The organism is Pseudomonas sp. 10(2024), from assembly GCF_045164175.1.
GTDB classification, from domain to species: Bacteria; Pseudomonadota; Gammaproteobacteria; order Pseudomonadales; family Pseudomonadaceae; genus Aquipseudomonas; species Aquipseudomonas alloputida.
Genome location: NZ_CP174006.1, coordinates 5,914,484 through 5,972,154 on the forward strand (window position 1 = coordinate 5,914,484; position 57,671 = coordinate 5,972,154).

General features: G+C 56.4%; 53 protein-coding genes and 3 pseudogenes (2 of these 56 running past the window's edge). 15 read left to right on the top strand and 41 right to left on the bottom strand.

Features of this window, described 5'->3' with window-relative positions; all coding sequences use genetic code 11:
• Both ACI7M0_RS26730 and ACI7M0_RS26735 read right to left on the bottom strand, forming a co-directional pair.
• On the bottom strand, positions 1-1,153 hold the 5' portion of the coding sequence (locus ACI7M0_RS26730; protein WP_104886870.1) for a phosphoethanolamine transferase. The gene continues 542 nt to the left of window position 1, outside the view; the window shows 1,153 of its 1,695 coding nt (coding positions 1-1,153); the start codon lies at positions 1,151-1,153; its stop codon lies off the left edge, out of view.
• A 502-nt stretch (positions 1,154-1,655) separates the two neighbouring features.
• On the bottom strand, positions 1,656-1,847 hold the full coding sequence (locus ACI7M0_RS26735; RefSeq protein ID WP_241799404.1) for a hypothetical protein: 192 nt from the start codon (positions 1,845-1,847) through the stop codon (positions 1,656-1,658).
• Between ACI7M0_RS26735 and ACI7M0_RS26740 the strand changes: the two genes are divergently transcribed.
• From ACI7M0_RS26740 to ACI7M0_RS26750, 3 genes are all read left to right on the top strand, one after another.
• Positions 1,785-1,985 carry a zinc ribbon domain-containing protein gene (locus tag ACI7M0_RS26740; protein ID WP_241799402.1) on the top strand — a complete coding sequence of 67 codons (201 nt, stop codon included), beginning with the start codon at positions 1,785-1,787 and terminating at the stop codon, positions 1,983-1,985. The two genes, ACI7M0_RS26735 and ACI7M0_RS26740, sit on opposite strands and share 63 nt — an antisense overlap.
• 55 nt (positions 1,986-2,040) lie before the next feature.
• Positions 2,041-2,946 (top strand): cation diffusion facilitator family transporter, encoded by a 906-nt coding sequence (locus ACI7M0_RS26745; RefSeq protein ID WP_104886868.1) that lies wholly within the window; start codon positions 2,041-2,043, stop codon positions 2,944-2,946.
• 157 nt (positions 2,947-3,103) lie between these two features.
• Positions 3,104-3,454: a DUF3147 family protein gene (locus ACI7M0_RS26750; RefSeq protein WP_129931836.1), complete on the top strand. Its 351-nt coding sequence runs from the start codon at positions 3,104-3,106 to the stop codon at positions 3,452-3,454.
• 29 nt (positions 3,455-3,483) lie between these two features.
• On the opposite strand, the pseudogene ACI7M0_RS26755 reads toward ACI7M0_RS26750, so the two are convergent.
• Positions 3,484-3,816, bottom strand: a pseudogene (locus ACI7M0_RS26755) (DUF2790 domain-containing protein).
• A 698-nt stretch (positions 3,817-4,514) separates the two neighbouring features.
• On the opposite strand from ACI7M0_RS26755, the gene ACI7M0_RS26760 reads away from it, so the two are divergent.
• Together ACI7M0_RS26760 and ACI7M0_RS26765 are read left to right on the top strand one after the other, a co-directional pair.
• Entirely contained in the window at positions 4,515-5,189 is a 675-nt protein-coding gene (locus tag ACI7M0_RS26760) for a heavy metal response regulator transcription factor (RefSeq protein ID WP_104886866.1), read from the top strand.
• A complete protein-coding gene (locus tag ACI7M0_RS26765; protein WP_129931837.1) occupies positions 5,186-6,577 on the top strand; it encodes a heavy metal sensor histidine kinase in 1,392 nt (463 codons plus the stop codon). The genes ACI7M0_RS26760 and ACI7M0_RS26765 overlap by 4 nt, the downstream gene beginning before the upstream one ends.
• A 167-nt stretch (positions 6,578-6,744) precedes the next feature.
• On the opposite strand, the gene ACI7M0_RS26770 is transcribed toward ACI7M0_RS26765, so the two are convergent.
• On the bottom strand, positions 6,745-6,894 hold the full coding sequence (locus ACI7M0_RS26770; RefSeq protein ID WP_177410002.1) for a hypothetical protein: 150 nt from the start codon (positions 6,892-6,894) through the stop codon (positions 6,745-6,747).
• A gap of 2 nt (positions 6,895-6,896) precedes the next feature.
• On the bottom strand, positions 6,897-7,220 hold the full coding sequence (locus ACI7M0_RS26775) for a hypothetical protein (protein WP_177410001.1): 324 nt from the start codon (positions 7,218-7,220) through the stop codon (positions 6,897-6,899).
• 258 nt (positions 7,221-7,478) lie between these two features.
• Here ACI7M0_RS26775 and ACI7M0_RS26780 point away from each other — a divergent pair, with 258 nt between their 5' ends.
• A complete protein-coding gene (locus tag ACI7M0_RS26780; protein WP_104886864.1) occupies positions 7,479-7,700 on the top strand; it encodes a hypothetical protein in 222 nt (73 codons plus the stop codon).
• Between the two features lie 86 nt (positions 7,701-7,786).
• Here ACI7M0_RS26780 and ACI7M0_RS26785 read toward each other — a convergent pair.
• The 6 genes and pseudogenes from ACI7M0_RS26785 to ACI7M0_RS26810 all read right to left on the bottom strand — a co-directional run.
• Positions 7,787-8,258: pseudogene (locus tag ACI7M0_RS26785) on the bottom strand (phospholipid carrier-dependent glycosyltransferase); the annotation flags it as partial.
• Positions 8,246-8,434 (bottom strand): annotated as a pseudogene (locus tag ACI7M0_RS26790) (hypothetical protein); the annotation flags it as partial. The pseudogenes ACI7M0_RS26790 and ACI7M0_RS26785, both read right to left, overlap by 13 nt.
• Positions 8,435-8,640: 206 nt before the next feature.
• Complete coding sequence (locus ACI7M0_RS26795) at positions 8,641-8,964, bottom strand: DUF2790 domain-containing protein (RefSeq protein ID WP_129931838.1); 324 nt, start codon at positions 8,962-8,964, stop codon at positions 8,641-8,643.
• Positions 8,965-9,124: 160 nt separating this feature from the next.
• Positions 9,125-12,286 carry a CusA/CzcA family heavy metal efflux RND transporter gene (locus ACI7M0_RS26800; protein WP_129931839.1) on the bottom strand — a complete coding sequence of 1,054 codons (3,162 nt, stop codon included), beginning with the start codon at positions 12,284-12,286 and terminating at the stop codon, positions 9,125-9,127.
• 24 nt (positions 12,287-12,310) lie between these two features.
• Complete coding sequence (locus ACI7M0_RS26805; RefSeq protein ID WP_129931840.1) at positions 12,311-13,591, bottom strand: efflux RND transporter periplasmic adaptor subunit; 1,281 nt, start codon at positions 13,589-13,591, stop codon at positions 12,311-12,313.
• A gap of 69 nt (positions 13,592-13,660) precedes the next feature.
• Complete coding sequence (locus ACI7M0_RS26810) at positions 13,661-14,932, bottom strand: TolC family protein (RefSeq protein ID WP_080563836.1); 1,272 nt, start codon at positions 14,930-14,932, stop codon at positions 13,661-13,663.
• Positions 14,933-15,334: 402 nt separating this feature from the next.
• Between ACI7M0_RS26810 and ACI7M0_RS26815 the strand changes: the two genes are divergently transcribed.
• A complete protein-coding gene (locus ACI7M0_RS26815) occupies positions 15,335-16,678 on the top strand; it encodes an OprD family porin (RefSeq protein WP_013974881.1) in 1,344 nt (447 codons plus the stop codon).
• Positions 16,679-17,168: 490 nt separating this feature from the next.
• Positions 17,169-17,843, top strand: coding sequence for a heavy metal response regulator transcription factor (locus ACI7M0_RS26820; RefSeq protein WP_129931841.1), 675 nt, complete (start codon positions 17,169-17,171; stop codon positions 17,841-17,843).
• A gap of 1,321 nt (positions 17,844-19,164) precedes the next feature.
• Here the strand turns inward: ACI7M0_RS26820 and ACI7M0_RS26825 are convergent.
• From ACI7M0_RS26825 to ACI7M0_RS26855, 7 genes are all read right to left on the bottom strand, one after another.
• Positions 19,165-19,491, bottom strand: a complete 327-nt coding sequence (locus tag ACI7M0_RS26825) for a four-helix bundle copper-binding protein (RefSeq protein WP_129931842.1) — start codon at positions 19,489-19,491, stop codon at positions 19,165-19,167.
• A gap of 160 nt (positions 19,492-19,651) precedes the next feature.
• On the bottom strand, positions 19,652-20,005 hold the full coding sequence (locus ACI7M0_RS26830) for a copper-binding protein (protein ID WP_129931843.1): 354 nt from the start codon (positions 20,003-20,005) through the stop codon (positions 19,652-19,654).
• The gene (locus tag ACI7M0_RS26835; RefSeq protein WP_129931844.1) at positions 20,002-23,160 is read right to left on the bottom strand and encodes an efflux RND transporter permease subunit; all 3,159 of its coding nucleotides are present in this window, start codon (positions 23,158-23,160) and stop codon (positions 20,002-20,004) included. The genes ACI7M0_RS26830 and ACI7M0_RS26835 overlap by 4 nt, the downstream gene beginning before the upstream one ends.
• Entirely contained in the window at positions 23,157-24,620 is a 1,464-nt protein-coding gene (locus tag ACI7M0_RS26840; RefSeq protein WP_129931845.1) for an efflux RND transporter periplasmic adaptor subunit, read from the bottom strand. The genes ACI7M0_RS26835 and ACI7M0_RS26840 overlap by 4 nt, the downstream gene beginning before the upstream one ends.
• A complete protein-coding gene (locus tag ACI7M0_RS26845) occupies positions 24,617-25,867 on the bottom strand; it encodes a TolC family protein (protein WP_129931846.1) in 1,251 nt (416 codons plus the stop codon). Before ACI7M0_RS26845 ends, ACI7M0_RS26840 begins: the two co-directional genes overlap by 4 nt.
• Positions 25,868-26,336: 469 nt before the next feature.
• Positions 26,337-27,743 (bottom strand): heavy metal sensor histidine kinase, encoded by a 1,407-nt coding sequence (locus ACI7M0_RS26850; RefSeq protein WP_129931875.1) that lies wholly within the window; start codon positions 27,741-27,743, stop codon positions 26,337-26,339.
• Positions 27,743-28,420, bottom strand: coding sequence for a heavy metal response regulator transcription factor (locus ACI7M0_RS26855; protein ID WP_129931848.1), 678 nt, complete (start codon positions 28,418-28,420; stop codon positions 27,743-27,745). Before ACI7M0_RS26855 ends, ACI7M0_RS26850 begins: the two co-directional genes overlap by 1 nt.
• A gap of 165 nt (positions 28,421-28,585) precedes the next feature.
• Between ACI7M0_RS26855 and ACI7M0_RS26860 the strand changes: the two genes are divergently transcribed.
• The 6 genes from ACI7M0_RS26860 (at position 28,586) to ACI7M0_RS26885 (ending at position 33,664) form a co-directional block, all read left to right on the top strand.
• Positions 28,586-28,792: a co-regulatory protein PtrA N-terminal domain-containing protein gene (locus ACI7M0_RS26860; protein ID WP_060519770.1), complete on the top strand. Its 207-nt coding sequence runs from the start codon at positions 28,586-28,588 to the stop codon at positions 28,790-28,792.
• A 181-nt stretch (positions 28,793-28,973) separates the two neighbouring features.
• Positions 28,974-30,983: a copper resistance system multicopper oxidase gene (locus tag ACI7M0_RS26865; RefSeq protein WP_129931849.1), complete on the top strand. Its 2,010-nt coding sequence runs from the start codon at positions 28,974-28,976 to the stop codon at positions 30,981-30,983.
• Positions 30,984-30,997: 14 nt separating this feature from the next.
• Positions 30,998-31,321: a hypothetical protein gene (locus ACI7M0_RS26870; protein WP_129931850.1), complete on the top strand. Its 324-nt coding sequence runs from the start codon at positions 30,998-31,000 to the stop codon at positions 31,319-31,321.
• Complete coding sequence (locus tag ACI7M0_RS26875) at positions 31,311-32,426, top strand: copper resistance protein B (RefSeq protein WP_129931851.1); 1,116 nt, start codon at positions 31,311-31,313, stop codon at positions 32,424-32,426. Before ACI7M0_RS26870 ends, ACI7M0_RS26875 begins: the two co-directional genes overlap by 11 nt.
• Before the next feature lie 10 nt (positions 32,427-32,436).
• On the top strand, positions 32,437-33,219 hold the full coding sequence (locus tag ACI7M0_RS26880; RefSeq protein WP_129931852.1) for a cytochrome c: 783 nt from the start codon (positions 32,437-32,439) through the stop codon (positions 33,217-33,219).
• Positions 33,209-33,664, top strand: a complete 456-nt coding sequence (locus ACI7M0_RS26885; protein ID WP_177413593.1) for a DUF411 domain-containing protein — start codon at positions 33,209-33,211, stop codon at positions 33,662-33,664. Before ACI7M0_RS26880 ends, ACI7M0_RS26885 begins: the two co-directional genes overlap by 11 nt.
• A gap of 105 nt (positions 33,665-33,769) precedes the next feature.
• On the opposite strand, the gene ACI7M0_RS26890 is transcribed toward ACI7M0_RS26885, so the two are convergent.
• From ACI7M0_RS26890 to ACI7M0_RS26900, 3 genes are all read right to left on the bottom strand, one after another.
• Complete coding sequence (locus tag ACI7M0_RS26890; RefSeq protein ID WP_016489899.1) at positions 33,770-33,958, bottom strand: AbrB/MazE/SpoVT family DNA-binding domain-containing protein; 189 nt, start codon at positions 33,956-33,958, stop codon at positions 33,770-33,772.
• Positions 33,959-34,094: 136 nt separating this feature from the next.
• Entirely contained in the window at positions 34,095-34,427 is a 333-nt protein-coding gene (locus ACI7M0_RS26895; protein ID WP_044047196.1) for a DUF2790 domain-containing protein, read from the bottom strand.
• A gap of 143 nt (positions 34,428-34,570) precedes the next feature.
• Complete coding sequence (locus tag ACI7M0_RS26900) at positions 34,571-35,041, bottom strand: antitoxin Xre/MbcA/ParS toxin-binding domain-containing protein (protein WP_044047197.1); 471 nt, start codon at positions 35,039-35,041, stop codon at positions 34,571-34,573.
• Positions 35,042-35,214: 173 nt separating this feature from the next.
• Between ACI7M0_RS26900 and ACI7M0_RS26905 the strand changes: the two genes are divergently transcribed.
• On the top strand, positions 35,215-36,138 hold the full coding sequence (locus tag ACI7M0_RS26905) for a TniQ family protein (RefSeq protein ID WP_129931853.1): 924 nt from the start codon (positions 35,215-35,217) through the stop codon (positions 36,136-36,138).
• Here ACI7M0_RS26905 and ACI7M0_RS26910 read toward each other — a convergent pair.
• The 20 genes from ACI7M0_RS26910 to mnmG all read right to left on the bottom strand — a co-directional run.
• The gene (locus tag ACI7M0_RS26910) at positions 36,110-37,588 is read right to left on the bottom strand and encodes a TniQ family protein (RefSeq protein ID WP_013974897.1); all 1,479 of its coding nucleotides are present in this window, start codon (positions 37,586-37,588) and stop codon (positions 36,110-36,112) included. The two genes, ACI7M0_RS26905 and ACI7M0_RS26910, sit on opposite strands and share 29 nt — an antisense overlap.
• Positions 37,589-37,612: 24 nt before the next feature.
• The gene (locus ACI7M0_RS26915) at positions 37,613-39,061 is read right to left on the bottom strand and encodes an ATP-binding protein (protein WP_104886850.1); all 1,449 of its coding nucleotides are present in this window, start codon (positions 39,059-39,061) and stop codon (positions 37,613-37,615) included.
• Complete coding sequence (locus tag ACI7M0_RS26920) at positions 39,058-41,226, bottom strand: Mu transposase C-terminal domain-containing protein (RefSeq protein ID WP_129931854.1); 2,169 nt, start codon at positions 41,224-41,226, stop codon at positions 39,058-39,060. Before ACI7M0_RS26920 ends, ACI7M0_RS26915 begins: the two co-directional genes overlap by 4 nt.
• Positions 41,219-42,118 (bottom strand): TnsA endonuclease N-terminal domain-containing protein, encoded by a 900-nt coding sequence (locus tag ACI7M0_RS26925; RefSeq protein ID WP_049798467.1) that lies wholly within the window; start codon positions 42,116-42,118, stop codon positions 41,219-41,221. The genes ACI7M0_RS26920 and ACI7M0_RS26925 overlap by 8 nt, the downstream gene beginning before the upstream one ends.
• Positions 42,119-42,387: 269 nt before the next feature.
• A complete protein-coding gene (gene glmS / locus ACI7M0_RS26930; RefSeq protein ID WP_129931855.1) occupies positions 42,388-44,223 on the bottom strand; it encodes a glutamine--fructose-6-phosphate transaminase (isomerizing) in 1,836 nt (611 codons plus the stop codon).
• A gap of 3 nt (positions 44,224-44,226) precedes the next feature.
• Positions 44,227-45,003, bottom strand: a complete 777-nt coding sequence (locus ACI7M0_RS26935; RefSeq protein WP_003253204.1) for a DeoR/GlpR family DNA-binding transcription regulator — start codon at positions 45,001-45,003, stop codon at positions 44,227-44,229.
• Positions 45,004-45,199: 196 nt separating this feature from the next.
• Positions 45,200-46,567 carry a bifunctional UDP-N-acetylglucosamine diphosphorylase/glucosamine-1-phosphate N-acetyltransferase GlmU gene (glmU, locus tag ACI7M0_RS26940; protein WP_104962841.1) on the bottom strand — a complete coding sequence of 456 codons (1,368 nt, stop codon included), beginning with the start codon at positions 46,565-46,567 and terminating at the stop codon, positions 45,200-45,202.
• A 118-nt stretch (positions 46,568-46,685) separates the two neighbouring features.
• Entirely contained in the window at positions 46,686-47,105 is a 420-nt protein-coding gene (locus tag ACI7M0_RS26945; protein ID WP_010955886.1) for a F0F1 ATP synthase subunit epsilon, read from the bottom strand.
• 43 nt (positions 47,106-47,148) lie between these two features.
• Complete coding sequence (gene atpD, locus ACI7M0_RS26950; protein WP_003253197.1) at positions 47,149-48,525, bottom strand: F0F1 ATP synthase subunit beta; 1,377 nt, start codon at positions 48,523-48,525, stop codon at positions 47,149-47,151.
• Between the two features lie 27 nt (positions 48,526-48,552).
• Positions 48,553-49,413, bottom strand: coding sequence for a F0F1 ATP synthase subunit gamma (gene atpG / locus ACI7M0_RS26955; protein WP_003253195.1), 861 nt, complete (start codon positions 49,411-49,413; stop codon positions 48,553-48,555).
• Positions 49,414-49,461: 48 nt separating this feature from the next.
• A complete protein-coding gene (gene atpA / locus ACI7M0_RS26960; protein ID WP_010955887.1) occupies positions 49,462-51,006 on the bottom strand; it encodes a F0F1 ATP synthase subunit alpha in 1,545 nt (514 codons plus the stop codon).
• A 21-nt stretch (positions 51,007-51,027) separates the two neighbouring features.
• On the bottom strand, positions 51,028-51,564 hold the full coding sequence (locus ACI7M0_RS26965) for a F0F1 ATP synthase subunit delta (RefSeq protein WP_003253191.1): 537 nt from the start codon (positions 51,562-51,564) through the stop codon (positions 51,028-51,030).
• A 12-nt stretch (positions 51,565-51,576) separates the two neighbouring features.
• A complete protein-coding gene (locus ACI7M0_RS26970) occupies positions 51,577-52,047 on the bottom strand; it encodes a F0F1 ATP synthase subunit B (protein WP_003253189.1) in 471 nt (156 codons plus the stop codon).
• 56 nt (positions 52,048-52,103) lie between these two features.
• Positions 52,104-52,361: a F0F1 ATP synthase subunit C gene (atpE, locus tag ACI7M0_RS26975; protein ID WP_003097235.1), complete on the bottom strand. Its 258-nt coding sequence runs from the start codon at positions 52,359-52,361 to the stop codon at positions 52,104-52,106.
• A 144-nt stretch (positions 52,362-52,505) separates the two neighbouring features.
• Entirely contained in the window at positions 52,506-53,375 is an 870-nt protein-coding gene (gene atpB, locus ACI7M0_RS26980) for a F0F1 ATP synthase subunit A (protein ID WP_010955889.1), read from the bottom strand.
• 16 nt (positions 53,376-53,391) lie between these two features.
• On the bottom strand, positions 53,392-53,799 hold the full coding sequence (locus ACI7M0_RS26985) for a F0F1 ATP synthase subunit I (protein ID WP_010955890.1): 408 nt from the start codon (positions 53,797-53,799) through the stop codon (positions 53,392-53,394).
• 149 nt (positions 53,800-53,948) lie between these two features.
• Positions 53,949-54,821 (bottom strand): ParB/RepB/Spo0J family partition protein, encoded by an 873-nt coding sequence (locus ACI7M0_RS26990; protein WP_003253185.1) that lies wholly within the window; start codon positions 54,819-54,821, stop codon positions 53,949-53,951.
• A gap of 9 nt (positions 54,822-54,830) precedes the next feature.
• The gene (locus ACI7M0_RS26995) at positions 54,831-55,622 is read right to left on the bottom strand and encodes a ParA family protein (protein ID WP_003253182.1); all 792 of its coding nucleotides are present in this window, start codon (positions 55,620-55,622) and stop codon (positions 54,831-54,833) included.
• Between the two features lie 18 nt (positions 55,623-55,640).
• Positions 55,641-56,291, bottom strand: a complete 651-nt coding sequence (rsmG, locus tag ACI7M0_RS27000; protein ID WP_129931856.1) for a 16S rRNA (guanine(527)-N(7))-methyltransferase RsmG — start codon at positions 56,289-56,291, stop codon at positions 55,641-55,643.
• Positions 56,288-57,671 carry the 3' portion of a tRNA uridine-5-carboxymethylaminomethyl(34) synthesis enzyme MnmG gene (mnmG, locus tag ACI7M0_RS27005; protein ID WP_064491478.1) on the bottom strand. Its footprint extends 509 nt past the window's final position, so only the last 1,384 of its 1,893 coding nucleotides appear in the window; its start codon lies beyond the right edge, outside the window; it ends in the stop codon at positions 56,288-56,290. Before mnmG ends, rsmG begins: the two co-directional genes overlap by 4 nt.

Sequence of the window (57,671 nt, forward strand, 5' to 3'; positions counted from 1 at the left end):
CCTGACGCTTGATGAAGCCCTCCATCTCAGAGAGCAATACACCGTCCTTGCACTCGTCGCTACTGCACAGCTGAGCATCTGCGTGTTGGGTAGCCTTGTGGTTTGGCACCCGATCACAGACCCCTTTGCAGCCCGAATTGTTATCAGCCCACATGATACTGATGCCTGCGCGCTGAAGCACATCGAGCAGCCCTTCGCGGCTCTTGGCCAAACCGTCCTTGTAATCATCCCTACCGACGTCCAAGAACATGCATGGCAGCGAAACCGCGGTGGCGGTGCCGCAAGAACTCACATTCGAGAAGCTGATGACATTGCGCTTTTCCAGCTCAGGATTGGTATCGCGGGAGTAGCCATTCAGGGAGAAGTTGGCGGAACGTGCGGTCTCCCCGACTGCCAGTACCAGCAGCTTGGGTTTACGAGCCGCTCCCTGCCTGGTCACCACGGCGTCGGTACCGATGGAGGTCAGCGCTTTCGGTGTGGCCAGCTTGCGTTTCAGGTAACCATGACCGGCAGCAAACAAATTGGTGGGAACCAGAATGAGCCGGATCTCCCGGTTGTTGCGTAGGAGGGAGGCATAAGATTGGTACTGGCTCAGCACGATACCAGCAAGGGCTACCAGTGCGAGCGCCAGGACGATGAGTCTGCTACCCAACGCGTTGGTCCAGGGCTTGCGTCGCAGGGGCACCAGACAGATCAGGTAGACGGGCAATACCCCTACCATTGCCACCCAAAGGCCAAGTTTCCAGTTCAGTAGCTCAGATACCTCACTGACGTCGGTCTCCACGACGTTGGTGAACATCGTGTAATCAATGACAATTCCGTAAGCACTCATGAAGTAGCTGGCTAACGCCGCGCTGATCAGCACTAGACATAGCATAGGTTTTGCGAATCTTGACCATGACCCCAAGCTAAGTACGGTGAACACCCAAACGAATACCACGACTGGCAGGCTGGCGGCGAGCGGCCAGTTTACTTCCTCGGTGTTGAATGCCAGGCGCCAGAGCACACGCCAAAACTCAGCGTTCGCGAATAGCAATAACCAGAAAGTTACTAGCGCGATGAGTAAGTTGGTGCTGATGCCTTCCTGTCTAACATTGCGAATAGCATGGATCCATTTACTGAACAGGGTATGAATGGATTTAGAAGGTGTCATTATCAAACTCTAAGAAGCTGCTCATCCATGGCGCTGGTCATGAATAGCCGGGAGCTAAATGGCAAGCCTCCGACAGACATAGCGAATCAGGGCGTAGAGAAGGTCTGAGACCTTGGTCCCTTTAGCCTGAGGACGCTTAAGATGTGTGAGGCATGGGATTGATGAGAAATAAACTCTCGCCAGGCGCATTATTTCCGCTACACGATAACGTCATGATGACTTCGCGATTACAATGCTGACATGATCGCGATAATGACTTTTTTGATTGGAACTGCCCAGGCTATGATAAAAAATGGATAGGTCTGACTCTTTGGGTGGTTAATGCCGCCCGATTAATTAAATTAAAATTCACAAACAAACCAGCTACGTTTTGCCATACGCTAATTTTGAACCTTTACTTTAACTTAAAAGTCATTCTAGCGAGCAGAACATTTCTTTCACCTTTGCCCGTGCTGATGTCACCTGTCGATGAGGGACGAATACCATGAGTTTTCTCAAAAATTTACTGGGGGGCCACCACGGCCGCGGAACCCACGGCGGTGGCAAGCACCACGGTAGTGGGCACTGGAGTGATCGACATGACCGGCATGGTCGTTATGAGCAGCAGCAAACCTGCGACGGTAATGACCAGGTGATTGGGGGTGGGCGCGCAATAGCTCAAGCCCCAGTCAAAGATCTGCAGACTTGCAAGCACTGCCGGACCGCGAACGCCCCGTCTGCACGCTTTTGTCTAAACTGCGGAACACCACTATCGAGTGATTGCACGGCCTGCGGCTCGTCCCTGACAGCAGGAGCAAAATTCTGCAGCCAGTGCGGCCAGGCAACCCCTTAGCGCTTGGCCACACTGGAAATCCAACGCGACCACCACCCTGTGGAAGGAGAAATACGTGGGATCGAATCATGATCATGGCAGCGCCGCGGTTCGTGAGGGGCATCAGAAGAAACTAGTCATGGCATTGGTCCTGACCGGTAGTTTCATGATCGCTGAAGTGATCGGCGCATGGATTACCGGCAGCCTGGCGTTGCTGTCGGATGCGTCTCACATGTTCACCGACACAGCCGCTTTGGCAATTTCGTTGATTGCGCTTCAGATCGCCAAGCGGCCGGCGGATCAGAAAAGAACCTTTGGCTATGCGCGGTTGGAGATCCTAGCCTCCACGTTCAACGCCGTGCTGCTCTTCCTGGTGGCGATGTACATCTTGTACGAGGCCTACCAGCGCTTCTTCATGCCAGCGGAGATCGCCACCGGGACAATGATGTGGATCGCGATTGCCGGCCTGATCATCAACCTGATTTCAATGCGACTGCTGGCATCTGCCAGCAACGAGAGCCTCAACGTCAAAGGCGCCTACCTCGAAGTCTGGAGCGACATGCTCGGATCGTTGGGTGTGATCATCGCCGCCCTCATTATCCGCTTTACCGGCTGGACCTGGGTCGACACGGTTGTCGCCGTAGCGATCGGCCTTTGGGTATTGCCGCGGACTTGGCAATTGCTTCGAGAGAGCTTGGGAATTCTTATGGAAGGTGTACCCCGGGGACTCAACGTGGCGGCAATCGAGGCCACGATCCTCAAGGTCGACGGCGTCACGGATGTCCATGACTTGCACGTTTGGGCCGTCAGCAGCGGAAGCAACGTGATGACGTCGCACGTGGTCGTCCGAGACGCAGCAGATGGAGATGCTGTGCTAGCGGCCGTCGTGGATGCAGTCAGCGACGCGTTCGAAATCCATCACTGCACCATTCAGATCGAGCGCGCAGCTTTCCACGAGAACGTCCCTTCGCCGTCGCATTGATCGGCCGGTAGACACCTGATCAACACACCGCCTTCAACGTCGGGGGTAGTGTGGTCGAGGATGAGGTAAGGATGGATTGGCGATAGCAGAAGCACTTCATGAGTGCCGGGTGAATGATCCCGGCAGACCCATTCCACTAGCTCAAGTAGGTTCAGCGATGTCTTGGATCATCACGAAGTACTTAGTCACTGCCGCAATAGTGGTGCTCGTGTCTGAGCTGGCAAAGCGCAGTGACAAGCTGGGCGGCTTGGTTGCCGCCCTGCCATTGGTCACCGTATTGACGCTCATCTGGCTTTACTTGGACAACCAAAGCATAGAGAAGATTTCCAACCATGCGTGGTACACGTTCTGGTATGTGATTCCAACGCTGCCGATGTTTATCGCATTTCCGGCACTGCTGCCCAAGTTGGGCTTCTGGCCGACACTTATCACCAGCATCCTCATCACTATGGCAAGCTTCGGAGGATTTGCCCTGCTCCTAAGGCGATTTGGCATCGAGTTGCTATAACCCGGGTGCAGAAAGCACTCGGTGTCCGCTTACCGGTTGTTGATGCACTCACCTTACGAGGTAGCGAACCATGTGCAGTTCGCCCTTGGAGTCCTCGTAAGTCATCATGCTTCTCACATTCCCGCAGTACCGAACGCTAGGCGAGACATACACCAGCTTGCCAGCGTCCAAATCCATACCGTAAGCGTAGTCTTAAAGCTCGGGAATGGGTTTCTTCACGCTCTGAGCATAGCGTTCTGTAGCCTTTCTGGCCTTTCTGGCAGACTGCTCAAGATCGTCGTTGATCTGAACGCTACTTTGGGCATTTTTCGGCAGTGCAGAGAAAGCATGAACGCAGCAATAGCCGATATAGTTGCTTTCATGAGAAGTCCATTAATAAAAAAAGCGCCCATGGCGGGGCGCTAAAATTCACCTTACCAAAGGAGCGTATGGTTCCAAGGTGAATGCATTGGCGTGAGCAGGGTTCCGTTACTCCCGCCATGCTGCTTCAGATGAGACTGGCCCAAAGCAGCGCTGCCTGTGTGCTGTTGTTAAACTAGCAAAAGCGGCTAACGATAAGATGATTGTGAAATTACAATTTGGACATGTAATAGTTTGTAAAGTAATTATCCTTGCTCAAGTAAGATGAAAAGCCAAGCATGATCGCCGGTTGAAGCCCGTTTCAATGGGTAGAATGATCGGTGGCTTGTCATCACTCGTAGCTTGAGCTTGAAGGATTAAACGCCACAAAGCAGAGCAGCTTGGCAGAAACACCACCCCTCTCGGCCGAATTCGCTTGTCAGGCGTGAAGGCTGCAAACCGCTGAAGGCCACAGAATCCGCTAAGCTCACTAGGGAGAGCCGTCATGACTGTCAGCAATCTTGCGGCTACATTACAAATTTGTAGGATTTCGCCGCGGCCAGCGTCTTCGCGTTAAGATTCAAGCGTCCTCAGGTGACCCCGGCGTATGGACAAAGGTAGCGACTTCAAGATGCCATGCATATCAGCCGAACCTTCAAACTGCCTGCAACCATAGTCTTGACGGATTAGGCAAATCCTTCCTCACACCTTGAGATAAGTTATGCGCGTTCTAGTTGTGGAAGACGAAATTAAAACTGCCGAATATCTTCAGCAGGGCTTATCCGAAAGCGGGTATGTCGTAGATATCGTGCACAATGGTGTCGACGCCCTGCACTTGTTCAATACTAACGTCTATTCATTGGTTCTGCTGGACGTCAACCTTCCAGGCATCGACGGTTGGGACCTTTTGGAAACCATCAGGAAAACCAGCCGGGTCCGCATCATCATGCTAACCGCCCGCGGTCGCATCAACGACAAGCTCAAAGGCTTGGATGGCGGCGCTGACGACTACCTTGTCAAACCCTTTGAATTCCCAGAGCTGCTCGCTCGTATCCGTTCGCTGCAGCGGCGTGGTGATGAATTAGTCGAGAAGAGATCGCTAAAAATTGCCGATTTAGAACTCGACTCAGTGCGCCATCGCGTTTTCCGCGCTGGCACACGCATCGATCTCACCACAAAGGAATTTACGCTCCTGCACCTGCTGATGAGCAGGACGGGCGAAGCGCTGACTCGTTCTCAGATCATTTCGTTGGTCTGGGACATGAATTTTGACTGCGATACCAACGTCATCGATGTCGCTATCCGGCGCCTTCGCTCAAAGATCGATGACCCGTTTGAAACCAAGCTCATTCACACGCTTCGTGGCGTAGGGTACGTTTTTGAGGAACGCGCATGAGGCCTTTCAGCCTGGCTGCAAAGCTGGGATTAAAAGTGGGGTTGATGAGCGCAGCGTTGCTGCTTCTATTCGCCACCTTCGGGTATCTGATGGTAGGCCAGGCGCTAGAGCGTAATGCTCGCAGTGACCTGGAAGTCAAGATGGCGGGCATGGCTCACAACCTGTCTATGATCTCCGACATCTCAGGCGTCAACGCAGACGCACATCAGCTTGTGGATCTGGTGATGGGCCACAACAACCTGTACGTCAGCATCTTCGAGTCGGCGCAGAGTGAAACGCCTCTTCTCTCGATCGGCTCGAAGCAGGTGAACGTGGAGGTGCACAAGTTCCAACCATCCGCACAGCCGAAGGAGCATGAGTGGCGCGACACCCAGGACCGCCCCTTGCTGACAGCTTCTCGCACCATGAGTTTGGGCGACGGAACCGAAGTCAGTGTCTACATGACCATGGACCAGTCGTCCAATGAAGCGCTGCTTGATGCATTGCTCACCTGGGCCCTGATGATTTCCCCGCTCATCATCGCGCTGATCCTCGCAATCGGCTGGTGGACAGTCCGCAGAAGTCTGCTGCCTCTGACCAAGTTCCTGAAGGTCGCTTCGAAGATCTCCACCGAGAGCCTTGACCATCGTCTGCCGACTAATGGGATGCCGGCAGAACTCAAAGAGCTCGCCGACGGTATCAACATCATGCTGGCTCGCCTGGATGACGGAGTTCAGCAGCTCTCGCAGTTTTCTGACGACCTTGCTCACGAACTGCGAGCGCCGCTTTCCAACCTGATGGGTAAAGCCCAAGTTGCGCTAACCAGAGAACGATCGCTTTCCGAGTACAGGGAGGTGCTGGAGTCGTGCACAGAAGAGCTGGACCGCATGAGCCGCATGGTTTCCGACATGCTGTTCCTTGCTCAGGTCAGTCATCCGGCATCCATGGTGGAGTTTGAACCCGTGTCCCTAGTCGACGAGGTTAAGCGAGTGTGCGATCTCTTCAGCATTTCGGCAGAGGAAGGCGAGATCCAGCTGCAGATCTCTGGCAGTGATGACGTGGTGCGCGGGAACCGCCTGATGATTCAACGCGCCGTCTCGAATCTGGTGTCGAATGCGATTCGCTACTGCCCTCGCGGTCGTACGGTCTATGTGAAAGTGCAACACGGTGGTAGCGGCACGACCTTGAGTGTTGGCAACCCGGGCCGCGGGATCGCCAAGGAACACCATGCGCATTTGTTTGAACGGTTCTACCGCGTGGATAAGAGCCGAGCACGAAGCGAAGGGGGGACCGGTCTTGGCCTTGCCATCGTGCAGTCGATCATGGGCCTACATCAAGGCTCGGCGAGCGTGGAAGTGACCGAGGAAAATTTCACTTGGTTCCACCTCCACTTCCCGAAGCCCAGCTAAAGCAGCCAACAATGACCGCTGATTGAACCGCGCTCACTTGCAAAGGCCCGTCAATCGACGGGCCTTTTGTCTGATGCAATGCATCAATGCCTAAGCACCACAGGGTCCATGGGCGACCGCAGAATTACCGGCTTTATAATCTTTTGCTCTTCTGGATTAGCGTTTCTTCACAGGTGGGAGAAGTATTGGGCATTCACTTTTTCCTGAGCGCTCACACTGCCGGCGGCCTCTATGGACTGCATGGTCGAGTACACATAGATCAGTGCCAGTATGAAGAATGCTGTCGCCACTACCATGACATAACGCTTAGCCAGCACCGTTAGCTCCAGGATCGAGGCATCCGCTGATTTGTCGCGACAGTAAGCTCCGAAATCAGCGGTTGGATGGCGGTCTCGACGCCACGAGCGGCAGCGGAATATGCCTCTGCAGCAGCGCGTATGGCGACCTCTTCGGCATTGGACCAGGCTTTCTCAGCCTTTCGCACCTCCTCCTGAATCTGCCTACTGACGAGATCAACCTCCTCCACAAGCTCACTCGACTTTTCCAGAACGGCGCTGCAAGCCCTGGTTTGGGAAGCCAGCTCATCGAGCTGAAAGGTGAGTTTTTCAGTGCTTCGACGGAAGTCACCGATGGCAACAGCCAAGGCTCAATCTCATTCATGGCTATCTCCCCGAGCGGCCGGTAACGCCGCAGTGGTTTATTTGTTTAGATATCAACGTGACCCTCGACACAAGCGAGATAGACATGATCCTTCCAGGTTTGCAGATTTGGCGCATCTCGCCAGCCGCCTAAATTACGGAATTGTAATTCTTGACTCACCTTGTCGTTAGCTTCGCGCTCCTAAACTACAAACCAACAAAGGCCGCCAGTCAGGCAGGCCTAGTGAGAACCGAGGCACACAATGAAATTTGCTAAATCTATCGCTATTGGCAGCCTGCTGCTTGGTCTCGTGAGTACCGCTTACGCTGAAGGTGGTTACGAGCGAGCGAAACAGTTCCAGGAAAACTTCCGAAATGAACAGGCTCGCCTATGGAGCGATGACTCTTCGGATCAGAACAAACAACAAATTGCCCAAGAGCAAAAGAAAGAAAGCAAGAATGGTAAGGAAAAAGCTGATAACTAAACGGCGGTTAAATAGGACTTTAAATGACGAAAGCAATCGACAAAAAAGCCAGGGTAAAACCTGGTTTTTTTTGTGTCTGGAATTTTACCTTCGTTTGTACGAGGCGTTTCCGCATTACTGTCTCCGACCAGACCTTCGGTACCTTGCTTGGCGTCTTTCCAACGGCACAGCAACAGCTGACTGGCGTTCGCTTCGGTGATCTCGACACACCCAGGTTGGCAGGCAGCTCAGCATTGCTGTCGAGTAAGCGCCGGGACAGGTAGAATGAGCTGTCACGAGGCCACTTTGCTGGGTACTGGATGTTTTCGGACTTCTCGCTGCTGTAGAACTCCGAGGAATTCGAGCGGCGACCAGGGTAGATCAGAGGGGCCGATTGAGCACATTCAACCAGGCCTGAACGACATCTCGCTGGTTCTGAGGCCTCTGCATCAACACCCCGGCATAGATGATGTCGACGCCGATGATTGGCAGTATCAACGCTCGCGGCGGCGCCCTGGTGATCCTTCGGCCAACCTCATTGATCCGACCGGACAGGAGCAACGCCGAGACAGGTACAGAACCAGCGGCAGCCAGTCGATCAGCCCTAGTTTTCCTGCGAGCGCTCCGGCTCCGAGCAGGGCACCACAGATCAGCGCGAAAACCAGCTCGGTGTTCATGCCAAAGATGCCGTCGTGCTCATGGCTCAGCCCTTCATGCTCTGCTTGGTCATCTGGGCGTTCAAGCGAACTTTTCATAACTCGTCCCTTCTGGGGGGCAAGACTATAAACTGCCCTATGCAGTTGGAAGACATTACTGTTGTGTAGTTGAGATTTATTTCCCAGCTAACCCAGGGGCAGTCATTAAAGCATCTAGCCTAAATGACGTTCATCGAGCTCAATAAAAAATGCCAGGCACTGCCTGGCATTTATGAATTCTCTAAGTATTCTACTCACAGCAATTACTACTTGTTGTTGATGCATTGCGAGTACATGGAGTAGCGAACCGTCTTAAGCGTACCCTGAGAGTCCTCGAAGGTCATCAATCGCGGGTAAACTTGGCAGGTGCGCGGGTCTTGGGACTGACGCACGAATTTCGCAACATCGATCTTCATGCCGTAATTGTAGTCCTGGATCTCCGGCATCGGTTTGCCATTTCTCTCGGCATAATTCGCTACAGCAGTCTGATGCTCCTTGATGTATTGCAGCTGCTTGCTTTCAGAGTAAGTATAAGCCTGCGAAGCCATCGAGAAAATAACAAGTGCAGCAGCAACGACTAGCTTTTTCATAGGAACCTCTCAAATTCAAATCATCTCGGGCGTAACTTTAGCAACGCAGAGGCATCACCGGCATGACGAGAAACTTACAATTTTGAAAGGTAAGTGCATCTATTTCATATAAAACAAAAAACCCACAACGCGTGTTGTGGGTTTTTTGTATCTGGGGGAATCAGCTTACGGCTTCTGCCTCGTCGCCGTCTTCATCCTTGCGATGTGCCCAATGATACAGGGCCGGCAGGACCAGCAAAGTCAGCGCGGTGGAGGAAAGGATCCCACCAATTACCACTGTAGCCAGAGGCCGTTGAACCTCCGCACCGGTACCGGTGGCCAAGGCCATTGGGATGAAGCCCAGGGACGCCACCAAGGCTGTCATCAACACTGGTCGCAGTCGGGTGAGTGCGCCTTCATCGACTGCCTGCCTGAGCGTTCGCCCCTCTTCTCGCAATCCGCGAATGAAGGCAATCATCACCAGGCCGTTCAGTACCGCGACGCCGGAGAGTGCGATGAAGCCTACCCCTGCCGAGATCGAGAGCGGGATATCACGCAGCCAAAGGGCCACGACCCCGCCAGTGAGAGCGAATGGAATACCGGTGAAGACCAGCATGCCGTCCTTCAGGTTGTTGAACATCAAGAACAGCAAGGTCATTACCAGCAGTAAGGCAACCGGAACCACAATCTGCAGGCGCTTGGCTGCCGACTGCAGCTGCTCGAACTGACCGCCCCAACTGGTCCAGTAGCCTGCTGGAATTTCCACCTTCGTTGACAAGGTAGATGCCGCCTCATCAACGAACGACCCAAGGTCACGGCCCCGGACGTTGGCGCTTACAATAACCAAGCGCTTACCGTTCTCGCGGCTGATCTGGTTCGGGCCCAACTGCAAGTCCAGCTTAGCGACCTGCGAAAGTGGAATGAAACCGATCTGATTAGCGTCCTGAGCCGCATTGGCAGGCACAGGAATCAGCAAACTAGACATACCCGCGACGTCGGTGCGTACAGCCTCAGGCAGGCGCACCACCATGTCGAATCGGCGATCACCCTCGTACAACGTTCCCGCTGTACGACCACCCACAGCAATCGCGATCGAATTCTGCACGTCCGCAATGTTCAGGCCGTAGCGTGCTACTTTTTCCCGGTCGATGTTAATGGTCAGCACTGGCAGACCTGTGGTCTGCTCAACCTTGACCTCCGAGGAGCCTGGTACCGCTTTGAGCGCTGCGGCGATCTTATTGGCCGTGCTGTTGAGCACGTCCATGTCGTCACCATAAACCTTCACCGCAACATCGCTGCGCACCCCGGAGATCAGTTCGTTGAAACGAAGCTGGATAGGCTGGGAGAGTTCATAGTTACTGCCCGGGACACTGGCTGCCGCCTTTTGAACCTCGGCAATGAGCTCCTCCCGCGACTTGTCGGGATCGGCCCATTGGTCCTTTGGTTTGAGCATGACGTAAGCATCGGAGATATTCGGTGGCATTGGGTCAGAGGCGATTTCAGCCGTACCGGTTCGGCCGAACATACGCTCAACTTCCGGTACCTGCTCGATGACTGCTTTTTCCAAACGCTCCTGCATGTCCACCGACTGGCTGAGGCTAGTACCAGGTACGCGCAAGGCTTGAAGAGCGAAGTCCCCCTCACTGAGACTTGGGATGAACTCGCTCCCCATGCGACTGGCAAGTACACCGCTGAGAACGACCAGTGCTACTGCTGAGGAGAAAGCGATATTCCGATGCCCAAGCACCCACTGCAGCACAGGCTCATAACGCAGCCGCGCAGTGCGCATAACAACGCCCTCTTCCTCCTTGACCTTGCCAGTGACGAACATGGCGATCGCTGCCGGCACGAAGGTAACGGAGAGGATCATTGCACCCAATAGCGCCATCACAACGGTGAATGCCATGGGGTGGAACATTTTGCCCTCCACGCCGGTGAGGGCGAAGATAGGCAGGTACACCACCATAATGATCAGTTGCCCGAAGATCAGTGGCCGACGCGCTTCGCGGGCAGCAGCAAAGACCTCATGGAAGCGTTCGGTTTTGGTGAGCATACGGCCATGTTTGTGCTGCGCATGTGCTAATCGACGGATCGCGTTCTCCACGATGACCACGGCCCCGTCGACGATGATGCCGAAGTCGAGTGCGCCCAAACTCATTAGGTTGGCACTGACCTTGTTATTGAACATCCCTGTGAAGGTGAACAGCATGGACAGCGGGATCACCATCGCGGTGATCAACGCTGCACGGATGTTGCCGAGGAACAGGAACAGAATGGCGATAACCAGGATCGCACCTTCAACCAAGTTCTTCTTCACCGTCGCAATGGCTTTTTCAACCAAGTTGGTACGATCGTAAACGGTGACCGCAACCACGCCCTTTGGCAGAGTACGGTTGATGTCCGCAAGCTTCGCTGCGACAGCTTGGGACACAGTGCGGCTGTTCTCACCGATCAGCATGAATACTGTACCGAGCACGACCTCGCGGCCATTCTCAGTGGCAGCACCAGTACGAAGCTCCTTACCGATGCTGACGTCGGCGACGTTGCTGATGCGAATCGGTGCACCATCCACACTGGTGATTACGATGTTGGCGATGTCTTCGATGTTGCCGACTTGGCCCGGTGCACGAATGAGCAACTGCTCACCATTACGCTCGATGTAACCGGCGCCTACGTTGGCGTTGTTGCTTTCCAACGCGGCTACCAGATCATTCAGGGTCAACTTGTAGGTAGCCAGGCGCTTCGGATCCGGCGCAACCAGGAACTGCTTGGCAAAGCCACCGATGGTATTGATCTCTGCCACGCCAGGTACGTTGCGCAGCTGAGGCTTGATGATCCAGTCCTGGATTACCCGCAGGTCGGTGGGCGTGTAGGGCGTACCGTCTTCTTTGACCGCGCCCTCTTCGGCTTCAACGGTCCACAGGAAAATTTCGCCGAGGCCGGTTGAGACCGGGCCCATGACGGCATCTACGCCCTCTGGCAGCTGTTCCTTTGCAACCTGTAGCCGCTCATTGATCAGCTGGCGGGCAAAGAAGATGTCGGTGCCGTCCTTGAAAATCACGGTCACCTGAGACAGGCCCGAGCGAGACAGCGAACGGGTCTGCTGAAGACCTGGAAGACCAGCCATGGCCGTTTCAACTGGAAACGTGATCCGTTGCTCGGTTTCCAATGGGGAATAGCCAGGCGCTGCAGTGTTGATCTGCACCTGGACGTTGGTAATGTCAGGAACGGCATCGATCGGCAGCTTTTGGTAGCTGTAGATGCCGATACCGGCCATGATCAGGACCGCGATCATTACAACGATCCGCTGTTCAATGGCAAATCTGATGATACGTTCAAACATAAGAAATCATCCTGTCAGTTCGCATCAGTGACTGTGCTCGGCAGAGGCTTTGCCGAGCTCAGACTTGAGTGTGAAGCTGCCATTGGTAGCCACTTGAGCGCCCGCTTCGATGCCGTCCGTGATTTCCACGTACCCACTGTCACGGCGGCCCAGCTTTACTGGGCGGGTGTCGAAGCCCTCGGCGGTGCGTACGAAGACCGATGGTTTGTCCTCAACGGTCTGCACGGCGTGTTCCGGGACAGCCACCGCCACGCGATCAGTCTGGGACGTGACTGCGATGTTCACGAAAAGACCAGGACGCCAGGCCCCGTTGGGATTGGTCAACGTAACGCGGACGGTCGCTGCTCGGTTTTGCTCGCCCAACAGGCTGCCGACATAACCCACCTTGCCCTCGACCTCCACGTTCATGTCAGGTGAGGAAACCTTCACGGCGCGGCCGGTAGTGACCTTGGCCAAATCGGAAGGCGGTACAGCGAAAGTGGCCCAAACTTGGTTAAGGTCGGACAGAATAAAGGCGTTAGTCGCCTCGCTGACGACTTCCCCGACGGTCAAGTGTTTCTCCACCACTACGGCGTCAAAGGGAGCCCTGAGTTCGTAACGGTTACCGCCTACCGAATTGACCGAGGCACCGATCGCGCTGACTTTTTGCTTGGCGTTGGCCAGAGAGATTTCGGCTTCCTGCAGCGCCTGGCGAGCCTGGAGGTAGTCCTGCTCCGCAGAAATCTTGTCCTGCCAGAGCTGCTTCTCTCGGCTAAAAGTCACGCGCGCAAGTTCGACACGACGCTGAGCGGCTTGTTGCTCGCTGCGCAGGTCAGAGATCTGCTGGCTGGCAATCACCGCAAGGACTTGACCCTTCTTGACGGACTCACCCAAATTCGCCTGGACTGTTTCGACAACGCCTGGAACGCGAGGAACAACGTGCGCAGTGCGGTCCTCGTCAAAACGAATCTCACCCGGGAAGCTCACGACGGTTCCCAAATCACGAGGCGCTGCCGATTCCAGAGTCACGCCAGCTGCTTTGATCTGTTCAGCACTAAGGGTTAGCTTACCTTCTTCCTCACCGCCCTCTTCACTGTGGCCCTCCTCGCCATGACCTTCTTCACCGTGCCCATCTTCACTATGCTCCGCTTCACTGTTCTCTTTGTTAGCTGATCCGGCCTTCTTGTCATGGCCATGACCATCGTCAGCACCATGTTCTGCGTTAGTCGCCGCTTGTTGATCGGAACTGCTGTTCCAGGCGAGGCTGCCAAATCCAAGGATTGCCACAGCGGCTACCGCGAGGGCGATCTTGCGTTTGTTTTCCATTGCTACTCCTGCTGATCGTAGGCACCGGCAGGTTTAAACGCCGAGTGCCGAGAAAAATGTATGCCCCGTTCAGCGTGCGCCGGCGGTCGAGCCTACTTCGCCATAAACCCTTTCTACTTGCGCACGCGCATTGGTCGCCGCTGCCAGCGAGTCGAGATACTGGCCACGAGCAAGGATCAAGGTGCGCTGGGCGTCCAGTACTTCGATAAAGCCGAATTTCCCCATCTCGAATCCGCGGGTTGCGGTATCCACGGCCTGCTGGGCTGAGGGCAGAATGGTCTTGTCGTAGGACTCAACTTCTTGCATGGCGGTGGACCACTGGTTCAGCGCGGTTTGGGTTTGGGCGCGCAGTCTCAACTCGACAGCGTTACGCAGGTCGCGGGCCTGATCGGCACGTCGAGAAGCGGAAAGAATGTTGCCTTGGTTACGATCAAACAGCGGCAAAGGCATGGACAGACCAACGACATTGACTCGCTCGCGCACCGAGCGGTCGTACTGGCTACCCACGCTTACCGTGAGGTTTGGAATACGCTGAGCTTTTTCTGCGCCAAGCGAGGCATCGCTCTTATCAATCTCCACCACTGCCTGCCGCATTTCCGGAGTCTGATCGAGCTTTGCCAGCAACTCTTCAGTGCGCGGCGGCAAGCCAGGAGACAAGGTTGGTGATTCAAGGCGATCGAATATGGTCACAGAACTCCCCGTGACTTGGGCGAGTTGCTGGTAAGCATTCGCTTTTTCCGTTTCGGCGCGACGGACCTGCAACCGGGCTTCAGCCAGTTGAACCTGGGCGCGGGTAGCCTCCACAGGTGAAGATTTACCTGCGCGAACTCGACCATCGACAATGCGAAGGCCGCGCTCAGTAAGTTCAAGGGACTGTTTAGCGAGGTCGAGTCCGGTTTGGGCTCGTAATGCAGCGTAAAACGCCTGCACGACGTCTGCACGCAGACCATTCACGCGTCGGTCCAGTTCCAGTTGTGCAACACTCTGGCCGTATGTGGCGACATCTACGCGGGCTCCCCGCTTACCACCGAGCTCCAAGGTCTGACTTAGCGTAACGGTCGTTGTGCTGGTGTTACGCCGTGTGTCCTCCATCTCATACGAGATTTCGGGGTTTGGAATCAGCCCGGCTTGCTTGCGCGCACCGTCCGCGATGCCGATTTCCTGACGTGCCGCCGCGAGGTCTGGGTTGGCATCCATTGCCGTCGACAGCGCTTGGGGCAAGCTGATGCTTTGGGCAAATGCGGTGGGTGCCAGCAACCCGGAAATCACCGCACAGAGAGCGGCAATTTTCCACGGTGAGACGTAGGTCTTGGATAAGACATTGCGGTTATACCGGAGCACTTTCTTGGTCCTCGTGCACAAACTTCGTTAGCTTGGCCAGAACGCCGAAATAGCTGCCAAGCCCCACTGGATTAGGTGATGGCACTCTAAAGAGCGGTAGCTATCAGAGGGGTGGCTAGAAAATTACAATTTCGTAAGAAAAGCTTGTAATGCCCGAAAACGCTGATGACACAGTCGAACCACCGAATTTCATTGCGAACGCGAGAGATGGCTAGCATGCGGCGTCAATGACCAAAATAACGACCAGATGACGAAATTGTAATTTTCCTATCACCATCCCGTTATCTTCCGCCTGCAAATATGAGCTCGGCGCTACGCGAGGCGCGCCGTCGGCTCAGAACTTATAACGACACCCGCGCCGGAAAACATAATAAAAACTGCCGTAAATCAAAGGAGCATCGGATGAAAATCAAAGTACCACTGTATTTGGCGGCAGTTTCGGCGCTGTCTGGAAGCTATGCAGTTACTGCTCAAGCTGAAGATAAGCCCGAAGGTTTCATCGAAGGTAGCAGCCTTACAGTGCTCAACCGCAACTTCTATTTCAATCGTGATAACCGCGACAGCTCAGCCCCCACTTACAACAGCGGCAAGGGCAACACCAATGGCTACTCCGAGGCCTGGGCGCACGGGATCATCACCAAATTCAACTCTGGTTTTACCCAAGGGACGGTCGGCGTTGGTGTTGATGCCTTTGCCATGATAGGGCTTAAGCTCGATACTGGTGACGGGCGCAACGGCGGTCGTAGTTCATTCGACGTCATGCCTGTTGATAACAAAGGCGAAGCTCGCGACGAATACACCAAGGTTGGCGGGGCGGCTAAAGTTCGCTTGTTTGATACGGTCGTGAAAGTGGGTGATGTTTTCCCGTCGACGCCAGTTGTTGCATCAGGCGACTCGCGCCTGTTGCCTGAAAGCTTCCGCGGTGTGACCGTTGAGAACACCAGCATCCAGGGCCTCACCCTGCAGGGTGGCCGACTGCATGCGATGAGCCAGCCGGTCTCCAGCAATCTGAATGATAACTTCGCAACTTTCTACGGTGGCCCGGTTAACTCGCCTTGGGTAGGCTACGGTGGCGGTGATTACGCGATCAACGATAACTGGACCGTGAGCGTATACGCCAGTCAGTTGAAAGAAGTCTGGAACCAGTACTACGCTGGCACCAGCTTCGCCTATCCACTGAATGACGACCTTGCGCTGATTGGCGGCTTCAACTATTACAAAGCCGTGGATGAAGGGAAGCAGCGCCTAGGCGAGTTTGACAACGATATCTGGAGTGCCAAGGTCGGGGTCCGTTACGGCGCTCACACCCTGGCCCTGTCGCACCAACGCAACAACGGCGACGATGATTTCGACTACCTGCGTCAGTCAGACTCGATTTTCGTCGACAACTCTATCCAGTACAGCGACTTCAACTCACCGAAAGAGCGTTCCTGGATGCTGCGCTACGACCTGAACTTCACCAGCTATGGCATTCCTGGTCTGACGTTCATGACCCGCTACGCCAGAGGCTCGGGCGCAGACTACTCGAACGCCAACCAGTTCTACATGCGCACCGACGCCAACGGTGATCCGCTAACCAATCAGAAACGTTGGGAGCGTGACGTAGAGGTTAAATATGTCGTGCAAACCGGTCCAGCAAAAGACCTGTCCTTCCGGTTGCGCCAGGCCACCACGCGTGCCACTGCATTCGAATCGGATCTGGATGAAACTCGTGTGATCATTGAGTACCCGCTTTCGATCCTGTGATTCTCTAAGGGGATCAGTTTATTCGTAAACTGGTCTCTTCAGAAAAATGTGCATTACGAATTCACCTTGAGTGGCTTAAGTGCTCCTTTGGTAAAAGGTGGATATTTGGCGCCCTTTGGGCGCCTTTTTTTTACCTAAAATTCAATCAACCGTTCGAGTGTACGCATTGCATGCCGGTGAAACTCATGGCTGCACCAATGACCAGTTTCCTCGACATGAGTAACTTCGCCGTCATCTGAACGGAACAAAGTCAACACAAAGAAGAAAACAACCACATACTTCATAAGGTCAAATTACCTATTGGAGAGAGGGCCCGCACCTGTCAAACCCAAACCGCGAAAAGATATACCTCCAGACTATCAATCATATTACCTGGAAATTACAAATCCGTCATTTAGGCCCCACCCCGCTCATTTTGATTTACCATTCCTTTCAATAATGCCGGCGCGCGTGCGCGGTTAATTGCTCAGTGATATCGAGACAAAATCCCATGCGAATTCTGGTAATTGAGGACGAAGTAAAAACTGCGGAATATGTGCGTCAAGGCCTTACAGAATGCGGTTATGTCGTCGATTGCGTGCATACCGGGTCAGATGGGCTATTCCAAGCCAAGCAACACGAATACGAGTTGATTATTCTTGATATCAATCTGCCAGAAATGGATGGGTGGCAGGTACTTGAGCTTTTGAGGCGTAAGAATTGCCCCTCCCGCATCATGATGCTCACGGCGAGAAGTCGTTTGGCAGATAAGGTCCGGGGTTTGGAGAACGGTGCAGATGACTACCTGATCAAACCATTTGAGTTCCCAGAACTGCTAGCCCGGGTTCGCGCCTTAATGCGCAGGTCTGAACACCCTGCATCTGTGGAGATCATTCGTGTCGCTGACCTGGAGCTAGACCAGAGCCGTCACAGGGCCTTCAGGGACGGCCAGCGTATTGATCTGACGACGAAAGAGTTTGCACTTCTGCACTACCTAATGCGCAATACCGGCGTGGTGCTCAGCCGCACACAGATCATCTCACAGGTCTGGGATATGAACTTCGACTGCGATACAAACGTTGTAGAAGTGTCGGTTCGAAGACTTAGAGCCAAGATCGATGACCCTTTCGAGACGAAGCTGATCCATACGCTTCGCGGTGTGGGCTATGTGCTTGAGAAGCGTTGATCGCCCGCTACTTAGTCATGAAAACAGAGCCAGGGATCATGCATGTAAGTCGAGCCATACTGTTTTTGACCCTTAGCGCGCGTTTCCTCACTAAACGTATGAGGTGTGCTGGACATGAGGTATAGCATAGATTATCAACAGGTAACGGAAGGCCAAGCGTATGCCAGAGCTGACGCACGCTCAGCGGACATTGTTTTTAACAGCGCCATGGCTTACCTCTGATACTGTGCGCCGGCGATGAGGTTAATTTCCCGACTACAGCACCAAGCAGGCTCAGTCGCCGCTCAACGATGATGGCGCCCGCCGGCTTTTCTGGTTCGTTGCAGGGCTACTCACGGTCATTGCCTTCGTCATGGCCACCCTCTCTGTGCATCTTCTCACCTCGCTCAAGGAACTTGGCCTTCCAACGGTCACGGTGTTGGCGGTTGGGATGGTCATTGGGCCGGCCCAGGTGGTGGCAAGAGTATTGGAGTTCTCGCTTGCTCGGCATCTTCACCCAACCTGGTCGGCCGTGCCGGCGTGTTGGTGAGCTTCATCGGCATCTGCTTATTCATTCCTGGCGTGCCTTGGCTGGCATTCCCTGCAGCAGCGCTGTAGGGCGCCGGCATCGGGATTCTCACTATTGCCAGAGTCATCCTGCCTCTGGTGCTGTTTGGCAAGGGTATCGCGCACGCATGGGAGCATTAGCTCGCCCAATGGTCTTGGCGCAGGCCGCGGGGCCGTTTACTACGGCCTTTGTGCTGAGTACTCAAGGCGCACCTGTGATGCTCTTGCTCATGGCGGCGATGGTCGCTGTCGCGCTAGATAGCAGTTTCAAACTGCCCCTCAACCCAGTGCAACGTAGGTGAAGCTGGTGATTCTGCCCTCAAATCGGGGTACCCGCTAGATTTCCCCCCTAGCTTTGCCTTTGACTCTGCCTGGGGGTATACCGCCAGGGGATAATCGGCCTGCTTTGTCTTTGCGGATTGCCCTGCCAATTGACGGGGCCTACATAAGCCGTTTCCAATGCCCTCGACGTAGAACCATTCGCTCCGGCCGAAGCTGGCTGGTGGGCGTGAGCCAAGAGGCGTATCCTACAAATGCTTGCTCCGAGACTTGTTGGCCTACAGCCTCCCCTGGGAGACATCTGATAGCCCGCCGCCGAGGCGGGCTTTTTTGTCATCAGATCCGTAAGGCAGCGCCTTGGTGAATGGCTACCCAAGCTAGGCTCCGCCAGAGCGCATGCTCAACATCAGCGGTCTACCCGTCTCCCTAGCCAGACGGTTAACGACGTATCCATATCCTTTGTCAGGCGCATGGAAAGCTGACTGGGCGAAAACGCTTACGCAGCCATTGCTTCGCAGGATGCAGCGCAGGCCAAACAGGTCTGTGCGCAATGCTGACAGTGGTCTGCCTTATGCTTACCGCACGCCTCCCCGCAGGCGCGGCAAATCCTTGCGCACAACGCACAAAATTCCTTGGCGAGCATGCTTTCTCGTGTCATCAAGGTGGCCGCCAGCTTGCACATATCTGCGCAATCCCTGTCCAGCCTGATGCAGTCAGCCATCATTTTTACGTCCTGCTCTCGCAGGCAGGCTGACGCGCAGACTTCACAGGCCAGCGCGCAGCGCATGCATTCCGAGATGCATTCATCAAAGCTACTGTTCATGATCATATCTCCGGTATCGGGTCGATGAGATGCCAGTGCACCGTCTCATGACGGTATGTAGCGTTCGACCTGACGGGGGCCTGAAGATTGATTACATTTCTGTAAGCTTGTCCGAATCATCTCGGTATGAAGGCGTGCCCGATCATCCAAGGCTTTTCAATCACTGCTTCTGGATGCTCACGATTTTCGCGACACTTCCCTCCATACGGAACCCAAATTTCACCTTGTCTCCTACGTTCAAGCCCTTCAGCTGTGCAGACTCAGCTTGGAAGCCCATGGTCATCGCCGGCCATTTGAGCTCTGCTACCGGGCCGTGCGCCAAGGTGATTTTCCCGCTTTGAGGATCCAGCGCCTTTATTGTCCCCTCAGCATGCGCAGTGGGTGCCGCCTGGCTGCCTTGGCCACCCTCGGCGGAGGCTGGCATCTTCTTCATGTCCATTCCATCCATGTCCTGGGCATGCGCACTGGCGACGAAAGCGGTGACCAGGCCTGCGATGACAATTAGCTTTTTCACTGGATTTCTCCTGAGAGGTTGAGGGTAGCTACAGCAAGTTCGCGGCGACGGATCAGCCAGTACGCCGCTGGGATTACAAAAAGGGAAAGCAAGGGGGCGGTGAGCATGCCGCCCACCATGGGCACCGCGATGCGGCTCATGACCTCGCTGCCGGTACCGCTGCTCCAGAGGATGGGAAGCAGGCCTCCAACGATGACCGCCACAGTCATTGCCTTGGGCCTGATGCGTTGCACCGCGCCCTCACGGATCGCGTCGAGCAGCGCTGCTCGTGTGCTTTCGCCTTTGGCCTGACGCTCAGCCCAAGCGTTATTCAGGTAGATGAGCATGATCACCCCAAACTCCGCCGCTACGCCGGCCAGGGCGATGAAACCAACGCCAGTGGCCACCGACAGGTTGTAGCCCAGCAGGTACAGCAGCCAAACGCCTCCGGTTAGCGCGATCGGTAGCGTGCCCATGATGAGCAGCGCCTCACCGAGGCGGCCAAAGGTCAGGTAGAGCAGCACGAAGATAATGGCCAGCGTCGCTGGCACCACCCAGGCCAGACGGGCGTTCGCCCGCTCCAGGTATTCGAACTGGCCGGAGTAGCTCAAGCTCATACCTGGATCGAGCTTTACCTCGCTGTCGATCGCTTGGCGTAGGTCTGCAACAACAGACGAAAGGTCCCGGCCGCGCACATCGATGGACACCCAGCCCGAGGGGCGAGCATTCTCGCTCTTCAGCATTGGCGGACCATCGGTGATACGTATGCGCGCCACGCTGCCGAGCGTCAGCTGGCCGCCCTGCGAGGTGTAGATCGGCAGCTGACGCAACGCCTCCACCGAATCACGCCATTCGCGTGGATAGCGCACGCTGATGGGATATCGGGCCAAGCCTTCAACCGTTTCCCCGATGGTTTCGCCACCAATGGCGCCGGCCACGATGGCCTGTACGTCGGTGATGTTCAGACCGTAACGGGCAGCGCCATGGCGGTCGATATCCAGATCAATGTAGCGGCCACCAGTCAAACGCTCTGCCAGCGCCGAAGTCACTCCAGGTACCTTTTTCGCTGCCCGCTCCACAGCGAGGGTAGCCCGGTCTATCTGGTCCAGGTCACTGCCGGCAACCTTGGCGCCGATTGGGCTCTTGATGCCGGTGGCCAGCATATCGATGCGGTTGCGGATGGGCGGGATCCAGATGTTGGTCAGCCCAGGCACACGCACAGTGCGGTCAAGCTCCTCGATGAGCTTTTCCGTGGTCATTCCTGGACGCCATTCACTCTTGGGCTTGAGCCGAACGGTGGTCTCGAACATCTCCAGCGGTGCCGGGTCGGTAGCTGACTCGGCGCGGCCGGCTTTACCAAAGACACTGGCCACTTCGGGAACGGTGCGAATCAGACGATCCGTTCGCTGCAACAGCTCTGAAGCTTTCTGCGCCGAGAGTCCAGGCAAGGCTGAAGGCATGTAGAGCAGATCACCTTCATCGAGCGGAGGAAGGAACTCGCCCCCAAGATGATTCAAGGGCCACAGACTGCTGAGCAGGATGAGCAATGCTCCAGCGAGGGTAACCAGAGGCCGGCGCAGGACGACCTCCAATGCCGGACGGTACAGCCGGATGAGGCCCCGGTTGAGCGGGTTGCGCTGTTCCGCAGGAAGTGGCCCTCTGATCCAGTACCCCATCAGCACCGGTATCAGTGTCACTGATAACCCAGCCGCCGCTGCCATTGCGTAGGTCTTGGTAAACGCCAGGGGTGCAAAGAGTCGCCCTTCCTGGGCTTGCAGCGTGAACACCGGGATGAACGAAAGCGTGATGATCATGAGGCTGAAGAACAGTGCCGGTCCTACCTCGACGGCCGCCTCTGTCATTACCCTCCAATGCGCTTCGCCTCGCAACGGTTGACCAGGATGCCGGGCATGCCAAGCCTCAACACGTTTGTGGGCGTTCTCGATCATGACCACGGCAGCGTCCACCATTGCACCGATGGCAATAGCGATTCCGCCAAGGGACATGATGTTGGCGTTGATGCCCTGATGACGCATGACGATCAGCGCAATCAGGATTCCCACGGGCAGCGACACGATAGCCACCAACGACGAGCGCAGGTGCCAGAGAAACGCTGCGCATACCAACGCCACTACCACGAATTCCTCGATCAGCTTGTGACTGAGGTTCTCCACGGCACGGTCTATCAACTGGCTGCGGTCGTAGACGGTGACAAGTTCCACCCCGGCTGGCAGGGCTTTCTTCAGGGTTTCCAGCTTGGCCTTGACGTGCGCGATGGCCTCACGAGCATTCTTCCCGCTGCGCAGGATCACCACACCTCCTACGGCTTCGCCGAGGCCGTCCAGTTCGCCTATGCCTCTGCGGGCTTCCGGACCTATCTGCACCGTAGCGACGTCGCCTAATATCACCGGCACGCCCTTGGTAGCCAGTCGCAGGGGTATCGCTCTGAAATCATCCAGCGATCGCAGGTAACCGGCCGCACGTACCATGAGTTCCGCTTCGCCTTGCTCCAATACACCGCCACCGGTCTCCTGGTTGGCCTTGCCTATAGCCTCCACCACCTCAGCCTGGGTGATACCGAGGCTGGCCATACGCAGCGGATCGAGGACGACTTGGTACTGCTTGACCATACCGCCGATGGTGGCCACCTCAGCGACATCCGGCAGCGTCTTGAGTTCAAAGCGCAGGAACCAGTCCTGCAGGCTGCGCAGTTGCGACAGGTCATGGCCGCCGTTGCGATCGACCAACGCATACTGATAAATCCAGCCCACCCCGGTGGCGTCAGGGCCCAGTACCGGCTTGGCTGCCGCAGGTAATCGCGATTGCGCCTGGCTCAGGTACTCAAGCACCCGTGAGCGCGCCCAATACAGATCGGTGCCGTCCTCGAACAGCACATAGACGAAGCTGTCACCGAAGGCGGAGAAGCCGCGAACCGTTTTGGCCCCCGGAACCGAGAGCATGGTAGTGGTCAGCGGATAGGTCACCTGATTCTCAACGATCTGGGGAGCCTGGCCTGGGTAGGACGTGCGGATGATCACCTGCACGTCCGACAGGTCGGGCAAGGCGTCGATTGGTAGGCTACGCACCGAGACGAAGCCCCATGCCACCAGAAACAGCGTGGCGAGGAGCACCAGCACACGGTTGCCTACCGACCAGCGGATCAGTTTGGCAATCATGGTTGGCCCTCCAACACTTTGATCTGCTCAACGACCATGCCCTCGTCCCGTTCGCGTATGCCAAAGCGAATCTGCGCACCGATCTTGAGGCCATCAAGGAGAGACTGCTCAGCCACAGGGAAGGTCATGGTCATCCCTGGCATGCCCAGGGTGATGAAAGGACCGTGGGCAACGGTGAGCTGGGTGCCGTCTATCTGCACGACACGGCCATCCGCTTCATGCAGGGCTGGCCCCGCATTAGGCTGACTATCCTGCACCGTCGCCGCCTCGATGCCTTTCAAATTAGCGTCGGAGTCCAACAGGAATTGCCCGGACGCGACGATGCGCTGTCCTGCCTGAAGACCCTGCAACACCGCAACTTGGCCTTTGCTCTCCTGGCCCAACACGACTTCCACCGGCCGGAAGCGACCACCGTCTTCAGCCAGCATCACCAGGTCTCGCTTGCCGGTGCGGATGACCGCCTCGGCAGGCACCAAGAGGCTTTGCTCGGCAGACTCGCCGGGATGGAGAGCCACTTGAGCGGTCATCCCAGGACGAAGCCGCCCATCTCGGTTGGGCAACTCGATACGCAGGCGCAACGTGCGGCTCTGCAAATCGGCATCGGCCAATAGCGCAGTCAACTTGCCCGGTATGGGATCGCCTGGGAACGCTGGCAATTGCGCCTGCACAGGCTGGCCTTCGCGAAGGCCTTGAGCCTGGGCTTCCGGCACAGCCGCTTCCAGCCAGACGTTGGCCACTCCATTGATCCTTGCCAAAGTAGCCCCCGGCGTCAGCGTCATGCCGGGTCGCAAATCGAGAGCCTGGATTACACCGGCAGTGGGTGCGGAGAGTGTGACCGAAAGCTGCACCTTCCCAGTGCTCGCGACCCGGTTGATCAGGTCGGCCGGCATGCCGGCGAGCACGAGCCGCTGTCGTGCCGCCGCCGTCAGCTGAGCGTCACCGGAATGCCGCAGCGCCAGGTATTCCTCCTGCAAACCCGCCCACTCCGGGGTCAGCACATCGGCTAGAGGAGCCCCTTTGGCAACGATGTCGCCCGTCGCTCGACCATAGACGCGTTCGACGTAACCGCCAGTACGGGCCTGCAACACGCTGAAGTCGCGTTCGTCGAACGTCAGAACGCCGCTCACACTTAGGGTCCGTTCTAGCCGGCCAGCCGTCACCGTTGCCAATCGAATCCCAAGGTTTTGCTGGAGCCCAGCCGAGACCTGAACCGCAGGCTGCTCCTCGCCAGCCGTGTCATCCGAATACTTGGGCACGAGCGGCATGTCCATGAACGGCGATTTTCCGGGCGCCGGGAAGTGCTGCTGGGGATACATCGGGTCGTACCAGTACAGCGCTTTTTTTTCCTCACCTACTGGCTGCGATGGCGAATACGCACCTCTCCCACCTAGCCAGAAGCCCGCGCCTATCCCAATAGCAAGGGCAGCAGCCACGACGAAACCAATCGACCTATTCCTCATGCCCGCACCTCTCCATAAACGAAATGCAGACGCGCTGCTGTTGCCGCCAACTGTCCTTGCAGGTCCACATCCTGTAGCAGTGCCTCCACACGCTGCCGGCGTGCCGACAGCACTTCACTCAACGGCGACTTACCGGCGCGGTAGTCCGCCAGAGCGAGGCGTACCCGGTCCTCGGCCAGGGGCAAAAGTGTTTCGCGACTGCGCCGCACTGCCCGTTGCAAGCGTTGGTACTCGGCAAGGTCTGTTTCAAGCTGGGCTTGATGCTCGCGTAGGGCAGCGTCCTGCTCATCTTCCAATTGGCGAACTTGTGCGCGTCGTGCCGCAATCATCGGGTCTTGCCGTGAGCTGGTGAACAATGGCAATTGGAAGCTGACTTGCAGGCTGACCATATTGCTGAAGTCCGGACCACGGCGCTGATAATCCACTCCCCAGGACCAATCCGATTTCTTTTCCGCCTGAGCCTGGTGTACCTGGGCTTGAGCCTCGCGTGTCATGGCGTTGTAGGTATTGAGCTCCGGATGGGCATGGACGGAGTGCAGGTATTCAGCTGCGTCTACAGTCCAGACAGGGAAGGTCGGCGCGCCTACTTCGGCGTCCTGCCCAATCCAGCGCTTCAGCGCGGCTCGCGCTTGAGCTGCTTGACTCAACAAAACATCTTTCTGCTCGTCCAACTGTGCCAATTCCTGTTTGGGAGCCAACGTATCGGCCGTTGAGCCTGCGCCTCCGGCCAGGCGCGCTCGTACCGTAGAAGCCAGCAGCTGGTTCTCTTTGTAGAAAGCGTCGAACTGTTCAAGCTTTCGCTGCACGGTGTACGCAGTAACCCAAGCCTGTGCGGTTGCCGCCCTAACCTTCAAGCGTTCGAAGCTCGCCTCGGCATCGGCTCGCTCGACCGTGGCCTGCGCTGTCTCTATGCGAGCTTTGCGTTTGTCCCGGTTCGGTACTTCTTGGGACAGGCCAACCACCTGCATGGTCATGAAGTCTCTGTTCATGCTCCAGCGATCGGCGCCTTCAACCGGCAGGTTTTGTACCCCAAGATTCAGGCGCGGATCGGGTAGTTCGCCCGCTGGAATGACCGCGCTGCGCGCAGCTGATGCCTGCTCCTGGCGGGCCTGTAGAGAGGGAGCGTTGCGTTCAGCCAGTTGCAGCGCTTCATCCAGCGACAGCGTTGCAGCCTGAGCCGAGACAGCCGGCAGCAGTATTAACAGGACGGCCGTGGTTATCCGTCCCTGAAAACGTTGGGGAGTCATCAAATGATTCCTCGAAAGATCAGCGCCCAGGCGCGTGCCATCGCCCCGCTGCTAGGCGGAACGACGGTGTGAAATTAAGAGGGAATCAGACGCGGGGAGGCCGCCATGGATCGGGGGGAGAGCCTGTCGCTATGCCTACCGCGTAGGTATCGGCAGGTCGTGGCTTAGCAAAGGTCAGCCCAGGCGTCAGGAAGCTGAGCTGTACGGTACTGGCAGTCCTGCACTCCTGGCCGACCTTGCAGGATTTGGCGTGATCGCCAGTCTTACCCAGGTCTTGGTCCTGGCAGCAGTCATGATCCATACCCGCCATCGTTTCCATGCCCATGGCCTGCATTGGGCAAGGTTCAGTCGCCGAATCGATGCCCGCCATCCCGTTAAGCGGAAGCGCCACGATAAGCATCAGGATGGTGAGCAGTCGAATGAACCGATTCATGATGGGCGAGTATAGGTTACCGGGATGAGTTCAGCATTAAGGGGTTGAGGCTGCACTAACCAACCGCTTGGAGGCTGGGAGACTGATGAAGAAAGTTGTGACACCTTCCGCTGAAGTACACCAGATTCGTCCACTATGAGCCTCGATGATAGAGCGGGTTATCGACAGCCCCAGGCCTGCATTGCTTGGGCCGCCTTCGCGCCTGGCTGGATCGGCTCGATAGAATCGGTCGAAGATCTTGCCAATGTGCTGGGGGTCGATGGTTACCCCGCTGTTACGCACGGAAAGCGTCACGCTTTCAGGCGTCTGCTCGATCTGCACTGATATCTCGTTGCCTTCCGGGGTGTAGCGCAACGCGTTGGATAGAAGGTTGGAAAGCGCTCGGTCAATCATCAGGCGATCGCCACGAACCTTACCCTGCCCGTGTAGGGTCAGCTGGATGCCTTGATCCTCAGCCAGGAACTGGTAGTACTCGAACAGCTTGGATACGAGGTCGGAGAGTTCCACATCAATCTGCTCGGGCACGATCAGACCGTTATCCGCCTTGGCGAGGAAAAGCATGTCGTCGATCATGTGCGACATGCGTTTGAGGTCCTCCAGGTTCGAATAGAGGTTTTCCTCATAGGCATCCAGGTCACGCTTCTTGGTGAGCACCACTTCGGTATGGGTCAGAAGGTTGCTGACTGGCGTTCTCAACTCGTGAGCGATATCGGCAGAGAAGTTGGACAACCGAACGAATGCATCCTCCAACCGTCCCAGCATCCCGTTGAAAGACAGGATGAGCTCCTGAAGCTCCAGCGGCACGGGCTCCAGCGGAATGCGCTCGCGGAGCGATCTTGCCGACATCCCGGTGGCCACTTTAGTGATTTGCCCAACAGGCCGAAGCCCACTCTTGGCAACGACCCAGCCCAAGCCTGCGCTCACAATCGCGCTGATCACCAGGCCAATTCCGAACCACCATTGAAGGGTGACAAAGAAATGGGCGTGAGTGGTGACATTGAGCATCAGCACGGCCGTCACCGGTTCCGGCTCGCCTGCAATGGTCAGCTGGGCGGTAATGCCGCGAAAGTTCTGCGATTCATCCTGCCATTCCCAGACCGCACCCCGGTGCGCCTGCTCGAACCGCTGAGGAATTTTGGAGGCTTTGGGGTCTGAAAAAAGGACCGTACCGTCAGCCTTGGTGATTTTCGCCGATAGATCCTGATGTGCGCCGAGCAATGCCCGCAGCTGCTGCTCCTGATCGTCGAGCCCGCCTCGCGCTGCTGAGATGGACAGGATATGACGCGTTGACTCCAGCTTTTCGGAAAGTGCCTGCTCATCCAGCATCCGGAAATGGTGCTGACTGAGCCCGTAGAAAGCCACGCCGGCAACCACCAGAACAGCAGTCACCGCGAACATGAACATCAGGGTCAGTCGCTTGACGAGCGATGATTGCGGGCGCATCACTCCGGCACATCCATCATGTAGCCCATGCCTCGGGCGGTATGGATGAGCTTTGGCGCGAAGTCGTCATCAATCTTGGCCCGCAGTCGGCGAATCGCGACCTCGATCACGTTGGTGTCACTGTCGAAATTCATGTCCCAGACCTGAGAAGCGATCAGCGACTTTGGGAGGACCTCGCCGCGACGGCGCATGAGCAGCTCCAACAGGGAAAACTCCTTGGCAGTAAGGTCAATCCGCTTGCCGTTTCGCGTAGCTCGACGCTTGAGCAGGTCTACCTCAAGGTCTGCCATCTTCATAGTGGTTTGAGCAGAACCACCGTTGCCTCTGCGCAGCAACGTGCGAACCCGAGCCAGCAGCTCCGAGAACGCAAAGGGCTTCACCAGGTAATCATCCGCGCCCAGTTCCAAGCCTTTCACGCGGTCGTCTACGCCGTCTCGGGCTGTCAAGAAAAGGACCGGCACATCCTGCCCCGCCGCACGGATCTTGCGCAGGACCTCCCAGCCATCGAGCCCCGGCATCATCACGTCGAGGATCAGCAAGTCATACGCTTCGCTCTGTGCCTGTTGCAAGGCGTCAGTGCCTGTCATCACCCGGTCAACGGTGAAGCCAGCTTCTGTCAGGCCTTGCTGGAGGTAGACACCGGTTTTTGGCTCATCTTCGGCTACGAGTAATTTCATCTGCTCTCATCCACGCGGGGTGCATCTCCAGTTTGCAGGAAAAAAGTCGTCCAACCAGAAGCTGACGGAAAAGTAATGTCGAGATCAGTTTTCTGACAGCACCGCGAAGCTAACTTGACCCTGTACCTGACGCCATGAGGCGCAGAACCCACTGAGGATCTCCAGATGAACATGGTCAAAGCAATTGTGATGGTCGTTACCTTCGGCATGGCAGGCATCGCCCTGGCAGAGGGCGGCGCGGACCGGACCTTTGCGCGGATGGAAGCGGCTCGCCAAAGCTCCATGCAGGCATTCCAAGTTGCGCAGGAGAAGAAAGAGCAGGCGCCAGTCGCCGCCCAGTCCAGCAAGCATGCCGGCCACGAAAGCTGCTGATCCGAGCTTACAGAAATGTAATCACTCCGGAATCTGAACTATGGCAGTTTCAGACTACGGCCTCTCATCAGCCTCGCGCAGTGGCGAAAGTCTACGAGACTGGTGAGAGCTCCAATGAACCCAAGGGCTGCGCCATCGAGCAGCCTGGATATCAGCGATCTACCTGACTGGACGCAACGGCATGCAAAGCAAAACCACGAGACGATCATTCGTCAAAGGCCTGGCCGCTACCGGACTTCTGGGTGGGCTCGGCATGTGGCGCGCGCCGGTCTGGGCCGTGACAAGCCCTGGCCAACCGAACGTGCTGAGCGGCACGGACTTCGATCTGTATATTGGCGAACTGCCCGTCAACATCACGGGTGCAGCTCGTACGGCCATGGCCATCAACGGCTCCGTGCCAGGGCCGATCCTGCGTTGGCGCGAAGGCGACACCGTGACGCTGCGCGTACGCAACCGGCTGAAACAGGACACCTCCATTCACTGGCACGGCATCATCCTGCCCGCCAACATGGACGGTGTGCCGGGCTTGAGCTTCCACGGCATCGCTCCCGATGGCATGTACGAATACAAGTTCAAGGTCCACCAGAACGGCACTTACTGGTATCACAGCCACTCAGGCCTCCAGGAACAGTCCGGGGTCTATGGGGCGTTGGTGATTGATGCCAAGGATCCGGAGCCGTTTGTGTACGACCGTGATTATGTCGTCATGCTCAGCGATTGGACGGATGAAGACCCGGCGCGGGTGCTCTCCAAACTCAAGAAGCAATCTGACTACTACAACTTCCATAAGCGCACAGTTAGCGACTTCGTTGACGATGTGAGCGAGAAAGGCTGGTCGGCCGCTGTAGCGGATCGGAAGATGTGGGCTGAAATGAAGATGAGCCCCACCGACCTGGCTGACGTTAGTGGGTATACCTACACCTACCTCATGAACGGCCAAGCGCCGAACGGCAACTGGACGGGCATCTTCAAGCCCGGCGAGAAGATCCGTCTGCGCTTCATCAACGGCTCGGCCATGACCTATTTCGATGTCCGGATTCCTGGGCTCAAGATGACGGTTGTGGCTGCCGACGGCCAGTACGTCAAACCCGTATCGGTCGATGAGTTCCGGATCGCCGTTGCCGAAACCTTCGATGTCATCGTCGAACCTGAAAACGAGCAGGCCTATACGATCTTCGCGCAATCTATGGACCGCACCGGGTACTCCCGAGGCACCCTGGCGGTTCGTGAAGGCTTGCAAGCGCCCGTACCGGAGGTAGATCCACGCCCGATCATCGCCATGAGCGATATGGGCATGGACCACGGCAGCATGGGCGGAATGGATCACGGCGGCATGGCTGGCATGGACCAAGGGAACATGGCCGGCATGGATCACAGCAAGATGGCTGGGATGGACCATGGCAGCATGGCCGGCATGGACCACAGCAAGATGGCTGGAATGGATCACGGCAACATGGCCGGCATGGACCACAGCAAGATGGCTGGAATGGACCATGGCAACATGGCCGGCATGGACCACAGCAAGATGGCTGGAATGGACCATGGCAGCACGGCCGGCATGGACCACAGCAAGATGGCTGGAATGGACCACGGCAACATGGCCGGCATGGATCACAGCAAGATGGCTGGGATGGGTCATGAGGGCATGGCCGGCATGAGCGGTGCAATGCAGAGCCATCCGACTTCCGAGACCAACAACCCGTTGGTCGATATGCAGACCATGTCGCCGACCCCGAAGCTGAACGATCCGGGAATTGGCCTGCGCAACAACGGGCGCCGAGTGCTGACCTACGCCGATTTGCGGAGCACCTTCATCGATCCCGATGGTCGAGAGCCTGGACGCACAATCGAACTGCACCTTACCGGCCACATGGAGAAGTTCGCATGGTCGTTCGACGGTATCAAATTCTCCGACGCTGAACCGCTGCGGTTGAAATATGGCGAGCGTCTTCGCATCACCTTGGTCAACGACACCATGATGACTCACCCCATCCATCTCCACGGTATGTGGAGTGATCTGGAGGACGAGAACGGCAACTTCATGGTTCGCAAGCACACCATCGACATGCCACCTGGCTCAAAACGAAGCTATCGCGTCACCGCAGATGCCTTGGGACGTTGGGCCTATCACTGTCACCTACTGTTCCACATGGAAATGGGCATGTTCCGAGAAGTCCGTGTGGACGAATGAACTGGAGATTTGAGATGAGCAAACCAATGAAACGAAGCGCCTTTTTCCTCTCTGCTGCGATGGTCGGCATGTTGGCTGTTTATGCCCCGTCGTCGTGGTCTAGCGACAACCACGATCAGCATTCCCAGAAATCCACCGAGGCCGGTAAAGCCAAAGGTTCGCAGGACAAGCAGGGCCAGGGCATGAACCATGAAGGCATGGACCATGGGTCCATGGAAGGTATGGACCACGGCTCGATGAAGGGGATGGACCATGGCTCGATGGAAGGCGTGGACCACGACAAAATGATGGAATCGCATGGCAGCGACAAAGCTAAGGCAGGGAAAGATGGTCAATAGCCTTGGGCGGCCTTCGCTGCTGGCCCTGACTGTTTCAATCGGCATGCTGGGCGTAACGCCCAGCTTCGCCGCTGAAGAAATGGATCACTCGGGCATGGATCATTCGAAAATGGGGCACGGTTCCATGCAAATGGATGCTGCTCCGTCCGAATCGATGCCGGCGATGGATCACAGCAAGATGGGGATGAGCAAACAGCAGAAACAGCCTGCCCCTGTTGATCACAGCCAGATGGGGCATGCTCAAAGCCAGAGCAAATCCAGCCCGGTGGACCATAGCAAGATGGACCACAGCAAAATGGGCCATGGAAACATGAAGGGCATGGATCACGGTTCGATGAAGGGCATGGACCATTCCCAGATGAATCCTGGTTCAGCGACTTCTCCGACCACAACGAGCCGCACGCCGATTCCAGTGCTCACTGATGCCGACCGCGAGGCAGCCTTTCCGCCTTTGGGTGGCCACCAGGTGCACGACAGCGGAATCAACAGCTTCTTCCTGTTGGACCAGCTCGAATACCAGGACGCCGATGAGGGCAGCACCCTGGCTTGGGATGCATCTGGCTGGGTAGGTAGCGACATCAATCGACTCTGGGTTCGGTCGGAAGGCGAGCGCACCAACGGGGTAACCGAAGATGCTGAGCTGCAACTGCTATACGGGCGCTCGGTCAGTCCTTGGTGGGACGTGGTCGCCGGGGTCCGTCAGGATTTCAAACCGGAATCACCGCAGACCTGGGCAGCCTTTGGTATTCAGGGCATGGCCTTGTATGACTTCGAGGCCGAAGCTACGGCGTTCATCGGCGAAAACGGCCAGACTGCTGCGCGTCTTGAAGGCGAATACGACATCCTGCTGACCAATCGCTTGATTTTGCAGCCCACGGCTGAGGCGAACTTCTATGGCAAGAACGATCCTGAGCGCGGTGTTGGATCGGGTCTGGCCAATACCGAAGTCGGGCTGCGTCTACGGTATGAAATCGTCCGCCAGTTTGCCCCGTACATAGGCGTTACCTGGAGCCGCTCCTACGGCAAAACCGCTGACTTCATCCGAGACGAGGGTGGAGATGTTGATGAGGCACGCTTCGTTGCCGGTATCAGGATGTGGTTCTGAGAATTCCAACATGAAAAGAACAATTACAACGCTGCTTGTGGCCGGTGCTGTCGGAAGTGCTGCGGTATTGGGCACCGCGTATTTCGGCTTGGTGAATGTCGGCGCCGATGATCCTCACTTCCCGGCTGTCCATTCGTTTCTCGCCATGGCTCGCGACCGGTCGATTGAGGTTCGAGCGCGAGACATTGAAGTGCCTGACCTGAAGAATGCTGCGTTGATCAAGGCAGGCGCAGGCAACTACAACGCCATGTGCATTGGGTGCCACCTCGCCCCTGGCGTTGGAAAGACAGAACTCAGCCAAGCGCTATACCCGTCGCCACCTGACCTCACCAAGGTGGGTGTCGGAGACGACCCGGCTGCCGCATTCTGGACGATCAAGCACGGCATCAAAGCCACCGGCATGCCCGCCTGGGGCAAGAGCATGGGTGATGAGTACATCTGGGGAATAGTCGCGTTCCTTGACCAACTGCCCCAAATGAATCCTGAGCAGTACAAGGCGTTGGTGGCCACGAGCGGCGGCCATCAGCACGGCGGCGGTGAAAGCGATATGCATAATCATGAGGGCCAGCACGGCGGGAGCGGTCATGCCGAGCGTGGCGATCACGACGAAGCGGCAGATGACGACCATGCTCAGACAGCTCACGACCATGGAGCTGCACCCGCAGGCGCCGCCCAAGCGGCAGATCATCACGGTGACCACAATGCGGCCGAAGCCCATTCGGACGCCCACCCGAAATCGTCGACAAAGACGCATGTTCACAAAGACGGTAAGGAGCACACTCATGCCAACTAACCGGATACTCGTTCGGCTAGCCGCAATCGCTGGGCTGCTGGTGGCCTCGGCGGCCTACGCCGCCGAGCCATTGTCCATCGACGTTCACCGAGATGCGAACTGCGGTTGCTGCAAGAAGTGGATCGCGCACCTAGAAGCCAATGGTTTCAAAGTGACCGACCATGTTGAGACGGACATGAGCGCAGTGAAACAGAAGCTGGGCGTAGCGCCTCGGTTAGCGTCCTGCCATACAGCCGTGATTGACGGAAAGTTTGTTGAAGGTCACGTGCCAGCTGAGCAGATTCGAGAACTCAAGGAGCGGAACGATCTGGTAGGGATCGCCGTGCCAGGAATGCCAGCTGGATCCCCAGGCATGGAGGTTGATGGTGTAAGCCATGCCTACCAGGTTATTGGTTTGACCAAAAGCGGCGAGGACCAAGTAGTCGCCAACTATCCAGCCAAATAACGCACCGACCAGAAGGACGGCAGTAGGCTGACTGCCGTCCCATAAATCCCCGCTAGAAAGTTTCATCAGCTCAACACGACGACACAGAGGGCCTGCAAAGCGTAGCTAATCAGATTCACGGCGCTCGCGGACTGGCTTGAGTACGATATCGCCGTTGATAAGCTCGATGGAGAGTCTGTCGCCCGTCGTGACCCCGAGCTCGCGCAGAATGTCGTCGGGTAGTTCCACAATCACATCGCCGGAGCCGTCGCCGGGATCAAGGCACTTGACCGTGGTGCGCGCTGATTGAGTCATTGGGCTGTCCTGCCTGAGCTACCAATTCTCATCGTACTCCACCAGTCATGAAAGCCGGTAACCAGGCGATCAATCGCCGGAATTGACGCTTCAACCCGGCTTTTATCAGCCTAAGTCCTGCCCGCTCGATCAGTGCTCAGTTCTGGCCCCGGCAACCGATACCAGCGGTCCGGTACTCAAGGATTTTCAGGTCTCCATTGGAATCCTCGTAGTTCATCTGTGCTGGCATCACGTCACAGCTCGCCTTGGTCGATGTCATGCTGATTACTCTCGCCACGTCGAGCCGCATCCCGTAGCGATAATGGATCACCTCCGGTGGCTTCATATCATTGACGGCCGCATAAGCTCGCATAGCTTGCTCATTGGCCTGAATCATCTTCCCGTATAGACGGTCGGATCCTCCTTCGGCGAGCGCGGTTGAGGAGGCCACTATGGCCAGGATGGCCGCGATGCTTTTGATGACTTTCATTTCAATCACTCCAATAGACGTGACTGAAGATTAGGATTTTGTCGCTGTCAATTGAGTGATACGGGGATTACAAGGTTGTAAGTCCGGCTTGCAGATGGAGGTAGCGTTGCGTCTACACGGCATACCAATTCCCCTCAGGCACACTACTGATAGACACCCAGGCGAAGACGCTCAAGATAGTCCGCTACCACGCTGAATCCGAGCGACGTGTCGAGCATCTCGAAGGGTACAAACCCCATCAAACGGCCGCACGGCCGACAAAGCCACTGCTCCGCGAGCATCTGAGAGCCAAATACCTTCGACGCAAGCTCCAGTCCTTTCGCATATTGAAACGCCACCGCGCTCTGCTGGGCATCCAGGCGATGGGCCTGAACGGAATGGCTCAGACGGTGAACGCTTCTGGTCGATATTCCTGTGATTCGCCTGACGAGGTTACGAGCCTTGAATAGGCTTGAGGACTCGACCATGCATTTCACGTCGCTGAAAAAAAATCCTGTTTGGACAAGACGCAGGAGCTCCAGCTGGCTCAACTCATCAAGGTCGGTATGAACCAAGTGGAACGTTGGTGCAAAAGCCTGCGATTCAACAGGTGGGGGCGTGCTTGTAGGATTCATTGCATCGACCTCCTCTTGTGCGTTGGCTGTCAGACTAGATCAAATTTGATTCCCAAGCACGCCCGACGCCCTTTAACCTTCACACCTTAGCCCAAAACGATCACTAACGTGTATGCAGTACCGGTGTCTTCTAACTAAAATGCCATACCACTCGTCTTCCAGAACATCATTGCATGAAAATTTTCACACCATTACCTGGAGAATATATCGCATCTGCGCTTAAGCGCGGCAATGAGCTCCTAGGCATTAAATCGTTGAAAACTGAAGATTTCTATATAAAAGCGAAACCTCGTATTGGGTTCGGAATTAATAAGACTTTGGGGAAGTTGCAAACAGAGTGGCGGCCGCATCAAGAATTCTATTACCCAAAGCTGCTAGACGAGCACAAGATTTCGGACCTAGCCTTAAGCGATCACACTTTGTATCCTATGATAGCTGCCCTCGGGCGTCATCGAGCGACCGCAATCGTCACACCGAAAACTTGGGAAAAGGTTTGTCCAGATTGTGTTCGCGAAGACTTGGATAATTGCGGAAGCCCCTATATTCATCGCAGGCACGTATTGGGTTCCGTACAGGTGTGCAGTACTCATGCCCGCGCTCTAATCGAGACATGTCCGACCTGCTCAATACCAATGAAAAAGCACGAGATTAATCACCTAGCCAAGTGCAGCAAGCTTAACACATGGTCAAAACGTCAAAAGCGAGAATTCGGATCAAACCGTCATATGTATGCCAAATTTGTCGCAGACCTTTTGGACTATAGCGGCCCTATGATCAAGGATAGAATGGCAGACTTTGTCGCATATGCAAGCCTCATGATAAATCGAACTAGCGCATTCGAAAAAACCCAGCTGAATATTTCCAAACTGATCAACGAAGAAATGGGCATAACTTCGAGACTCACCCATGCCAGTATCTCTACCAGCGACAAATATCCTATCTATGTGTTTCTTGGATGCCACACCGCTGAAAATTATTTCAACTTGCTAAATAATAAGGATGAGCAAGACGTGCTGCGGGAGAAGAAAACAGTCATATTCAATAAACTTTTGCACGAAGCCATGAAAACTAATCCATATCGTCACGTATCTGCGTAAAGACTTCATCTTCGGATACGCGAGATATTCTTATTCCTGCATAACGGTATAAAACACTCATCGCACAGTTTTCAGTCAGCGAGTATTCTCGAATTGCCCACCGGATTTTACGTAGCTGATGGTCATGAGTAGACTCAAGTAAACCCGCCATCAACCTAGTGCTCATCGGAAAGTGGTCCGGCATCTTGAGGAAAGCATGAGCGTTTAGGACACGCCTACATAGAGCAGCGCGGGTGACCTGCTGAGGCTTTCCGTCTACAGAAAGAATCATCGTCTTCGCTTTAGCGAGCTCCAACGCAAGGGCCGAGTCCCTGGATTGCCAATCGATCAAAATTCTTCGGTCTCTGTGGTAGGGGTTCCCAGCAACATAACGGGCCAACCATTCCCTGTCGTGGCGGTACAACCACTGATAGCCCGGCTTGTCATGACATTTGAGATTCGTACTCTTCGCAAACGCTATTCGCCGGGCGTGAAGGTCATCGTCAGGGATGAGGTTATTCGGTTCATCAGGCCGGACCACAATACCAGCGCGATTAACGTCCTCTAGACGGTAGGTCTTCAGGTGCTCCAGCTCTAGATCAAGGAGCCAGCAGAGAAAATAGAACTTGAAAGGCTGCACGGTTCGACCTTGTCGCCGCAATATCTGAAAGACCCACTCAGCGGATCGAACCATTTCTTCGAATTCGGCGGCGCTAGGACTGCACCGAAGTCGCCTGGTTAAAAAATCTCTCAGCATCTGCTCTCTAATTCGTCCAGACCTGATAAAACCCATCTCGTCCAAACGGTTCCTGAGCAAATTTCCAGCCAGAATCGTTTTCATCTCATTGGGATGGTCTAGCCCCCACAGCTGCATGTGGGCAATGGCAACGGCCCCGCTGTGGTCACCACAGTCCATAACCGGCGTTCCAGCAGATTCCCCCGGAAGCAACATACAACGCCAATCTGACCATCCGGGGAATCTAATCGCCTGTAGTACTTCGCTGTGGCGTGGACAAATGCAAGTGCCCGATGCTTGGTGAATACGATGCCAATAAGCTGAGCCGCACTCCAGAATGTCCTCTCTGACGCAGCTCTCGCAATACCTAAACGAGGCGTGTTGGAGGAAACGCGATGCTGTAATGCCCAAGGCCATCTTGAGGCCTGTACCTCGATTACCTCCCATTAGAACGGCAGCATCGCGGCCCTTCTCGTCGTCCAAAAAAGGCAGAAAAAGCGGTAAAAGCGTGAAGCGCTCGATCAGCTCTCCTACAGAGAAGGCGCCTCTGAGACGTTCAGACAGAGCCTCTAAGCAGCACGGCAGGATGGAACCGCAGGTACGCGAGTAGCTACCGAACAGCTCTTGGCTGGTCGCTCGGTATCCCTGATTCGCTGCTAGCTTGTGATAGCGCACGGCCAGGCTATAGAGCGACTCATCCGGAAACGGCTGGGGGAAGAACAGAAGGTTAGCCACTGCCCTGAGCTCCCCTGCGTCAAATTACCAGGAAGAATCCCTATCCACCCAGCCGCGCTGTTCGAGCTGAGCCTGAAGGTCTTCGTCCTTCGAAAAATGCACGTTAGTTAACGCGCCGTCAGCAACCGGTACGACCGTACGACTCGGAGCCTTCGGCACCGATTTGTCCTTTGCTAGAGGTGAAGGTGCTATCGCGGTCTGTGTAAGTAGCGAAAGATGAGCCCGGTCCGCCCGGCGAGCCAAGTCGTAGCTCATCATCTGAGCGATTTGGTCTTTTGTAGGCATCATGTCCTCGAAATCAGCAATCTGAAGAGGATCACCGCTTCGAAGGGCCTCGATGGGCTTGTGCAAAAGCCTCATTTGATTGTCATACACCTGCTGAAGCACGGCTGGCGTAATGGCGTCGATTCCTTCCCAAATAACATGACGCTGCGCAAGCATAAGCAGTTTCGCTAGGAAATCTGTATTGCCCTGGGTGAGATCATAGATCTTGGACAGGAGGTCACTCGTCAGGGGAGCGCAAGATTCCGTCCAGTCATAGGCCCAGAGTTGGGACACCAAGTGATGCCAAAACGGATCGTCTTCGCTGAAACGGTCAAAGGCGATTGGTCCCATCCCCGCCGCTCTTCGGGCATTACGCAACACACCAGAAAAAAGCGGAAGCATTGCGTTGGTCCCTACATAGACAAGCGGAACGCCCGCATCATTGGATAAAGTTACGAAGAAATTCAGTAACTTTTCCCGATCCTGCCCCCCTCGCGACGAGCAAAGATGCTGCATTTCATCAATTATCAAAGCACCGATAAAAAAGGTTTTGCACAGCTGACTGATGTGCTGGAGCATTACGCTGATGCTGTTGGCGGCACCGCCCCTGCGAGAGTATTTTTCGACACCTAACGCAGCGTCCAGTGCAGAGAAGAATGCTGCGCAAAAACCGCGCAACGAGCCATCGTGAGGGCACTCAATCTTTAGCCACACAACCTGGGTTTCGATGAGAATCGCGTCTTTATATCTGCTGTGACTGATCACCTGCGGATAAAGCCTTGCTATGGAATTAAGCGCTGTGGTCTTGCCCATACCACTCAAGCCAATCAGGGTCATCGTCTCAGCGGTGGACATGAATCCATGGCGCTTGGCATCTGCTGAGGAAGGCAATCGATGCCTAACAGATGATGCCAACAGCGGATTGCGGCCCGAATAGCCGTAGCGGATCAGCTGGCTGAATAGGTCTTCGAGGCGCAAGTGGATTTCGAATGGAACCACAACATCTTTGAGCCGGTTGATCCCATGGCCGCGAAGCTTCGGTGGCAACGCTCGTTCGGCCTCGTCGGGCTTCGGCGGAAGGTTCCCAACACGCCTCACCACATCAACATCCGAGAGAATTCTAGGCAAGCATTCAATCAGCGGGTTGCCATCATATTGAGGCATGCCTGTAGGAATATATTCTGCGGGGGAGAAGGTCAAATCGTTCATGTCTCTGTCTCGCTACCCTCGCTGACTACCAGTTTCAGAAACGCCGCGCTTCTTGTGGAACTGGGCCTGCCGGTGACTGGCCTAGAATTTTCTCCCGCAAGGGGCGTGTGATCCACAACGCGTAGCTGATTCAGATCAGCGGTATGGGAATCGCGCTCGGTCTGAGCTTCGGTCGCACGCTTGGCACGTTTGTCCCGCTTGAAATCTGCATTCGATTTCGGGTCACCCTGTGCGGCACGTTTGGCTTTGGCCCGGTCAAGGATTTCCTCTTGCCGCCCCCTTACCAGCGCCGCAGTATTGTCACTGTCATAACGGGCATCCGGCGATACTTGGTTCAAGACATGGACCATATCAAGAACCTCCTCCATACGGAGTCCACCATATTTCTGCCGTTGCTGCGGTACAATAGTTAAAGCCTCAAAACCTGCTTCGGACTTGATCCAACAATTTTCAATAGAGTTAGGATCGTAGAATACTCGAACATACTTCGTCCGCAGATTGTGCGAGCGCTCCAACCACTCCTCACGCAAGGCTGTTTGACATGTATATTGGACGCCTTGGAAAACAATACCGCCTCGACTGATACGACACTCTTGAGAGGGCAGTAAAGCAATTTTCAACTCAGCCGGAGAAACCACTTTAGAATTGATAGGACTATTAGCTTTAGACCAATTCCAAACTGCTATAGGCGTCGCTTCTATACCGTCGGCAATCATCTCGCGACTTAATAGGTGTGGTATGCGTAGGCTCTTATTGTGTGCCAAGACCCCTACAATAACCATTTCTGTGAACTCGTCGATATCCAAAATCGCATCGAGTTGGTAGTCCCTATCACCACGCTCCATTTTACGAGCATCTACTCCGCCTGGAACAAATTTCAAGTCCAGGTGTTCATTGATCAGACGGAAGCGGCTTTCGATGATCCCTTTCCAATCAGGCCTAAAGGGGGGCAAAATTTGCACCGCTAGTCCCAAGCTTTGCGACAGCGTTGCCCCAGCCTCACTTAGAAGTTCGGCCCGGTCAGCAACAATTTCGACTGGCAAGTGCGAGCACGGCCAGTCAGCCTCATCTATTTCAACATTGTATCGCTTGCAAAAATCGACCTTTGGGGTGCAAGCATTGTATATCGCGTGTCGAGCCCCATTCCAACTGGGACCCTCAAGGCCCACGTGAATCCCTACAATCATTCTAGTAAAGGTATCGACGACCACATAAAGTATGGGGCGTCCTATGAGCCATAGCCTGTTAACGCGATGCACTAAATATACATCAGCGATGGTGGAATCTATCTCATATCGATGGGTCGCACCCATCAGGCCTTGGGAAGCTGCGCCAACGATAGCACGATGATCTTTGTTGTATCGAACAGAACCGCCACGCACCTTAAGTTTATAAAGATCATCGAAAAAAAGCTTACCGTGATATCTGAGCTGGGTAGTAGTCGGGTAACTGCCGCGTACAATATTTCCTTTCGAGCCGTCTGGCAGAGTCTCTCTATAAAATTTGTTTAACATCCACTTATGTGCATCTTTCAGGGTGCCGCATTTGCCGCTAGCAACCCGCCCGTAAGCCAAACGGATATGAGAGAGATGGCGCGGTTCGAGCGTGATGGCACCACCATCATTGACAACGACACCACGATACTTACGCGGCCTACCGGGGATAATGCCTGAGGATCGATCCTTTTTCTTTCCCCGACCACCGCAAGCACTAGTGTTCCATAGAAACGCGTTAGGTGTCTGCCCCATGCTCCAGTAGCGGTATAGAAGCCGGTATATCTGTTTACGCTCTACTCCTGCCTCTAGGGCATGCCTAGCAACCAGCTTTCCAAAACCCGGTCCAAGAATTTCCAAGGCGGAGCGATCTTCTACTAACCCTCTTATAAGGCTCCAGTTACGATTTCGGCTCGATTTTTCATTTTCACTAATTTCATCATCACTTCTGAGCAGATGTAAGGGCACCATTTCTCGACTTAAGATTGCGCGCCCTGCGTCAATATCGTCAATCAAAACGGACCGCTCGATCTGCCACGGCTTGCTGGGATTCGTACTCAGCTCAATCACAATTACAGAATCATCATCTATGCCTAAAATCCGAACCGCTTTTTTTAGTAGGCTAGGTTCTTCGCCAGGAGTGACAATGCTGTTGATTTTAAGATCAAGCATGATGGGAAACCTCGTTTGGCAGAGACAAAGCCGCTGACCTTTGATTCGGCCATACGTGCAACGGCTGCGACATGCTTATTATTTTCGAGGTAAGATCTGACTCTAAACGACCGTTCCATAGCAGGTGATGGAAGAGGCGCTTTACCCCCATATATTCAATGTAAAGGTCACGAGACGCTTTATCCAAAAGAATTTTTAACGGTATTTGATCCGTCTTTGCCTCCTCAATGTATCCAAGCAAATTGCCGATGTTCTTCTCCGTCGGTAACGAGGGGTGAATACTGGCGTATGTCCTGAGAATCTTGAGGTTCGCTAATTTTATCTTTGAGAGGTTTTCATGCAGGACCAGCTTCCAGTCCACTCCCCTCATTGCCCAGTATTTTTCTTCGATGGCTAGCTTTTCTGCTATTCGATTACGCGCCTGAAGATCAGCTTGCTCAAACTCTTTTCGGTATTTCACTGATCGAGCAGCTAGCCTTGTTTCGCCAGAGGAATCTAAGAAGGTAACGAGAAAGTCCGTCGTCATAACGACAGGTATTTGCGTGCCAGGATATACAGGGTGGCGACAGTTAATACTTGAGGCAATTGCTTGGGTCTCAGCCTGTGTCAGCAGAGGATACTGCTCTCGGATATCGATGATCGAGGCATCGTGCTCAAGTACAGTTAAGTAATCTCGCTCTGCATTGGACAGCAGGTGGTGTGTGCGGTGAATTTTAACCCCCGCGATCATATGAGAGACACCCTTTGATTTGATCTCCCACACTTTGATCCATGGCTTATAGGAATCTCTGACTCCACACCCACGACCCGATTGAATTTTCTTATCTATTTTTGCCTGGGTCATCAGCTTGCGATGTGCAGCCTTGACCGGAGCTATGGGCATGGATGCCATTGTTCGAGTCGCTCAAAATTGGGCGACCCGCTCGACCGGGACGAGGACAGGTGTCGTGCACAGGGGACACCCCAGAGAGCGGGCTAAGCCAGGACAACAGTCACAGCGTTGGGTAGAGGATTGTCACCCGAATCTCCAAGGCCTGGCTCCGGCCCGATGTGCGGTCAGAGCCTGCCTTGTGACAACCTTTATTACGTTGTGACAACCTTTATTGTTTTGTGACAACCTTTATTATTCAAAAACACATAACTGCAGCAAGCCTCCTGACTTCACTCGACAGTCACCGACTTGGCCAGATTACGCGGCTGGTCAACGTCGGTCCCCTTAAGCACGGCCACGTAATAAGACAGCAACTGCAGCGGGATGGTGTACAGGATTGGCGCCAGGGCATCGGCAATGTGCGGCACCTTGATCACGTGGGTGCCTTCACCATTGGTCATGCCAGCGTGCTCGTCGGCGAACACTACCAACTCGCCACCACGGGCACGCACTTCCTGCAGGTTGGACTTCAGCTTCTCCAGCAGTTCGTTGTTGGGTGCAACGGTAACCACCGGCATGTCGTTGTCCACCAGAGCCAGCGGGCCGTGCTTCAGCTCGCCTGCTGGGTAAGCTTCGGCGTGGATGTAGGAGATCTCTTTAAGCTTGAGAGCACCTTCCATCGCCACCGGGTACTGCGCGCCGCGGCCGAGGAACAGGGTATGGTGCTTGTCGGCGAACAGCTCGGCAATTTTCTCGACGGTGGCATCCATGGCCAGGGCTTCGCCCAGGCGGGTTGGCAGTCGACGCAGCTCTTCAACCAGCTCAGCTTCGACACCGGCTTCCAGCGTACCGCGCACCTGACCCAGGGCCAGGGTCAGCAGCATCAGCGAAACCAACTGGGTGGTGAACGCTTTGGTCGAAGCCACGCCGATTTCAGGGCCGGCCAAGGTCAGCAGGGTCAAGTCCGACTCGCGTACCAGCGAGCTGATACCCACGTTGCAGATCGCCAGGCTGCCAAGGAAACCCAACTCCTTGGCGTTGCGCAGTGCGGCCAGGGTATCGGCGGTTTCGCCGGACTGCGAGATGGAGACGAACAGAGTGTCCGGCTGCACCACCACCTTGCGGTAACGGAACTCGCTGGCCACTTCTACCTGGCAAGGGATGCCGGCCAGGCTTTCCAGCCAGTAACGCGCAACCATACCGGCGTGGTAGCTGGTGCCACAGGCAACGATCTGCACGTTGCGCACCTTGGCAAACAGGTCGGCAGCTTGCGGGCCAAAGGCCTGGACCAGCACATTGTCCTTGCCCAGGCGGCCTTCAAGCGTGCGCTGAACAACGCTTGGCTGCTCGTGAATTTCCTTGAGCATGAAGTGGCGGTAAGCGCCCTTGTCAGCAGCCTCGGCACCTTCGTGATATTGCACGGTTTCGCGCTGGACCTTGTTGCCCTGCTGGTCCCAGATAGAGACCTGATCACGGCGGATTTCAGCGATGTCGCCTTCTTCCAGGTACATGAAGCGGTCAGTAACCTGACGCAGCGCCAGCTGGTCGGACGCCAGGAAGTTCTCGCCAAGGCCCAGGCCGATAACCAGCGGGCTACCACTGCGTGCGGCCACCAGGCGGTCCGGCTGCTTGGCACTGATCAGCGCCAGGCCGTAAGCGCCGTGCAGGCGCTTCACCGCCGCCTTAAGGGCGTCGGTCAGGTCTGGAAGGCTCTTCAGGGTGTGGTGGATCAGGTGGACGATGACTTCGGTATCGGTCTGCGAAGTGAAGACATAGCCCAGGCCCTTCAGCTCTTCGCGCAGTTCCTCGTGGTTCTCGATGATGCCGTTGTGCACCACGGCCACGTCATTGCCCGAGAAGTGCGGGTGGGCGTTGCCTTCAGTCGGCGCGCCGTGGGTAGCCCAGCGGGTGTGGGCAATACCCAGCTGGCCTGCCAATGGGTCATCAGCAACAGCAACCTCCAGCTCGCTGACCTTGCCGATGCGCCGGCGGCGCTGCAGTTCACCGTTCTGGGTGAGTACAGCCAAACCGGCGCTGTCGTAACCGCGGTATTCAAGACGCTTGAGGCCTTCGATCAGGATGGCTGTGATATTACGCTCGGCGACAGCACCAACGATTCCACACATGTTTTATTGCTCCTGGCTGATCGCGGCGCAGATCAGGTTGATGCCGCGGGCTTGAATTTGTTCGCGCGCTGCTGCTGGCAGGCGTTCATCTGTAATAAGGGTGTGCACACTGCCCCAGGGCAGCTCGAGGTTAGGGATCTTGCGCCCCACCTTGTCCGACTCGACCATCACGATCACTTCACGGGCAACTTCGGCCATGACCCGGCTCAGCCCAAGCAGCTCGTTGAAGGTGGTGGTACCCCGGCCGAGGTCGATGCCGTCGGCACCGATGAATAATTGGTCGAAATCGTAGGAGCGCAGAACCTGCTCCGCGACCTGGCCCTGGAACGATTCGGAATGCGGGTCCCAGGTGCCACCGGTCATCAGCAGCACCGGCTCGTGTTCGAGGTCACAGATTGCACGGGCCACATTCAGCGAATTGGTCATCACCACCAGGCCTGGCTGGCGCCCCAGTTCGGGGATCATTGCCGCCGTGGTGCTGCCGCTGTCGATGATAATGCGTGCATGTTCGCGGATACGCCCCACGGCGGCACGCGCAATGGCCTTTTTATAGGAAGAGACGGGTTGTGCCGGTTCACCGAGCAACTCTTGCGGTACCGGCACAGCACCACCGTAGCGGCGTAACAACAAGCCGTTGGTTTCCAAGGCGGCGAGGTCTTTGCGAATGGTCACTTCCGAGGTGGCGAAACGCTTGGCCAACGCGTCCACACTTACCTCACCCTGCTCGCTGAGCAAAGCCAGAATATTGTGTCGCCGTTGTGGTGTGTTTCGTTTCGACATGTGCGTTTAAGTTTCGATTCGAAAGTTAATGGTTGCAATCAAAACCTAAGACGAGCGATTCGTCAAGCTGTCGCTGACCTGTGGATTGTTTGCCTCTGCTTTGACGCGGTCCTTTTGGCGCGGCAGCGCCAATCGCCAATAAAAAAGCCGACTTATTCACATAAGTCGGCTTTCGATCGAAACGGCTGTGAATAACTCAGCTCTTCTTGATCTTCTCCGGGCGCTTCCAGCCCGAAATGTTGCGCTGGCGCGCACGGGCTACAGCCAGGTCACCCGCTTCTACAGCCTGGGTGATGGTCGAGCCGGCTGCGGTGGTCGCGCCGGCCTTGATTTCCACAGGCGCCACCAGCGAGTTGTTCGAACCGATGAACACGTCTTCACCCATCACGGTCTTGAACTTGTTGGCGCCATCGTAGTTGCAGGTGATGGTACCGGCGCCGATATTGGTGCGCGCACCGATTTCGGCATCCCCCAGGTAGGTCAGGTGACCAGCCTTGGCCCCTTCACCCAGGTGGGCGTTTTTCAGTTCAACGAAGTTACCCACATGGGCCTTGGCGTCCAGTACGCTGCCCGGGCGCAGGCGGGCGAACGGGCCAGCATCGCTGCCTTCGCCCATCACGGCGCCTTCGAGGTGGCTGTTGGCCTTGACCACCGCGCCTTTGCGCAGGGTCGTGTTCTTGATCACGCAGTTAGGGCCGATCTGCACATCGTCTTCGATGACCACCTTGCCTTCGAGAATCACGTTGATGTCGATCAGCACGTCACGACCAACGCTGACTTCACCACGAACATCGAAGCGTGCCGGATCACGCAGGGTAACCCCCTGAGCCATCAGACGGCGGCCTTCCCGCAACTGGTAGTGACGCTCCAGCTCGGAGAGCTGGCGGCGGTCGTTGGCGCCCTGCACTTCCATAGCGTCGTGTGGCTGTTCAGTGGCCACCACCAAGCCATCGGCCACTGCCATGGCGATTACGTCAGTCAGGTAATACTCGCCCTGGGCGTTGTTGTTCGACAGGCGGCCCATCCAGTCGGCGAGGCGCCCGGCCGGCAAGGCCAGAATGCCGGTGTTGCCTTCCTTGATCGCTTTCTGCGCGTCGTTGGCGTCCTTGTGCTCAACGATGGCAGTTACCTTGCCCTGCTCGTCACGCACAATCCGGCCATAGCCGGTCGGATCGTCGAGGGTGACTGTCAGAAGCCCCAGCTGCTGATCGTTGGCTTTGGCCAACAGACGCTGCAGGGTCTCCACTTCGATCAACGGCACGTCGCCGTACAACACCAGCACGGTGTCAGCGGTCAGCGCTGGCAGTGCCTGGGCAACAGCATGACCGGTACCCAGCTGTTTATCCTGCATGACGAAATTCAGGTCGTCAGCAGCCAGCCGCTCGCGAACCAGCTCGGCACCATGGCCAATGACCACGTGAATACCTTGCGGCTGAAGTTGGCGCGCGCTGTGGATAACATGGCCGAGCATGGAATTGCCAGCCACCGGGTGCAACACTTTGGGCAGCGCCGAGCGCATGCGGGTGCCTTGGCCGGCGGCGAGAATAACGATATCGAGTGACATTACTGGCTACCAATCCTGGGCGGTCAGTGAAAGACCGGGGGAGAAAACAGAAAAAGAAAAAGGGTAGCCGAGGCTACCCTTTTACTCAATCGCAACAGAAGTTATCAGCCGTGGCCGATTACTTGCCTTTGCGCATTTGCTGGACGGTACGCAGCTGGGCTGCGGCCTCGGCCAGACGTGCGGCGGCGGCGCCGTAGTCGAAGTCCGCGCCTTTCAGATTCAGGGCGTTCTCGGCAGCCTTGAGGGCCTCCTGAGCCTGAGCTTCATCCAGGTCTGCAGCACGTTGCACGGTATCGGCAAGCACCTTGACCATGTTCGGCTGAACCTCGAGGAAACCACCAGAGATGTAGAACACCTCGTGTGCGCCACCCTGCTTGGTCAGCGTGATCGGACCAGGCTTGAGATTGGTGATCAGCGGCGCATGGCCTGGAGCGATACCAAGATCACCCAGGTTACCGTGCGCAACCACCATCTCGACCAGGCCGGAGAAGATCTCTCCTTCCGCGCTGACGATATCGCAATGGACTGTCATAGCCATCTGCTTGCCTCAACCTGATAGCGCCCCTTGCGGGGCGCAGGAATTACAGTTTCTTGGCTTTCTCGATCGCTTCGTCGATGCTGCCGACCATGTAGAACGCTTGTTCTGGCAGGTGGTCGTAGTCACCTTTGAGGATGCCGCTGAAGCCAGCGATGGTGTCTTTCAGGGAAACGTACTTGCCTGGCGAACCGGTGAAGACTTCTGCCACGAAGAACGGCTGCGACAGGAAGCGCTGGATCTTACGAGCGCGGGCTACCAGTTGCTTGTCGGCTTCGGACAGTTCGTCCATACCCAGGATCGCAATGATGTCTTTCAGCTCTTTGTAGCGCTGCAGAACATACTGAACGCCACGAGCGGTCTCGTAGTGCTCGTTGCCGATCACGTTCGGGTCCAGCTGGCGCGAAGTCGAGTCCAGTGGGTCGACCGCTGGGTAGATACCCAGGGAGGCGATGTCACGGGACAGAACGACGGTGGCATCCAAGTGGGCGAAGGTGGTCGCTGGCGACGGGTCGGTCAAGTCGTCCGCAGGTACGTATACGGCCTGTACGGAGGTGATCGAACCTTCCTTGGTGGAGGTGATGCGCTCTTGCAGAACGCCCATCTCTTCAGCCAGGGTCGGCTGGTAACCTACTGCAGAAGGCATACGGCCCAGCAGTGCGGATACTTCGGTACCGGCCAGGGTGTAACGATAGATGTTGTCGACGAACAGCAGAACGTCGTTACCTTCGTCACGGAACTTCTCGGCCATGGTCAGGCCGGTCAGCGCTACACGCAGACGGTTTCCTGGTGGCTCGTTCATCTGACCGTAGACCAGCGCTACCTTGTCGAGAACGTTGGAGTCCTTCATCTCGTGGTAGAAGTCGTTACCCTCACGAGTACGCTCACCCACACCAGCGAACACGGAGTAACCGCTGTGTTCCATGGCGATGTTACGGATCAGTTCCATCATGTTTACGGTCTTGCCGACACCGGCACCACCGAACAGACCAACTTTACCACCCTTGGCGAACGGGCAAACCAGGTCGATAACCTTGATGCCGGTTTCCAGCAGGTCATTGCCGCCTGCCTGGTCAGCGAACGAAGGCGCTGGCTGGTGGATACCGCGACGCTCTTCTTCGCCGATCGGGCCGGCTTCGTCGATCGGGTTGCCCAGTACGTCCATGATACGGCCCAGGGTGGCCTTACCAACTGGAACGGAAATGGCAGCGCCGGTGTCAACGACATCCAGACCGCGCTTCAGGCCTTCGGTCGAGCCCATCGCAATGGTACGAACCACGCCGTCGCCCAGCTGCTGCTGAACTTCCAGGGTGGTTTCCGCGCCTTGTACTTTAAGCGCGTTGTATACACTCGGCACGACGTCACGTGGGAATTCCACGTCGATGACGGCGCCGATGATTTGAACGATACGTCCGCTACTCATAGCTGGATCCTCTGAATATGTGAACCGTTAAACCGCGGCAGCGCCGCCGACGATTTCCGAGATCTCCTGGGTGATCGCAGCCTGACGCGCCTTGTTGTAGATCAACTGAAGCTCTTTGATCAAATCACCGGCGTTGTCTGTGGCGTTCTTCATGGCGATCATCCGGGCCGCTTGTTCAGCAGCGTTGTTCTCGACCACCGCCTGGTAAACCTGCGACTCCACGTAGCGCACCATCAAGCCGTCCAGCAGCTCTTTTGCGTCGGGTTCGTACAGGTAGTCCCAGTGATGCTTGAGATCCTGATCCGGGGTTGCCACCAACGGTACCAATTGCTCGACCGTCGGCTTCTGGGTCATGGTATTGATGAACTTGTTCGAAACCACCGAGAGGCGATCGATACGGCCGTCCAGGTAGGCGTCCAGCATCACTTTGACGGAGCCGATCAGATCGTTGATCGATGGCTCTTCGCCCAAGTGGCTGATCGCTGCTACGACGTTGCCGCCAAAGATGCGGAAGAAAGTCGCACCCTTGCTGCCGATCACGCACAGGTCGATTTCCACGCCCTGTTCGCGGTTTGCGCTCATGTCCTTGACCAGGGCCTTGAACAGGTTGGTGTTCAAGCCACCGCACAGACCACGGTCACTGCTCACCACGATATAACCAGCGCGCTTTACAGGGCGCTCGATCATGAACGGGTGGCGGTATTCCGGGTTGGCGTTGGCCAGATGACCGATCACCTGGCGGATACGTTCCGCGTAAGGACGGCTAGCAGCCATGCGCATTTGTGCCTTGCGCATCTTGCTGACCGCCACTTTCTCCATGGCGCTGGTAATTTTTTGCGTGCTTTTGATGCTCGCAATCTTACTGCGAATCTCTTTTGCGCCTGCCATGTATCACCTATCAGGTTAGCAAGCGGGGGCCTGAGCCCCCGCTGCGGCTTACCAGGTCTGGGTGGCCTTGAACTTCTCGATACCGGCTTTCAGGCCTGCGTCGATTTCGTCGTTGAAGTCACCCTTCACGTTGATCTTCGCCATCAGTTCAGCGTGATCACGGTTGAAGAAGGCGATCAGAGCTTGCTCGAAGCTGCCGATCTTGGAGACTTCTACGTCGATCAGGAAGCCACGCTCAGCGGCGTACAGCGACAGAGCCATGTCCGCGATGGACATCGGCGCGTACTGCTTCTGCTTCATCAGCTCGGTAACGCGCTGACCATGCTCCAGCTGCTTGCGGGTCGCTTCGTCCAGATCGGACGCGAACTGGGCGAATGCAGCCAGTTCACGGTACTGAGCCAGAGCGGTACGAATACCACCGGACAGCTTCTTGATGATCTTGGTCTGAGCGGCACCACCTACGCGGGATACCGAAACACCGGCGTTCACTGCAGGGCGGATGCCCGAGTTGAACATGGCCGATTCCAGGAAGATCTGACCGTCGGTGATGGAAATCACGTTGGTCGGAACGAACGCAGAAACGTCGCCAGCCTGGGTTTCGATGATCGGCAGAGCGGTCAGGGAACCGGTTTTGCCAGTAACAGCACCGTTGGTGAACTTCTCGACGTACTCTTCCGAAACGCGCGATGCACGCTCCAGCAGACGGGAGTGGAGATAGAACACGTCGCCTGGGTATGCTTCGCGTCCTGGTGGACGGCGCAGCAGCAGGGAGATCTGACGGTAGGCAACGGCCTGCTTGGACAGGTCATCGTAAACGATCAGTGCGTCTTCACCGCGGTCGCGGAAGAACTCGCCCATGGTGCAACCGGCGTATGGCGCCAGGAATTGCAGTGCGGCGGATTCCGAAGCACTGGCAACAACCACGATGGTGTTGGCCAGGGCGCCGGTTTCTTCCAGCTTGCGAACGATGTTGGCAACGGTAGAGCGCTTCTGGCCGACTGCAACATAAACACAGAAAATACCGGAGTCTTTCTGGTTGATGATGGCGTCGATGGCCATGGCGGTCTTGCCGATCTGACGGTCGCCAATGATCAGCTCACGCTGGCCACGGCCGACAGGGATCATGGCGTCGACGGATTTGTAACCAGTCTGTACAGGCTGGTCTACCGACTTACGCCAGATCACGCCTGGAGCCACTTTCTCGACTGCGTCGGTCTGGGTGTTGCCCAGAGGACCTTTGCCGTCGATCGGGTTACCCAGTGCGTCAACGACGCGACCCAGCAGTTCCTTACCAACCGGAACTTCCAGGATGCGGCCGGTGCACTTGGCGCTCATGCCTTCGGCGAGGGTGTCATAGGCACCCAGGATCACTGCACCTACGGAGTCTTGCTCCAGGTTCAGGGCCATGCCGTAGACGCTGCCAGGGAACTCGATCATTTCGCCGTACATGACGTCGGCCAGACCGTGGATCCGCACGATACCGTCGGATACCGAAACGACGGTACCTTCGTTACGGGCTTGGGAGCTCACATCGAGGTTATCGATGCGGCCCTTGATGATTTCACTAATTTCGGAAGGATTGAGTTGCTGCATTGCTCTGCTGCCCCTTCAAACTCAAGATTTCAATGCTTCGGCCAGTTTCGCGATTTTGCCGCGAACAGAGCCATCGATTACCAGGTCACCGGCGCGGATGACGACGCCGCCAATCAGGCTGGCATCCTCCGACGCGTGCAGGCGCACTTCCTGGCCTAACCGTGCACTGAGAACCTTGGCGAGTTTGTCTTGCTGTTCTTGGTTCAACGCGAAGGCACTGGTGACTTCCACGTCCACGGATTTCTCTTGCTCGGCCTTGTACAGGTCGAACAGGGCGGCAATCTCCGGCAGAAGCAGGAGACGGTCGTTTTCCGCGGCAACATGAATGAAATTCTGTGCCTGTGCATTGAACTTGTCACCGCACACGTCAATGAACGTGGCGGCCTTTTCTGCGCTCGTCAGTCGCGGGGCCTTGAGCAGGCGCTGCATGGTGTCGTCTTGCGACACCGCAGCAGCCAGGCCGAGCATGGCTGACCAATTGGCCAGTTGCTGATGGGCCTGGGCATGCTCAAAGGCAGCCTTAGCGTAAGGTCGGGCCAACGTGGTCAGTTCTGCCATGATCGCCCTCGCTTAAATTTCAGCGGCCAGTTTGTTAACCAGCTCCGCATGCGCGTTTTGATCGATTGTGGCGCCAAGGATCTTTTCAGCACCACCAACGGCCAGAGCACCCACTTGGGCACGCAGAGCGTCTTTAGCGCTGTTCAGTTCCTGTTCGATCTCGGCCAGAGCCTGAGCCTTCACACGGTCAGCTTCGACGCGGGCCTGTTCACGGGCTTCCTCGACAAGCTGAGCAGCGCGTTTCTTGCTTTGCTCGATGATTTCGGCTGCTTGTGCTTTAGCTTCACGCAGTTGCTGACCCGCTTTCTCTTGGGCCAGCTCCAGGTCGCGAGCTGCGCGGTTGGCAGCGTCCAAGCCGTCGGCAATCTTCTTTTGGCGCTCTTGCAGGGCAGTGATGACCGGAGGCCATACATACTTCATGCAGAAGAGTACAAAAATCAGGAAAGCAACGGATTGGCCAATCAGGGTTGCATTAATGTTCACGCCAACACCTCGCTCGGTCTTAATTCATACAGCCATCAACTCGTGGTGACGAGTGATTAGCCGGCGATCTGACCAACGAACGGATTCGCGAAGGTGAAGAACAGAGCGATACCAACACCGATCATGGTTACGGCGTCGAGCAGACCGGCAACGATGAACATTTTGACCTGCAGCATCGGAACCATTTCTGGCTGACGAGCAGCGCCTTCCAGGAATTTGCCACCCAGCAGGCCGAAACCAATGGCGGTACCCAGAGCACCCAGGCCGATCAGCAGAGCAACAGCGATAGCGGTCAGACCAACTACAGTTTCCATCTTTCCTCCCGACTTTTACGTCGTATTGGTTAGGTTTTTAGTTTGAAGCGGTAAAACAAATCGTTTGGTACAGCATGCCCTTGCGGACTTTTTAAGCCCTCCCCCCGTACAGGCAGGGAAGGCTATCAGACACGCCAGGCGGTCTTAATGGTTATCTTCGTGAGCCATCGACAGGTAGACGATGGTCAGCATCATGAAGATGAAAGCTTGCAGGGTGATGATCAGGATGTGGAACACAGCCCACGCCCATTGCAGCACCACACCCAGGCCGCTGAGCCACAGAAGGCCGGAGCCGAACATTACAGCGATCAGGATGAACACCAGCTCGCCAGCATACATGTTGCCGAACAGACGCAGTGCCAAAGAGATCGGCTTGGCGATCAGGGTGACGAATTCCAGCAGGAAGTTGACTGGAATCAGCAGGATCTGCACGAAGATATTCTTGCTGCCAAACGGGTGCAGGGTCAGCTCACCGATGAAGCCGCCCAGTCCCTTGACCTTGATGCTGTAGAAGATGATCAGGGCGAAGACGCAGAAGGCCATGGCCAGGGTCGCGTTCGGGTCGGTGGTCGACACGGCGCGGAACGGAATGTGCGGGTCACCGGAAATCAGGATGGCCAGCTGAGGAATCCAGTCGACCGGTATCAGGTCGACGGCGTTCATCAGGAATACCCAGACGAAAATGGTCAGCGCCAGTGGTGCGATTACCGGGCTACGGCCGTGGAAGGAGTCCTTCACGCTGCCGTTGACGAAGTCGACCATCACCTCAACGAAGTTCTGCAGACCGCCAGGTTGGCCGGAAGTCGCCTTCTTGGCCGCCATGCGGAAGATCAACAGGAAGATCAGACCCAGCGCGACGGACCAACCCAGGGTGTCCAGGTGGAACGCCCAGAAGCCCATTGCTTTGGCTTCTGCAGCCGAATGGGCGAAGCCCCAGCTGCCGTCTGGTAGTTGACCGTAGGTCAGGTTCTGCAAGTGGTGCTGGATATAGCCCGAAGCGGTTTCTGCTGCCATGGTTGCCTCAAACGCCCTAAGGTCTCGAAAGTCTTTTATTCATCAGCAGGGGCGCGAACCAGCTGACCAAAAGGGTCAACACGAAGACGCCGAATACTGCTAACGGCGCCAGTGGCTTCACTCCTGCAAAGGTCAGTGCAAAAAGCACTGCCGTCAAAATCATCTTGCCTGCCTCGCCAGCGTAAAACGACTTGACGATAGCTTGTGCCGCCCGAGCCCCGCTGAAGCGAAAAGCCTTCCAGGCGAAATACACATTGGGCAGCCAGGCAATCAAACCTCCGCAAAGGCCTGAATATCCACTGACCGACCCTTTCCACTGCCACAACACCAAGGTTGCCAGCAGCAGTACGACAAATTGAGCCAGCAGTACCGGAAAAACCGCCCAGCGATGGAAAGGCAGGCGGTTTGGCGTGCGTATTTCCATCACAACTGCTCCTCGGAAGTCGACCAACAAGTCAGCTATGACTTGGCATAATTTGTGCCGACAAAATGCGCGCAGAGTATAGGGGTGGATTAACCCCTATTCAACTCTTCGGTAGTGATTTCCGACTTCACGCTACAACAGGAATTGTTTCAGCGGATGTGAGCGAGCACGCCTTGCAACTCGTCAAGCGAGTTGTAGCGAATAACCAACTGGCCTTTGCCCTTGTTGCCATGACGGATCTGCACGGCCGAGCCCAGGCGCTCTGCGAGCCGCTGTTCAAGGCGTGCGATATCCGGATCAGGTTTGCTCGGTTCGACCGGATCAGGCTTGTCGCTGAGCCACTGACGGACCAGTGCCTCGGTTTGGCGCACGGTGAGGCCACGTGCGACAACATGACGCGCCCCCTCCTCCTGACGATTTTCGTCCAGGCCCAGCAATGCACGGGCGTGCCCCATCTCCAGATCACCGTGGGCGAGCATGGTCTTGATCGCATCGGGCAAGGTGATGAGGCGCAGCAGGTTGGCCACGGTCACCCGCGACTTGCCCACAGCGTCAGCCACCTGCTGCTGGGTGAGCTCGAATTCCTGTTGCAGGCGCTGCAGGGCCATGGCCTCTTCCAGCGGGTTGAGGTCTTCGCGCTGGATGTTCTCGATCAATGCCATGGCGATGGCGGCTTCGTCGGGCACTTCGCGGACCATGGCCGGGATCGTGTCCAGTCCGGCCTGCTGGGTGGCGCGCCAACGGCGCTCACCGGCGATGATCTCGTATCGGTTGTCGCCAATCGGGCGTACCACGATCGGTTGCATCACACCATGGTTGCGAATCGAGTGCGCAAGCTCTTCCAGCGCCTCCGGGTCCATGTCCCGGCGAGGCTGGTACTTGCCGCGCTGGACCAGCTCGACCGGCAGGTGTTGCAGTTCTTTCTGGTCGATCTTTACAGCCTGCTCTTCGAGCGCGCTGACGGAAGGACCACTGAGCAGTGCATCCAACCCACGTCCGAGACCCCGTTTCTTGACGGCCATACGGATTCCTTAAGTTGTTTGTGCAGTGCGTGATGGACGGCGTTGACGGCGTACCAGTTCCCCAGCCAGGGCCAGGTACGCCAGTGCGCCCCGCGATTGCTTGTCGTAAGCAAGGGCTGGCATGCCGAAGCTGGGGGCCTCGGCCAAGCGAATGTTGCGCGGAATGACCGTGTCGTACAGCTGAGGGCCAAAGTGCTCCTTCAACTGTGCCGAAACATCGTTGTTCAGGCTCAGGCGCGGATCGTACATGGTCCGCAGCAGGCCCTCGATCTTCAACTCCGGGTTCAACCGCGCGGCGATGCGCTTGATGTTATCCACAAGGTCGCTGAGACCTTCCAGTGCGTAATACTCGCACTGCATGGGGATAATCACGCCATCGGAAGCGACCAGAGCATTCAGCGTGAGCATCGATAGCGACGGCGGGCAGTCGATGAGGATGTAGTCGTAGTTATCGCGAATAGGCGCCAGGGCGTTGCGCAGACGGCTCTCCTTGACCTGCATTTCCAGCAGCACCACCTCAGCGGCGGTCAGATCACGGTTGGCCGGCAGCAACTGGAAGCCTCCGTGCTCGGAGTAGTGCATAGCCTGGGCCAAGTCGCACTCCCCGATCAGCAGGTCGTAGACCGAATGCTCGAGCTCGTGCTTGTCCACACCGCTGCCCATGGTGGCGTTGCCCTGCGGATCGAGGTCGATCAGCAGGACACGACGCTTGGTCGCAGCCAGCGAGGCGGCGAGATTGATACAGGTGGTTGTCTTGCCCACACCACCTTTCTGGTTCGCGATTGCGAATACCTTAGCCATTGTTGCGAGTGTTCCCAGTCATGCCTTGCGGCGCAGTATCAGCAGATGGCGCTGGCCCTGGCAACCCGGAACGGTCAGGGCCTGTTCGCTTTCCACTGTGAAGTCTGCGGGCAATGCTACCAGTTCATCGGCAGGATGCAGCCCCTTCATTGCAAGCCATTGCGTCCCGGTGTCGCCCAAGTGGCGGGTCCAGTTGGTGAAGTTCTCCATGCTGCTGAAAGCGCGGGAGATGATTCCGTCGAACGGTTGTGCCGGCTGGAAGGCCTCGACCCGGCTGTGGATAACCGCGAGGTTGTCCAGCCTGAGTTCCATTTTCACCTGTGTCAGGAAACGGGTTTTCTTGCCATTGGCGTCCAGCACGGTGACGCGCTTGTGTGGATGCAGAATAGCCAACGGGATGCCGGGCATGCCACCGCCGCTGCCGACATCCAGCCAGTTATCACGGTCGTTGTGGATAAAAGACATGACGCTAAGGCTGTCGAGCAGGTGACGCGAAACCATCTCGTCCGGGTCGCGCACAGCAGTCAGGTTGTAGGCTTTGTTCCATTTGATCAACAGAGCCAGGTAGCCAAGCAGCTTCTCGTGCTGCTCGGCAGTCAGCTCGACACCAAGCTGGCGCGCACCTGTGGACAACTCTTCAGCGTGTTGAGGGGTGACCAGGGAACTCAAGCGCTTTGCTCCAATTCGCGGCCAGCGCCGCGTTTTTTCAAGTGAATCAGCAACAGGGAAATCGCCGCCGGGGTCACACCCGGGATACGCGAAGCCTGGCCCAGCGTCTGCGGACGGGTCTGGCTCAGCTTGCCCTGTATCTCCTTGGACAGGCCGGAAATCGTCGTGTAGTCGATATCCACAGGCAGGCGTGTGTCTTCGCTGGCGCGCAGTCGGGCAATTTCATCCTGCTGGCGGTCGATGTAGCCGGCGTACTTGGTGCGGATCTCGACCTGCTCGGCAACCTGTGGATCGATTACGTCACCGCCAGTCGCTTCGATCAGGCCGGCGTAGTCGATTTCGGGGCGCGCCAGCAGGTTGAGCAGGCTGTACTCGTGGCTCAGCGGAGTGCCGAACTTATCCACAATAGCCTGGCCTTGCTCGGTATTCGGCCGAACCCAGGTCGATTTCAGGCGCTGTTCCTCACGCTCGATACCGTCGCGCTTGGCGCAGAACGCGGCCCAGCGCTGGTCATCGATCAGGCCCAGTTCACGGCCCTTTTCGGTCAGGCGCAGGTCGGCGTTGTCTTCGCGCAGTATCAGCCGGTACTCGGCACGCGAGGTAAACATGCGGTACGGCTCCTGGGTACCCAAGGTAATCAGGTCGTCCACCAGTACGCCGATGTATGCCTCGTCGCGGCGCGGGCACCAGCTGTCACGGCCCTGCGCCCGCAGTGCGGCGTTAGTCCCGGCCAGCAGGCCCTGGGCGCCGGCTTCTTCGTACCCGGTGGTGCCGTTGATCTGCCCGGCGAAGAACAGGCCGCCGATGACTTTGGTCTCGAGGCTGTACTTGAGGTCACGGGGATCGAAGTAGTCGTACTCGATGGCATAGCCCGGGCGCACGATGTGGGCGTTTTCCATGCCGCGGATCGAACGGACCAGCTCCAGCTGCACGTCGAACGGCAGCGAAGTGGAAATACCGTTGGGATACAACTCATGGGTGTTCAAGCCTTCCGGCTCAATGAACACCTGGTGGCTTTCCTTGTCGGCGAAGCGGTGGATCTTGTCTTCGATCGACGGACAGTATCGCGGACCGACACCTTCGATCACACCCGAGTACATCGGTGAACGGTCGAGGTTCGAGGCAATGATCTCGTGGGTGCGCGCATTGGTGTGGGTAATCCAGCAACTCACCTGACGCGGGTGCATTTCGGCATTGCCCATGAACGACATCACCGGGATCGGCGTATCGCCTGGCTGCTCGGTCATTACCGAGAAGTCCACCGAGCGGCCGTCAATGCGTGGCGGGGTACCGGTTTTCAGGCGGCCGACGCGCAGCGGCAGTTCACGCATGCGGTGGGCCAGGGCAATCGAAGGTGGATCACCGGCGCGACCACCGGAA

Excerpts from the sequence above, each read along its gene's own strand:
- ACI7M0_RS26805 (WP_129931840.1), bottom strand. The coding sequence starts at position 13,591 with ATGGAAAACAAACGCAAGATCGCCCTCGCGGTAGCCGCTGTGGCAATC.
- ACI7M0_RS26925 (WP_049798467.1), bottom strand. The coding sequence starts at position 42,118 with ATGGCATCCATGCCCATAGCTCCGGTCAAGGCTGCACATCGCAAGCTG.
- ACI7M0_RS26780 (WP_104886864.1), top strand. The coding sequence starts at position 7,479 with ATGAAATTTGCTAAATCTATCGCTATTGGCAGCCTGCTGCTTGGTCTC.
- ACI7M0_RS26825 (WP_129931842.1), bottom strand. The coding sequence starts at position 19,491 with ATGAACAGTAGCTTTGATGAATGCATCTCGGAATGCATGCGCTGCGCG.
- ACI7M0_RS26800 (WP_129931839.1), bottom strand. The coding sequence starts at position 12,286 with ATGTTTGAACGTATCATCAGATTTGCCATTGAACAGCGGATCGTTGTA.
- ACI7M0_RS26845 (WP_129931846.1), bottom strand. The coding sequence starts at position 25,867 with ATGACTCCCCAACGTTTTCAGGGACGGATAACCACGGCCGTCCTGTTA.
- atpB (WP_010955889.1), bottom strand. The coding sequence starts at position 53,375 with ATGGCAGCAGAAACCGCTTCGGGCTATATCCAGCACCACTTGCAGAAC.
- atpG (WP_003253195.1), bottom strand. The coding sequence starts at position 49,413 with ATGGCAGGCGCAAAAGAGATTCGCAGTAAGATTGCGAGCATCAAAAGC.
- ACI7M0_RS26765 (WP_129931837.1), top strand. The coding sequence starts at position 5,186 with ATGAGGCCTTTCAGCCTGGCTGCAAAGCTGGGATTAAAAGTGGGGTTG.
- atpA (WP_010955887.1), bottom strand. The coding sequence starts at position 51,006 with ATGCAGCAACTCAATCCTTCCGAAATTAGTGAAATCATCAAGGGCCGC.
- ACI7M0_RS26795 (WP_129931838.1), bottom strand. The coding sequence starts at position 8,964 with ATGAAAAAGCTAGTCGTTGCTGCTGCACTTGTTATTTTCTCGATGGCT.
- ACI7M0_RS26850 (WP_129931875.1), bottom strand. The coding sequence starts at position 27,743 with ATGCGCCCGCAATCATCGCTCGTCAAGCGACTGACCCTGATGTTCATG.
- ACI7M0_RS26990 (WP_003253185.1), bottom strand. The coding sequence starts at position 54,821 with ATGGCCGTCAAGAAACGGGGTCTCGGACGTGGGTTGGATGCACTGCTC.
- ACI7M0_RS26835 (WP_129931844.1), bottom strand. The coding sequence starts at position 23,160 with ATGATTGCCAAACTGATCCGCTGGTCGGTAGGCAACCGTGTGCTGGTG.
- ACI7M0_RS26985 (WP_010955890.1), bottom strand. The coding sequence starts at position 53,799 with ATGGAAATACGCACGCCAAACCGCCTGCCTTTCCATCGCTGGGCGGTT.
- ACI7M0_RS26855 (WP_129931848.1), bottom strand. The coding sequence starts at position 28,420 with ATGAAATTACTCGTAGCCGAAGATGAGCCAAAAACCGGTGTCTACCTC.
- glmU (WP_104962841.1), bottom strand. The coding sequence starts at position 46,567 with ATGTCACTCGATATCGTTATTCTCGCCGCCGGCCAAGGCACCCGCATG.
- ACI7M0_RS26840 (WP_129931845.1), bottom strand. The coding sequence starts at position 24,620 with ATGAGGAATAGGTCGATTGGTTTCGTCGTGGCTGCTGCCCTTGCTATT.
- ACI7M0_RS26890 (WP_016489899.1), bottom strand. The coding sequence starts at position 33,958 with ATGACTCAATCAGCGCGCACCACGGTCAAGTGCCTTGATCCCGGCGAC.
- ACI7M0_RS26870 (WP_129931850.1), top strand. The coding sequence starts at position 30,998 with ATGAGCAAACCAATGAAACGAAGCGCCTTTTTCCTCTCTGCTGCGATG.
- atpE (WP_003097235.1), bottom strand. The coding sequence starts at position 52,361 with ATGGAAACTGTAGTTGGTCTGACCGCTATCGCTGTTGCTCTGCTGATC.
- ACI7M0_RS26900 (WP_044047197.1), bottom strand. The coding sequence starts at position 35,041 with ATGAATCCTACAAGCACGCCCCCACCTGTTGAATCGCAGGCTTTTGCA.
- ACI7M0_RS26995 (WP_003253182.1), bottom strand. The coding sequence starts at position 55,622 with ATGGCTAAGGTATTCGCAATCGCGAACCAGAAAGGTGGTGTGGGCAAG.
- ACI7M0_RS26815 (WP_013974881.1), top strand. The coding sequence starts at position 15,335 with ATGAAAATCAAAGTACCACTGTATTTGGCGGCAGTTTCGGCGCTGTCT.
- ACI7M0_RS26865 (WP_129931849.1), top strand. The coding sequence starts at position 28,974 with ATGCAAAGCAAAACCACGAGACGATCATTCGTCAAAGGCCTGGCCGCT.
- glmS (WP_129931855.1), bottom strand. The coding sequence starts at position 44,223 with ATGTGTGGAATCGTTGGTGCTGTCGCCGAGCGTAATATCACAGCCATC.
- ACI7M0_RS26915 (WP_104886850.1), bottom strand. The coding sequence starts at position 39,061 with ATGAACGATTTGACCTTCTCCCCCGCAGAATATATTCCTACAGGCATG.
- ACI7M0_RS26860 (WP_060519770.1), top strand. The coding sequence starts at position 28,586 with ATGAACATGGTCAAAGCAATTGTGATGGTCGTTACCTTCGGCATGGCA.
- ACI7M0_RS26760 (WP_104886866.1), top strand. The coding sequence starts at position 4,515 with ATGCGCGTTCTAGTTGTGGAAGACGAAATTAAAACTGCCGAATATCTT.
- ACI7M0_RS26880 (WP_129931852.1), top strand. The coding sequence starts at position 32,437 with ATGAAAAGAACAATTACAACGCTGCTTGTGGCCGGTGCTGTCGGAAGT.
- ACI7M0_RS26965 (WP_003253191.1), bottom strand. The coding sequence starts at position 51,564 with ATGGCAGAACTGACCACGTTGGCCCGACCTTACGCTAAGGCTGCCTTT.
- ACI7M0_RS26750 (WP_129931836.1), top strand. The coding sequence starts at position 3,104 with ATGTCTTGGATCATCACGAAGTACTTAGTCACTGCCGCAATAGTGGTG.
- ACI7M0_RS26885 (WP_177413593.1), top strand. The coding sequence starts at position 33,209 with ATGCCAACTAACCGGATACTCGTTCGGCTAGCCGCAATCGCTGGGCTG.
- ACI7M0_RS26875 (WP_129931851.1), top strand. The coding sequence starts at position 31,311 with ATGGTCAATAGCCTTGGGCGGCCTTCGCTGCTGGCCCTGACTGTTTCA.
- atpD (WP_003253197.1), bottom strand. The coding sequence starts at position 48,525 with ATGAGTAGCGGACGTATCGTTCAAATCATCGGCGCCGTCATCGACGTG.
- ACI7M0_RS26935 (WP_003253204.1), bottom strand. The coding sequence starts at position 45,003 with ATGTCGAAACGAAACACACCACAACGGCGACACAATATTCTGGCTTTG.
- ACI7M0_RS26895 (WP_044047196.1), bottom strand. The coding sequence starts at position 34,427 with ATGAAAGTCATCAAAAGCATCGCGGCCATCCTGGCCATAGTGGCCTCC.
- ACI7M0_RS26945 (WP_010955886.1), bottom strand. The coding sequence starts at position 47,105 with ATGGCTATGACAGTCCATTGCGATATCGTCAGCGCGGAAGGAGAGATC.
- ACI7M0_RS26905 (WP_129931853.1), top strand. The coding sequence starts at position 35,215 with ATGAAAATTTTCACACCATTACCTGGAGAATATATCGCATCTGCGCTT.
- ACI7M0_RS26920 (WP_129931854.1), bottom strand. The coding sequence starts at position 41,226 with ATGCTTGATCTTAAAATCAACAGCATTGTCACTCCTGGCGAAGAACCT.
- ACI7M0_RS26820 (WP_129931841.1), top strand. The coding sequence starts at position 17,169 with ATGCGAATTCTGGTAATTGAGGACGAAGTAAAAACTGCGGAATATGTG.